The organism is Chromobacterium sp. LK1 (assembly GCF_001043555.1).
GTDB lineage: Bacteria > Pseudomonadota > Gammaproteobacteria > Burkholderiales > Chromobacteriaceae > Chromobacterium > Chromobacterium aquaticum.
Genome location: NZ_LDUI01000011.1, coordinates 57,062 through 112,445, shown reverse-complemented (window position 1 = coordinate 112,445; position 55,384 = coordinate 57,062). Strand labels below are relative to the sequence as shown.

General features: G+C 62.7%; 55 protein-coding genes (2 of these 55 cut by a window edge). 30 read left to right on the top strand and 25 right to left on the bottom strand.

Annotated features, from left to right (window positions below; genetic code table 11):
* The 3 genes in view from VI26_RS06190 to VI26_RS06180 are tightly spaced (at most 1 nt apart) and all read right to left on the bottom strand, a layout consistent with a single transcriptional unit that may run on beyond the window.
* Nucleotides 1-439: the 5' end (the start) of an ATP-binding cassette domain-containing protein gene (locus VI26_RS06190; RefSeq protein ID WP_048408868.1), read on the bottom strand. 1,301 nt of this gene lie to the left of the window's left edge; the window shows 439 of its 1,740 coding nt (coding positions 1-439); its start codon is at nt 437-439; the stop codon falls past the left edge of the window.
* A gap of 1 nt (nt 440) precedes the next feature.
* Nucleotides 441-1,424 (bottom strand): secretion protein HlyD, encoded by a 984-nt coding sequence (gene hlyD / locus VI26_RS06185; RefSeq protein WP_048408867.1) that lies wholly within the window; start codon nt 1,422-1,424, stop codon nt 441-443.
* On the bottom strand, nt 1,421-2,059 hold the full coding sequence (locus VI26_RS06180; RefSeq protein ID WP_053074252.1) for a TetR/AcrR family transcriptional regulator: 639 nt from the start codon (nt 2,057-2,059) through the stop codon (nt 1,421-1,423). Before VI26_RS06180 ends, hlyD begins: the two co-directional genes overlap by 4 nt.
* A 284-nt stretch (nt 2,060-2,343) precedes the next feature.
* On the opposite strand from VI26_RS06180, the gene VI26_RS06175 reads away from it, so the two are divergent.
* The gene (locus tag VI26_RS06175; RefSeq protein ID WP_048408866.1) at nt 2,344-3,078 is read left to right on the top strand and encodes an S-methyl-5'-thioinosine phosphorylase; all 735 of its coding nucleotides are present in this window, start codon (nt 2,344-2,346) and stop codon (nt 3,076-3,078) included.
* A gap of 265 nt (nt 3,079-3,343) precedes the next feature.
* A complete protein-coding gene (locus VI26_RS06170) occupies nt 3,344-3,925 on the top strand; it encodes a class I SAM-dependent methyltransferase (protein WP_197081399.1) in 582 nt (193 codons plus the stop codon).
* A gap of 57 nt (nt 3,926-3,982) precedes the next feature.
* Here VI26_RS06170 and VI26_RS06165 read toward each other — a convergent pair whose 3' ends face one another.
* From VI26_RS06165 to VI26_RS06130, 8 genes are all read right to left on the bottom strand, one after another.
* On the bottom strand, nt 3,983-5,764 hold the full coding sequence (locus VI26_RS06165) for a glycosyltransferase (RefSeq protein ID WP_048408864.1): 1,782 nt from the start codon (nt 5,762-5,764) through the stop codon (nt 3,983-3,985).
* A 66-nt stretch (nt 5,765-5,830) separates the two neighbouring features.
* Complete coding sequence (locus VI26_RS06160) at nt 5,831-7,225, bottom strand: radical SAM protein (RefSeq protein WP_053074251.1); 1,395 nt, start codon at nt 7,223-7,225, stop codon at nt 5,831-5,833.
* A gap of 20 nt (nt 7,226-7,245) precedes the next feature.
* Complete coding sequence (locus VI26_RS06155) at nt 7,246-8,301, bottom strand: alpha-ketoacid dehydrogenase subunit beta (protein ID WP_048408863.1); 1,056 nt, start codon at nt 8,299-8,301, stop codon at nt 7,246-7,248.
* Nucleotides 8,298-9,266, bottom strand: a complete 969-nt coding sequence (locus VI26_RS06150) for a thiamine pyrophosphate-dependent dehydrogenase E1 component subunit alpha (protein ID WP_048408862.1) — start codon at nt 9,264-9,266, stop codon at nt 8,298-8,300. Before VI26_RS06150 ends, VI26_RS06155 begins: the two co-directional genes overlap by 4 nt.
* 8 nt (nt 9,267-9,274) lie before the next feature.
* Nucleotides 9,275-10,375 carry a radical SAM protein gene (locus VI26_RS06145; protein WP_048408861.1) on the bottom strand — a complete coding sequence of 367 codons (1,101 nt, stop codon included), beginning with the start codon at nt 10,373-10,375 and terminating at the stop codon, nt 9,275-9,277.
* A gap of 13 nt (nt 10,376-10,388) precedes the next feature.
* Complete coding sequence (locus tag VI26_RS06140; protein WP_048408860.1) at nt 10,389-11,906, bottom strand: PfkB family carbohydrate kinase; 1,518 nt, start codon at nt 11,904-11,906, stop codon at nt 10,389-10,391.
* Nucleotide 11,907: 1 nt separating this feature from the next.
* Nucleotides 11,908-12,477, bottom strand: coding sequence for an SIS domain-containing protein (locus tag VI26_RS06135; protein WP_048408859.1), 570 nt, complete (start codon nt 12,475-12,477; stop codon nt 11,908-11,910).
* Nucleotides 12,474-13,466, bottom strand: a complete 993-nt coding sequence (locus VI26_RS06130; RefSeq protein WP_048408858.1) for an SDR family oxidoreductase — start codon at nt 13,464-13,466, stop codon at nt 12,474-12,476. Before VI26_RS06130 ends, VI26_RS06135 begins: the two co-directional genes overlap by 4 nt.
* Nucleotides 13,467-13,786: 320 nt before the next feature.
* On the opposite strand from VI26_RS06130, the gene VI26_RS06125 reads away from it, so the two are divergent.
* From VI26_RS06125 to VI26_RS06075, 11 genes are all read left to right on the top strand, one after another.
* Nucleotides 13,787-17,680 (top strand): glycosyltransferase, encoded by a 3,894-nt coding sequence (locus VI26_RS06125; protein WP_231580962.1) that lies wholly within the window; start codon nt 13,787-13,789, stop codon nt 17,678-17,680.
* A 248-nt stretch (nt 17,681-17,928) separates the two neighbouring features.
* Nucleotides 17,929-18,777, top strand: a complete 849-nt coding sequence (locus VI26_RS06120; protein WP_048408857.1) for a flagellin — start codon at nt 17,929-17,931, stop codon at nt 18,775-18,777.
* A gap of 190 nt (nt 18,778-18,967) precedes the next feature.
* A complete protein-coding gene (locus tag VI26_RS06115; protein ID WP_048408856.1) occupies nt 18,968-19,816 on the top strand; it encodes a flagellin in 849 nt (282 codons plus the stop codon).
* 78 nt (nt 19,817-19,894) lie between these two features.
* Entirely contained in the window at nt 19,895-20,323 is a 429-nt protein-coding gene (locus VI26_RS06110; protein ID WP_048408855.1) for a flagellar protein FlaG, read from the top strand.
* A gap of 40 nt (nt 20,324-20,363) precedes the next feature.
* Nucleotides 20,364-21,734 (top strand): flagellar filament capping protein FliD, encoded by a 1,371-nt coding sequence (fliD, locus tag VI26_RS06105; protein WP_048408897.1) that lies wholly within the window; start codon nt 20,364-20,366, stop codon nt 21,732-21,734.
* 102 nt (nt 21,735-21,836) lie between these two features.
* Nucleotides 21,837-22,247: a flagellar export chaperone FliS gene (fliS, locus tag VI26_RS06100; RefSeq protein ID WP_048408854.1), complete on the top strand. Its 411-nt coding sequence runs from the start codon at nt 21,837-21,839 to the stop codon at nt 22,245-22,247.
* Entirely contained in the window at nt 22,244-22,573 is a 330-nt protein-coding gene (locus tag VI26_RS06095) for a hypothetical protein (protein WP_156183759.1), read from the top strand. The genes fliS and VI26_RS06095 overlap by 4 nt, the downstream gene beginning before the upstream one ends.
* Before the next feature lie 122 nt (nt 22,574-22,695).
* Nucleotides 22,696-23,049 carry a DUF2802 domain-containing protein gene (locus VI26_RS06090; RefSeq protein WP_048408852.1) on the top strand — a complete coding sequence of 118 codons (354 nt, stop codon included), beginning with the start codon at nt 22,696-22,698 and terminating at the stop codon, nt 23,047-23,049.
* Entirely contained in the window at nt 23,046-24,062 is a 1,017-nt protein-coding gene (locus tag VI26_RS06085) for a flagellar hook-length control protein FliK (RefSeq protein ID WP_048408851.1), read from the top strand. The genes VI26_RS06090 and VI26_RS06085 overlap by 4 nt, the downstream gene beginning before the upstream one ends.
* On the top strand, nt 24,043-24,402 hold the full coding sequence (locus VI26_RS06080) for an EscU/YscU/HrcU family type III secretion system export apparatus switch protein (RefSeq protein ID WP_048408850.1): 360 nt from the start codon (nt 24,043-24,045) through the stop codon (nt 24,400-24,402). The genes VI26_RS06085 and VI26_RS06080 overlap by 20 nt, the downstream gene beginning before the upstream one ends.
* 140 nt (nt 24,403-24,542) lie before the next feature.
* Nucleotides 24,543-25,409, top strand: a complete 867-nt coding sequence (locus VI26_RS06075) for an NAD(P)-dependent oxidoreductase (RefSeq protein ID WP_048408896.1) — start codon at nt 24,543-24,545, stop codon at nt 25,407-25,409.
* A 69-nt stretch (nt 25,410-25,478) separates the two neighbouring features.
* Here VI26_RS06075 and VI26_RS06070 read toward each other — a convergent pair whose 3' ends face one another.
* Both VI26_RS06070 and VI26_RS06065 read right to left on the bottom strand, forming a co-directional pair.
* Nucleotides 25,479-25,748 (bottom strand): HU family DNA-binding protein, encoded by a 270-nt coding sequence (locus VI26_RS06070; RefSeq protein WP_048408849.1) that lies wholly within the window; start codon nt 25,746-25,748, stop codon nt 25,479-25,481.
* A 63-nt stretch (nt 25,749-25,811) separates the two neighbouring features.
* Entirely contained in the window at nt 25,812-26,678 is an 867-nt protein-coding gene (locus VI26_RS06065) for a YicC/YloC family endoribonuclease (RefSeq protein ID WP_048408848.1), read from the bottom strand.
* Nucleotides 26,679-26,785: 107 nt separating this feature from the next.
* On the opposite strand from VI26_RS06065, the gene VI26_RS06060 reads away from it, so the two are divergent.
* The 3 genes from VI26_RS06060 (at nt 26,786) to rph (ending at nt 29,473) form a co-directional block, all read left to right on the top strand.
* Nucleotides 26,786-27,742: a serine/threonine-protein kinase gene (locus VI26_RS06060; RefSeq protein ID WP_048408847.1), complete on the top strand. Its 957-nt coding sequence runs from the start codon at nt 26,786-26,788 to the stop codon at nt 27,740-27,742.
* Nucleotides 27,743-27,755: 13 nt separating this feature from the next.
* A complete protein-coding gene (locus tag VI26_RS06055) occupies nt 27,756-28,637 on the top strand; it encodes a PP2C family serine/threonine-protein phosphatase (RefSeq protein ID WP_048408846.1) in 882 nt (293 codons plus the stop codon).
* 116 nt (nt 28,638-28,753) lie between these two features.
* Nucleotides 28,754-29,473: a ribonuclease PH gene (gene rph, locus VI26_RS06050; RefSeq protein ID WP_048408845.1), complete on the top strand. Its 720-nt coding sequence runs from the start codon at nt 28,754-28,756 to the stop codon at nt 29,471-29,473.
* 47 nt (nt 29,474-29,520) lie between these two features.
* On the opposite strand, the gene VI26_RS06045 is transcribed toward rph, so the two are convergent.
* The 5 genes from VI26_RS06045 to VI26_RS24325 all read right to left on the bottom strand — a co-directional run bounded on the left by VI26_RS06045 (nt 29,521) and on the right by VI26_RS24325 (nt 33,664).
* Entirely contained in the window at nt 29,521-30,327 is an 807-nt protein-coding gene (locus VI26_RS06045) for a serine protease (RefSeq protein ID WP_048408844.1), read from the bottom strand.
* An 89-nt stretch (nt 30,328-30,416) separates the two neighbouring features.
* Complete coding sequence (locus VI26_RS24330; RefSeq protein ID WP_156183758.1) at nt 30,417-31,310, bottom strand: hypothetical protein; 894 nt, start codon at nt 31,308-31,310, stop codon at nt 30,417-30,419.
* Between the two features lie 147 nt (nt 31,311-31,457).
* Nucleotides 31,458-32,729: a two-component system sensor histidine kinase RstB gene (rstB, locus tag VI26_RS06035; protein ID WP_048408842.1), complete on the bottom strand. Its 1,272-nt coding sequence runs from the start codon at nt 32,727-32,729 to the stop codon at nt 31,458-31,460.
* A gap of 6 nt (nt 32,730-32,735) precedes the next feature.
* Nucleotides 32,736-33,455, bottom strand: coding sequence for a two-component system response regulator RstA (gene rstA, locus VI26_RS06030; protein WP_039755039.1), 720 nt, complete (start codon nt 33,453-33,455; stop codon nt 32,736-32,738).
* A gap of 17 nt (nt 33,456-33,472) precedes the next feature.
* Nucleotides 33,473-33,664, bottom strand: coding sequence for a hypothetical protein (locus tag VI26_RS24325; RefSeq protein ID WP_156183757.1), 192 nt, complete (start codon nt 33,662-33,664; stop codon nt 33,473-33,475).
* On the opposite strand from VI26_RS24325, the gene VI26_RS06025 reads away from it, so the two are divergent.
* From VI26_RS06025 to cyoE, 14 genes are all read left to right on the top strand, one after another.
* Nucleotides 33,663-33,995 carry a hypothetical protein gene (locus VI26_RS06025; RefSeq protein ID WP_048408841.1) on the top strand — a complete coding sequence of 111 codons (333 nt, stop codon included), beginning with the start codon at nt 33,663-33,665 and terminating at the stop codon, nt 33,993-33,995. The two genes, VI26_RS24325 and VI26_RS06025, sit on opposite strands and share 2 nt — an antisense overlap.
* A 39-nt stretch (nt 33,996-34,034) precedes the next feature.
* Entirely contained in the window at nt 34,035-34,397 is a 363-nt protein-coding gene (locus VI26_RS06020; protein WP_043642128.1) for an SFCGS family glycine-rich protein, read from the top strand.
* Between the two features lie 3 nt (nt 34,398-34,400).
* Nucleotides 34,401-34,703: a DUF4312 family protein gene (locus VI26_RS06015; RefSeq protein ID WP_043642131.1), complete on the top strand. Its 303-nt coding sequence runs from the start codon at nt 34,401-34,403 to the stop codon at nt 34,701-34,703.
* Between the two features lie 35 nt (nt 34,704-34,738).
* Complete coding sequence (locus tag VI26_RS06010) at nt 34,739-35,515, top strand: DUF4311 domain-containing protein (protein WP_019101592.1); 777 nt, start codon at nt 34,739-34,741, stop codon at nt 35,513-35,515.
* 17 nt (nt 35,516-35,532) lie between these two features.
* On the top strand, nt 35,533-36,186 hold the full coding sequence (locus tag VI26_RS06005) for a DUF4310 family protein (RefSeq protein WP_048408840.1): 654 nt from the start codon (nt 35,533-35,535) through the stop codon (nt 36,184-36,186).
* A 10-nt stretch (nt 36,187-36,196) separates the two neighbouring features.
* On the top strand, nt 36,197-37,330 hold the full coding sequence (locus VI26_RS06000; RefSeq protein WP_048408839.1) for an amidohydrolase/deacetylase family metallohydrolase: 1,134 nt from the start codon (nt 36,197-36,199) through the stop codon (nt 37,328-37,330).
* On the top strand, nt 37,314-38,432 hold the full coding sequence (locus VI26_RS05995) for a DgaE family pyridoxal phosphate-dependent ammonia lyase (RefSeq protein WP_048408838.1): 1,119 nt from the start codon (nt 37,314-37,316) through the stop codon (nt 38,430-38,432). Before VI26_RS06000 ends, VI26_RS05995 begins: the two co-directional genes overlap by 17 nt.
* Nucleotides 38,429-39,163, top strand: a complete 735-nt coding sequence (locus tag VI26_RS05990; RefSeq protein ID WP_048408837.1) for a KDGP aldolase family protein — start codon at nt 38,429-38,431, stop codon at nt 39,161-39,163. The genes VI26_RS05995 and VI26_RS05990 overlap by 4 nt, the downstream gene beginning before the upstream one ends.
* Before the next feature lie 46 nt (nt 39,164-39,209).
* Nucleotides 39,210-41,126, top strand: a complete 1,917-nt coding sequence (locus VI26_RS05985; protein WP_048408836.1) for a transcription antiterminator — start codon at nt 39,210-39,212, stop codon at nt 41,124-41,126.
* 773 nt (nt 41,127-41,899) lie between these two features.
* Complete coding sequence (cyoA, locus tag VI26_RS05980) at nt 41,900-42,835, top strand: ubiquinol oxidase subunit II (RefSeq protein ID WP_331282532.1); 936 nt, start codon at nt 41,900-41,902, stop codon at nt 42,833-42,835.
* A gap of 7 nt (nt 42,836-42,842) precedes the next feature.
* The gene (cyoB, locus tag VI26_RS05975; protein ID WP_048408835.1) at nt 42,843-44,885 is read left to right on the top strand and encodes a cytochrome o ubiquinol oxidase subunit I; all 2,043 of its coding nucleotides are present in this window, start codon (nt 42,843-42,845) and stop codon (nt 44,883-44,885) included.
* Between the two features lie 14 nt (nt 44,886-44,899).
* On the top strand, nt 44,900-45,514 hold the full coding sequence (gene cyoC / locus VI26_RS05970; RefSeq protein ID WP_048408834.1) for a cytochrome o ubiquinol oxidase subunit III: 615 nt from the start codon (nt 44,900-44,902) through the stop codon (nt 45,512-45,514).
* Nucleotides 45,511-45,831 carry a cytochrome o ubiquinol oxidase subunit IV gene (gene cyoD / locus VI26_RS05965; RefSeq protein ID WP_048408833.1) on the top strand — a complete coding sequence of 107 codons (321 nt, stop codon included), beginning with the start codon at nt 45,511-45,513 and terminating at the stop codon, nt 45,829-45,831. Before cyoC ends, cyoD begins: the two co-directional genes overlap by 4 nt.
* A 22-nt stretch (nt 45,832-45,853) precedes the next feature.
* On the top strand, nt 45,854-46,759 hold the full coding sequence (gene cyoE, locus VI26_RS05960; protein WP_048408832.1) for a heme o synthase: 906 nt from the start codon (nt 45,854-45,856) through the stop codon (nt 46,757-46,759).
* Between the two features lie 71 nt (nt 46,760-46,830).
* Here cyoE and VI26_RS05955 read toward each other — a convergent pair whose 3' ends face one another.
* From VI26_RS05955 to VI26_RS05925, 7 genes are all read right to left on the bottom strand, one after another.
* A complete protein-coding gene (locus VI26_RS05955) occupies nt 46,831-48,795 on the bottom strand; it encodes a biotin carboxylase N-terminal domain-containing protein (RefSeq protein WP_048408831.1) in 1,965 nt (654 codons plus the stop codon).
* Between the two features lie 5 nt (nt 48,796-48,800).
* The gene (locus tag VI26_RS05950; RefSeq protein WP_048408830.1) at nt 48,801-50,405 is read right to left on the bottom strand and encodes a carboxyl transferase domain-containing protein; all 1,605 of its coding nucleotides are present in this window, start codon (nt 50,403-50,405) and stop codon (nt 48,801-48,803) included.
* A gap of 17 nt (nt 50,406-50,422) precedes the next feature.
* Nucleotides 50,423-51,634 carry an MFS transporter gene (locus VI26_RS05945; RefSeq protein ID WP_197081398.1) on the bottom strand — a complete coding sequence of 404 codons (1,212 nt, stop codon included), beginning with the start codon at nt 51,632-51,634 and terminating at the stop codon, nt 50,423-50,425.
* Complete coding sequence (locus VI26_RS05940) at nt 51,627-52,838, bottom strand: aminotransferase class I/II-fold pyridoxal phosphate-dependent enzyme (RefSeq protein ID WP_048408829.1); 1,212 nt, start codon at nt 52,836-52,838, stop codon at nt 51,627-51,629. The genes VI26_RS05945 and VI26_RS05940 overlap by 8 nt, the downstream gene beginning before the upstream one ends.
* A 52-nt stretch (nt 52,839-52,890) precedes the next feature.
* Nucleotides 52,891-54,093 carry a 3-oxoadipyl-CoA thiolase gene (gene pcaF / locus VI26_RS05935; RefSeq protein ID WP_048408828.1) on the bottom strand — a complete coding sequence of 401 codons (1,203 nt, stop codon included), beginning with the start codon at nt 54,091-54,093 and terminating at the stop codon, nt 52,891-52,893.
* 12 nt (nt 54,094-54,105) lie between these two features.
* Nucleotides 54,106-54,774 (bottom strand): alpha/beta hydrolase, encoded by a 669-nt coding sequence (locus VI26_RS05930; RefSeq protein WP_048408827.1) that lies wholly within the window; start codon nt 54,772-54,774, stop codon nt 54,106-54,108.
* A 159-nt stretch (nt 54,775-54,933) separates the two neighbouring features.
* Nucleotides 54,934-55,384, bottom strand: partial view of a 3-keto-5-aminohexanoate cleavage protein gene (locus VI26_RS05925; protein ID WP_048408826.1) — the 3' portion only. Its footprint extends 371 nt past the window's final position; 451 of the gene's 822 nt are visible here — the last part of the coding sequence; its start codon lies beyond the right edge, outside the window; its stop codon occupies nt 54,934-54,936.

Sequence of the window (55,384 nt, the reverse complement as noted above, 5' to 3'; positions counted from 1 at the left end):
CCAGCTTCTGCTTCATGCCGCCGGACAGCTTGCCGGCCGGCCGCGCGGTGAAGCGGGCCAGGTCGGTGAAGGCCAGCAGGCGCTCGAAGCTGTGTCGGCGGCGCTCGCCGACGACGCCGCGCAGATCGGCGTACAACTCCAGGTTTTCCTGCACCGTCAGGTCTTCGTAGAGGCCGAATTGCTGCGGCATATAGCCGATCAGCGCGCGCAGCGCGTCGCCGTCGGCGATGGGGTCCAGCCCTTCGACGCGGACGGCGCCGTCGCTGGCTTGCAGCAGGCCGGCCAGAAGCCGCAGCAAGGTGGTCTTGCCGGCGCCGTCCGGCCCGGCCAGGCCGGTGATCGCGCCGCGGCGTATCGTCGCGTCTATGCCGGCCAGCGCCTCGTGCGCGTCGAAGCGCTGGCGCAGCCCGCGCAGGACGATGGCGTTCTGCGCGTGCATCTCAGCCGCCGTCCGCCAGCGTCACCGTCACCGGCATGCCCTGGCGCAGCGCGGCGTCCGGGTTTTGCACCACCACGCGCAGCCGGTAGACCAGGGCGGTGCGCAGATCCTGGGTTTCCACGTTCTTGGGAGTGAATTCGGCGCTGGGGGAGACGAAGCCGACCACGCCGTCGTAAGGCTGGGCGCGGCCGTCGCTACGGACCTTGACCTTGGTTCCGGGGGCCACCCGGCCCAGATCGGGCTCGGCGACATAGGCGCGCACCCACACCGGCCGGGTCAGCGACAGGGTGAACACCGCGCCGCCGGCGGACAGCATGCCGCCGGGTTCGACCGCGCGGGTGAGTATGACGCCGTCGGCCGGAGCCAGCAGCCGGGTGTCGCTCAGCTGCAGCTTGGCCTGGGCCAATTGCGCCGTTGCGCGCTCGGCGTTGGCGTCGGCCTCGGCGATCTCCTCCTTGCGGTAGCCGCGCTTGAGCGCCTGCCATTGCTGGCGCGCCGCCTCGGTCTGCGCCGCGGCCTGGTCGCGCTGCGCGCGGGCATCGTCCAGCGCGCGCTGGGCGGAGGCGCCGGTGTCGGCCAACTGGCGCTGGCGCTGGTAGGTCTGCTCGGCGTTGAGTTGTGCGGCGCGGCGCGCGTCCAGATTGGCCTGCGCTTGCTCGATATCTTCGCGGCGCGGGCCGGAGCGGTACAAGGCCTGCCGCGCTTGCGCGGCGGCCAGGGCGGCTTCGGCATCGCGCAAGGCGTTGCGGTAGGGGGCCGCGTCCAGCTCGCCCAGCACCGTGCCGGCGCGCACGCTGGCGCCCTCGTCCACGTTCAGGCTGCTCAAGCGACCGGCCACCCGGAAGGACAGGCTGACTTCGCGGATGTCGACATTGCCGGACAGGCTCAGGCGTTCCTGGCTCAATTGCCGCTGCCGCCAGGCGTAGCCGCCGCCGGCGAGCAGGGCGGCGATGAGCAGGCCGATGATTAGAGCTTGGCGCTTCATGGTTGTGACTCCATTGGACGCAGGCCGCGCAACGCCCATTGCAGCCGTTGTTCGGTGTGGCGTGGATCGATGGCGTAGGTATCGAAAGCTTGCTGGATCAGGCCGGGCAGCATGGGCTTGCCGGCGATGATGTGCTGCGTCAGCGCCGGAAGGCCAAGCGCCGACATCAGGAACAGCGCCTGGTGCAGCGGATCGCCGCGTTCCAGCTCTCCGGCCTGCTGCGCGTCGACAATGCTTTGCAGCAGCAGCTTGGGATGGCGCGGCGCCAACGTGGACAGGAAGCCCTGCGCGGCGGTTTCGCCGGCGGCGGCGTCCAGCAGCATGTGCGCGATGAAGCCGCCATGCTCGGAGATGAATTCCAGCAATTGACGCAGCATGGCTTGCAGCCGCGGCAGCGCCGCCGGCTGTTGCTGCTGTTGCCATTGCATCTGGCGCAGCAGCGGCGCGTACCAGCTTTCCAGTAGCTCGGCCAGGTAGCGTTCTCGGCTGCCGAAGTGGTAGACAAAACTGCCCGGATTGACGCCGGCGTGCTGGCACAGGCCGCGCACGGTGAGTGCGCGCAGACCGGTTTCCTTGGCGAGTTCCAGGCCGCAGTCCAGCAGTTGCTGGCGGGTGGCGTTGATCGGTTTGTTCATGAACTGGTTTTATACGAATGTATAAGCGTATGCAAGTAGTATTTGTACGATCGTATAAATCAGGCGCAATTACACAAGTGCTTGTTTTTGCAATATCGCCGGCAAACGCCGCGTGGGCTCGGGCAAATTCACTGTGCGGCGGCATGTGCCAGAGGGAAATAATCGGCCATAATTGGAGCGCCGGCGCCAGCCGGCACCAAGAATCCCGCAGCCGCGCCAGGCTCCTTGAGCCGTGGCCGTGGCGAAAACAGCGATTCATCGCACCATCTCAAAGGGGACACATCATGTTGGCCATCATCGGCGGCAGCGGCCTGGCCCAGCTGCCCGTACTGGAAGTCACCCATCGTCAAGTTGTGCGCACCCCCTATGGCGACCCTTCTTGCGCGCTGACCTTCGGCCTGCTGAACGGGCAGAACGTGGTGTTCATCGCGCGCCATGGCTATGGCCACTCGCTGGCGCCGCATGAGATCAATTACCGCGCCAATATCTGGGCCTTGCATGATCAGGGCGTCAAAGGCGTGATCGCCATCGGCACCGTGGGCGGCATCCGTCCCGACATGCCGCCGGGCCGCCTGGTGGTGCCGGACAACATCATCGACTATAGCTGGGGCCGCAAGCACACCTTCTTCGAGGGCTTGGACCGGCCAGTTGTGCACGCGGAATTCTCCTCGCCCTATGACGACGCGCTGCGCCAGCGGCTGATCCGCGCGATGGCGGACAGCGGCCACAGCGGGGTGGTGGGCGGCGTTTACGCCTGCACTCAGGGCCCGCGGCTGGAAAGCGCCGCGGAAATATTGAAGTTGGAGCGGGATGGTGCCGATATAGTCGGCATGACCGGCATGCCGGAGGCGGCCTTGGCGCGGGAGATGAACCTGCCTTATGCGCATCTGTGCCTGGTCAGCAACTGGGCGGCCGGCAAGGGCGGCGCGGCGACGGTGGAGTTCGACGCCACCACCGGCGCGATGGGGGTGGAAATGTGTACTGGGGTGTTACAGGCGCTGTTGCAAACCGGGGCCTAGCATATCAAGACCTAATCCGGCCTGATTGGCTGCGAGCTTTATTTATTGAGGGGGTGTGTGTGCTTGTAATTCGGGATCGAGAGTCATGAGACAGTGTCCGGTGTGTGCCGAGGAGGGGGGACGCTACGCGGTTGATGTTGGGAGCCATCAGGTAGTCAAGTGCGGCGCCTGCGGTTTGGAATATACCTTGCCGATCCCTACGGACCAGGAGCTGAGCGCGTTTTACGCGCAATACCAGGATATTAGAGCTCGGCAGGATGTTGTGATGCGCAATGCCGCACGCAATTTGTCGACATTGGGTGGGCTGGGCTGCGAAGAGGCTTCCGAAATTCTGGATTTTGGCGCCGGGCACGGAGATTTTGTCCGCGTAGCCGGCGCCAGGTGCCAGGGGGTCGAATTGGGTTCGCCTGGTGCGGAGCGAGTCCATGGCTCCTTGCGGGCGTTCAGGCCGCAGCAATTTGATTTTGTAACGCTGTGGGGGGTGCTGGAGCATCTGAATCATCCGCTGGAAATCTTGCGTGAATTGATGCCCTTGTTGAAGCCGAATGGTTATCTGGTGCTGACTACGGTGGACGCCGAAGGCTTGATCCCCTATTACTATAAGCCGGTCGAGCATTTGACTTATTGGACGAAACCATCGTTTCAAGCGCTATTCCGGCAATTGGGGCTGGAGATGTGTTGGCACAAGCCATACCGGATGGAGCAGGCGAAAGAAGTCTATGTGGATCGCCTGCTGAGCCGCACGCCTGAGGGCTACCGGGCGGCATTCGCCGCAGCTTTGCCCGCCTTGCCAGACTATGTTGAAGTGCCCACCAATGAAGTCCTGGTTGCGGCCAGGAAAGTTTGAGCGGACAGCCGCGCGTCTGGCGGCTATCCGCGGTAAGCTCACGTGCTGGCCGCGGACTTAGTTGAAGTTCAGACCCGCCTTGGTGGGATGGTCTGCAGCCAATACTTTTGCACGCGCTTTCTTGATTTCCTCTATCCCCATATCGTCGTAGCGGCTGTAAATCTCAATGAAGTCCTGTTTCATGCTTTGCCAGGCGCGTACGGTCCTGGAGTCGAATTCCTGACCATTGCCAAGACGACGTCTGACCTGGACGGTGATGTCGTTGAAGTGGGCGAAGGGGATTTTGCGCGACAAGCGAATCAGCAGATCCCAGTCTTCGTGCGACGGCAGGTCTTCATCGAAACCGCCGACTTCGTCGATGACCAGCAGCGGATGAGCCAGCGCGTTGATGGGGATGTAGTTGGAGATTTGCAGGCGGTTGAAGTCGAATTGCTTGCATGCCATCAGTGCGCGGCCTTGTTCCTCGCGCATACCGCATTGCACCTGTTCGGTGATGAAGTGGGCGTTGCCGAAAACCAATGCGCCAGGGTGGCGGCTGGCTTCATGGTGCAGACGTGCCAGGTGATGGCTGTACATGATGTCGTCGTCGTCCAGATAGACGACGTAATGGCCACGACACAGACGTAAGGCCAGATTGCGCGCGGCGGCTACGCCGCGGTTGGGTTGGCGCACATAAGTAACGTTGATGTCCTTGCCCAGCCATTCCAGCAGGCTTTCCTGTGGCAGGCCACCATCGTTGACCAGGATGACTTCGAAGTCCTTGAAGCTTTGCTCTGCAATACTTTGCAATGCGTTGACCGCCAGGTGTGGACGATCATAAGTGGTGAAAATGATGCTGAAAAACGGCTGCTCTGGATTGAGTTCAGTAGGGCCGACTTCGGGGAGCTGCGATTCGGTGAAGTCGTGGGGGCCTTGTTGGGCGTGCTGGGACAGCACGCTTTCCACTTTCGACAACACCTCGTTGGCGCGGGCTTCCGCCAGTTCACGTCTATGTGCGAATTCCGGCAGCGCCTGGCTGTGAAAGTATTCGAACTTGGACTGGAACAGGCGGATGATATCGGCCAGATGGGGCAAGAGCCGGTCAAGGTTGGCTGTGGTGAAGTATCTTTCGAGCAGAAGCGCATGTTCGAACAACGCCAAGCCGGAGCGGCCGTATTTATCTCCGGACGAGGCCTGCTGCTGATGCACCCGGAAGATGGAGATGTTCTTGTTGACGAAGCCGATCTTGATGCCTTGCGCCGCTAGCTGCAGGCTTTTGTCCCAATCGGTAGCCCGGAAAAATGGCTCATCGTCGAAGGCTTGCAGGCTGGTGTCGAAAAAGTCGCTGTCCAGAACTATTTCGCGCCGGAACATGGAGGCGACGATATTGATATAGCAGTCGAATTTCAGCAGGTTGGGGAGCTCGTCCCGCTCTCCGAAGTAATCGTGGTCCAGCCAGCCCGGATGTTGCAGCGGGAAATGCTGATTGTCTTCGTTGATCAGGGTATAGCGGCCATAGACGAAGCCGCACTCGGGGTGCTGGTCCAGCGCGTCTTTCAGGGTCTTGAGGCTATTGGGGGCCAGTAGATCGTCGGCGCCGACCAGCACGATGTAGTCGCCGCTGGTTTTCTTGACGGCTTGATTGATATTGAGCGTCGCGCCCAGATTTTTGTCGTTCAGGAAATACTTGACCCGCTTATCCTTGGCGGCGAATCCTTGGATGACTTCTGCGGTATTGTCGGTTGAGCAGTCGTCGCAGACGATGATTTCAAGGTCATCGATTCCTTGCCGCAATATGCTGTTGAGCGCATCCGGCAGGTATTTTGCGTAATTGTAGGCAGGGATGACGACGGAGATCATAAGACGGGCTACCCAGGGTATGTTGAAAAACGGGGCGTTTTCCAGCGCCCCGATTTGAAGATCGAATCAAATAAAATTGATGTGTTCGGGGGGATTCTTGAGATCCCACAAGAACTTGTTCACATAATCTTGTCGGCAGCCAATGGCGCAGTCTTTGTGTACGTCAACCGATTCGGTGACGTCCTTGTGCACCGCCCAGTAACGGTCTCCCATTACCATATCGTAGAACGATTGCTCATGCAGGTCACCGATGTAAAAACGTTCCTTGTTGAAGAAGGGGCCGCAGGGGTAGACCTTGCCGTTGCCGGAGATTTGCAGCAGGAAGGGCGTGCCGTGGCAGACGTCGTATTTGCGGAAGCCGTTCTTGTACAGGGCGGATTCAGAGGCGGCGTTGATTTTGTTCCATTTCGCCTGCACCACGTAGTCGGCGGTGGAATAGCCTTCCGCTTCCTTGAGCATATCGCCTATCGTCAGATATTCATCGTAGTTGATGCCGATTTCCTTGTACTCGGAGTCGGAGCAGTGCTTGATGACGAAGTAGTCAACACCGAGTTCGGCTCCTAGCTTGGCTTCGGGGATGACTTCGTCGAAGCACTCCGGGATCAGCACCATCTGCAAGCCCAGCGTGCACTTGTAGCCATATTCCTTCTTGATCTGCACCAGCGCGCGGATCTTCTCCACCAGCAGATCGAAGTTAGCTTCCTTGGACTGATGCACGCGGCGGAAGCCCTCGCGGGTGCCGGCGGACAGATTGAAGCGGATCCAGCTCATGTTCTTGAGCAGGTCGTGAGCGCGGTCCATGTCCAGCAGCAAGCCGTTGGTGGCCATCGAGGTATCCACGCCCAGTTCGCCGGCCAGCACGGTGGCGTCGTACAGCGCCGGGTTGAGCGTGGGCTCGCCGTCGCCGATGAAGCCGATGGAGCGCACGCCAAGGCGACCGCAATCGCGGATATAGGACAGCAGCGCCTCGCGGCCTATCATGGTGCCCTTGGTCATGTTCTGCACCACCGCGTAGCAATAGATACAAGCGGTGTTGCAGAACTTGGTCAGGCCCATGTCGATATGGATGGGCGCGAAGCGCTCGCCGCGCTGCCAGGCCAGTACGCGGTCCAAGTGATGCATCATCTTATGGCCGTCGAAGCGGAAGCGCTGCGGCGGGTTGCGGAAGCTGGGGCCGGTGAACTGGTTGGGCACATGCTCTTCGCCGTCGCCCTCAGACATGCGGATCACGCCAATCTGGTTGCCTTCGCTGTAAAACTGGATTTTCTGGCCGCTGCTCTTGTCCAGTTGGTAGCTGTCCAGCAGCGCTTCCGCGTCGGTCAGCGCCTTGCGATTGACGATGACATTGGAGGTGCGCAGCTTGTGGCCTGGGTTGCGGGCCAGCGGCGCTTCCTCCGGAATCATGGTGGTGGTCTTTTGACCGAAGCGGTTGACGCCTTCCTTGGGTTTGTTCTCGCTCATGGCAAGCTCCTTGCAGTCTTTCAGAATGGCCCGGTGAACCAGTCCCCCGGTACATCGTGGTGGGGACGGGCGGGGGGGAGGGCATCCAGGGGAAGGGTTGCCAATCCCAACATGTCGCCGACGGCTGTGATGATGTCGGCTGCTTCTGTGTAAAACGCCTTGCTCAAGCCATAGCTGGTGGGTTCCGGGCAGTCCGGCGCGCAAAGCCGGCGCGGCGGGCAGCGGAACGACGACCAATGGCTGATGCTGAGCCGGGCGATGATTTCCCCGGCGACCGAGCCGGTGGTGGCGCCGGTGTCCAGCACCAGCAAGCGGCCAGTCTTGGCCAGCGAACGCTCCAGCGCGGGCATGTCCAGTGGCTTGATGCTGCGCAAGTCGATCAGATCGCAGTGCACGCCTGCCTGGGCCAAGGCTTGGCAGGCGTGGCGCGCTTCCGCCACCAGATAAGACATGGCGACGATGGTGATGGCATCGCCTTCCATTACGGTCTTGGCTTTGCCGATGGGAACGCGGACATCGCCTTTGGGTACTTCGTCGGTGGCCGGATGCACCCAGCGGTGCTCCAGAAAGACCACAGGGTCGTCGTCGAAGATCGCCGACAACAGCAGGCCTTTCGCATCGGCGGCGCTGGCTGGCATCACCACTTTCAAGCCCGGCACATGGGCGAACCAGGCTTGCAGGTTTTGCGAATGGGTGGGGCCTTGGCCCCAGCCGCGCCCTAGGATCAGCCGCAGCGTGAAGGGCACCCGGTGCTGCGCACCGAAGGTATAGCGCCATTTGGCCGCGTTGTTGACCAGTTGATCCATGGCCAGCAGGAAGAAGTCCAGCCGCTGGTGACACATCACCGGCCGCAGTCCGCCCAGAGCCGCGCCGACGCCGATGCCGGTCATCGCGTTTTCCGAGGTGGGCATGTCGAACACCCGCTGCGGGCCGAACTGCTGTTGCAGGCCGGCGGTGGTGCCGAAGATGGTTTTGGGGTCGTCTACGCCCAGGCCATAGCAGATGACCGCCGGGTCTTGCTCCATGGCCAGGCGCAGCGCCTGGTTGATGGCCTGGGCGGCGTTGATCGTGCTCATGCTCGCTCTCCCAGTGGCGTGGCGTAGATGTCGTCTTGCGCGCTGTCCGCGTCAGGAAACGGCGCGGCCTCGGCCTTGGCGAAGGCCGTATCTACGCGGGCGACGACGCGCGCCTCGCAGGCGGCCAGCCATTCGCGGCTGACGCCGGCGCGCTCGATCTGGCGCGGAATCGGGTCGCGCTCCTTCCAGACCTGCAATTCGCCCTCCGGCCGGTAGTTCAGGTGGTCGTCGTCAAACGCGCCGCAATGCTCAAGCCAGCGATAGGTCGGCATCTCGATGAAACAAGGGCCGGCGCCGTTGCGGATTGTCACAATGGCTTCGCATGCTGCGGCGTAGACGGCCTCCGCGTCATTGCCGTCCACGGTGATGGCGCGCAGGCCGATGGCTTCGGCGAAGCCCGCCAACGAACGGCCGGCGGGCTGGCGTTTGGACAGCGGGCTGTAGACTGAGTAAAGATTGTTCTCGCAGGCAAACAGCACCGGCAGCTTGCGCACGACGGCGAAGTTGGCGCTTTCAAAGAACACGCCTTCTTCCGTAGCGCCGTCGCCTAGAAAGACGCAGCTGATCTGGCGCGAGCCTTGCTGCTGCTGGGCCAGCGCCATGCCGACGCCAATGGGTATGCTGTTGCCGACGATGGCGGTGCTGGCCAGGAAGCCGGCTTGCGGGTCGGACAAATGCATAGAGCCGCCACGACCGCCGCAGCATCCGCTGGCCTTGCCGTACAGTTCGGCGATCATCGCGTCGAGGTCGCCGCCCTTGGCCAGGTAGTGGGCGTGGGCACGGTGGGTGCTGACCGCCTGATCCTGACGTTCCAGCGCCAGGCCGATGCCGGCTGCAGCGGCCTCCTGGCCTATGGACAGGTGAACCGGGCAGCGCATCCGTTGTTCCGGATAGCGGCGGGCAATGGCCTCTTCCGTGCGCCGGATGAGCAGCATGTTTTCCAATAATGCGTGAGCGGAGTTCATGGCGGCGCTCAGATGAAGTTGATGTGCGGCACCGACTGGTTCACCAGGCGGTCCAGATAGCGGTTGATTTCATCCATCCGGCAGTTGCGGCGGCAATCCTTGATGTCCAAGTGATTGCGGATGAAATGGAAGCTTTCCTTGCGGCGTTCACCCTCCCAGATTTCCTGGAAGCCGGCCTGGTTCAGGTTGCCGTATTCGAAGCGCTTGTCCAGCAAATAGGCGCTGCAGCCGTAGACGCTGCCGTCGGCCATCACATAGCCCCAGACAAAGGGGGTGGCATGACACTTCTGATAACGGGCTTCAGGCTTTTCCAGGTACTTCTGCATGGTGTGGCTGCGGAAGATCAACTGGAAATCGGGGCTGTTGAACGCCGCCAGTTCCTCTTCCATCGCCAGATAGGGATGGTAGTTGATGTCTTCGTACTGATGGGTCTCGCTGTACAGGTGCTGGGAGTAGGGCTTGATCACTAGGTAGTCGGCGCCGATTTCGTCGCGGCAGATGCGCGCCAGCTCCGGCATGTCCGCGGCGTTTTCCGGCAGCAGCACCGCTTGCACGCCTATGGTGCAGGCAATATTGTGCTGGCGCTTATAGGCGGCGGCGTATTTCAGATTGTCCACCACGCGCTGGAAGTCGCGCTCCCGGGTCTGATGCACTGCGGCGTAGGAGGCGGCGGTACCGGCGTTCAGCGAAACCTTGATCCAGGAGGTTTTGTCCAGTGAGCGTTCGACAAACTCGGTGTTCAGCAGCACGCCATTGGTGGTGAAGGACACATCGATGCCGGAGGCCTTGGTCAAGGCGACGATCTCGTTGATCTTCTTGTGTAGCAGCGGCTCGCCTTCGCCGGCGTACATGATGCTTTTCACGCCGAGCCGCCCCATTTCCGGCAGCCTTTGTTCCAGCATCGCGTAATCCAGCATCACCGACTTATAGCCGATGTAGTCCACCGCGCAGAAAGTGCAGCGATGGTTGCAGGCGCCTACCGGCGACAACTCCAGATAGATCGGGTAGATGTGTTTGGCTTTTTCCCAGTCGTCGCCGGATTCGATCAAGTCGGCGACGCGGCGCGGGTGGTAGACCAACTTGTGGCTGTCGATCAGAAAGGTGTCCATGAGCGTTGCTCCTTCACTTCAACAGCGTGGTCGCATACTTGGCGAACAGGACCGGGTCGATCGGCTCGCGGTTGCAGACGATTTGCACATCCAATGCCGCGGCGATGCTGCCGGCCAGCACAGCCATTTCGGACGAAGCGCCCGAGGCCATGCACAGGCCGGCCAGCGACAGGAAGGCGTCGCCAGCTCCGATGCGGTCCACCACATGGGAGGACAAGGCCGGAATGGGTACAGCACGGTCCTGATCCACGATCAGCGCGCCCTTGGCGCCGCGGGTGATGGCCATTGCCCGAGCGTCCAGCTGGGCGCGCAGGTCGGCGGCGACTTCTTCCAGCGGGGACTGGCGGTCATGGGTGGCCAGCCGCGCTTCCGGCTCGTTCAGGCACAGGAAGTCCGCCTTCGGATAACGGGTGATGATGTGGTAGCCGCGGTTGCCGCTGTTGATTTGGGTATTGATCGCGAGGAAGGCCGCGTGCTGGGAGATGCTGTGCGCCATCTTGCGGCTAATCAGGCCGTTGCCGAAGTCGGGCACGATTACGGCGTCGAAGGCGCCGGCGTGCAGGGCGATCCAGTCGCAGAAGGCCTGTTCAAGCACCTCGTCCTCTTGTTCCTCTCCGCCGAAATAAATTTCGAACAGGCGTTGCAGGTCCTGATCGACGAAGCGGCGCTTGATCAGCGTCGGAGCGCTCTTGAAAAAGCGGTGCTCAAGCTGGACATTGGCCTTTAATTTACTGCTGACGTATTCCAGCGAGTCGTCGTGCTGGCCCAGTGCGGTCAGCAAAGTGACGTTGGCGGCGAAGCCGGCGATGTGGTTGGCTACCGCGATGGCGCCACCGGCGAAGCGTTCTTCGCTTTGATAGCGTACCGCCAGCGAGGTGCCCTTACCGGTTTGGCCCAGCGTATGGACGTAATGGTATTCGTCGATGATGGCGTCGCCAATGACCAGCACCTTCATCTTCGCCAACGCGCGGACATGAGCGAGGAAATCCTCCAGTGGGCAGCTTTTCTTGAAGCTCTCCAGAAACAGGCGGGTGTCTTGCGGCAGAACGTCGAAATGATCGTTCAACAACTTGGTGGAGCTGAAGGTGATCTCGTCGGTGAAATACACTTCGCCGCCGTGCTGGCGCACCGCCGCTGCCTCGCGCGCGATGTTGCCGCTGGGGTCCTGGCTGGCATCGGCGTAATCGCTGCCTTTGACATAGAGGTGGGGTTGGATGTGATCGATGGCGTTGATCGCGGTTTCGGCGTCGCTGATTGCCAGATAGTCGACACAGGCGAGCGCAGCCAGGTTTTCGGCACGCAATAGCTCAGTGAATACGGGACGCCCCGGCCCCTTGCGCACGAAGGCGTCAGAAGTGACGGTGACCACCAGCATGTCGCCCAGAGAGCGAGCGTGCTGCAGATGTTTGATATGTCCTGCGTGCATCAGGTCGAAAGTGCCATGGCAATGGATCACTTTGCGGCCAGCCTTCCTGGCTTGTTGCGTCAGTTCGCCCAGCGCGTCCAGGGTTTTGATTTTTTCCATGCTCATGCTATTTCCCTGCCAACGCGTCCGACAGATAGTGAAGAACCAACTGATGTCCGACTTCAACCTCGCCGTAATCGTCCGATGGTAGCCAGATATTGACATGGCCGGCGCCGCGCAAAGGATTGTCCGGCGCAAAGCCGGACAGGGTGATGACCTCGGCCGAACGGGTGCTGGCGGTTTCAATCGCAGCCAGAATATTGGCTGAGCGGCCGGAACTGCTAACGGCGATCAGAATATCACCGCTTCTGAGGTAGCGTTCCAGCAATTCGGCGTAGGCGCGCGCATAGCCGTAGTCGTTGCTCATGCAAGTCATCAGCGCCGGTTCGTGCAGCACATGGGCGCGCAGCCGCGCCTTGTTGACCAGGTCGTTTTGCACATGGGCGACCAGCGCGGCGCTGCCGCCGTTGCCTATCAGGTAAACCGCACGGTCCTCTGCTCCGGCCCGGCGCAGCAGTGCTAGCGCATGGCGCAGCCCCGGCTCGGCGGCCAACTCCTGTCCCGCCGCAGTGACGCGTAGGCTGGATAGCACTTGTTGGAAACGGGCAAGCGCCGCTGCGAAGCTATCGGTGATCATGATGCCTGCCCCAGATGAGTGAACCAGCTGCGGGTGGCGGTATCGATGCTGTTTGGGGTCCACACCGGTGCATCAGCCCAGTCCTGGATGCAAGAACGCATGATGGCCACGCCCTGTTCGAAACTGACCTTAGGACGCCAGTTCAAGCGCTCGCGGATGAGGCGGGTGTCTGCGAAGGTGCAGTCAGGCTCCCCGGGGCGCTTGGGAATGTAAGTTCGTTCACCACCCAACAGTTCAACCAGATAGTTGACGCTGTAGTGGTTGCCGCTGCCCACATTCAGCGCTTCGCCGCTGAGCGCAGAGGCCGCGGCGGTGACGAAGGCATTGGCGACATCGGTGACGAAAGTGAAGTCGCGGGTTTGGCTGCCGTCGCCGACTATGGTCAGCGGCAGGCCTTTGAGCTTTTGAGCCAGGAAGACGCCGAATACCGCGCCGTAAGCGCCATTGGTGCGAGAGCGCGGGCCGTAGACATTGAACAGGCGCAGCGACAGCGTGGGCAATTGGTAGACGCGAGCCCAGTGCAGCACCAGTTCTTCGCCCATCGCCTTGGTCAGCGCATACGGATACTCTGGCTTGATCGGCGTGTCTTCGGGTGTCGGATAAATGTCGGGAATGCCATAGCTGGATGAGGAAGCGGCGTACACCAGCTTTTTGACGCCATGTTGTTTGGCCGCTTGCAGCACGTTCAGCGTGCCGCTGACGTTGACGTCGAAGTAGTCTTCCGGCTGTTCGATGGAAGGTACGATGTCGGAGCGCCCGGCCAGGTGGATGACCCAGTCGACGCCGGCGAAATACGGCTTTATGGTTTCGCGCTCGCGAATGTCGGCGCGCACGAAACGGAAATGGGGATGCGAGGCAAAAGCAGATAAATTGCGTTCGTTGCCGGTGGACAGGTCATCCAGCGCAATGACCTGATGGCCTTCATTCAATAGCAGATCGCAGACATGGCTGCCGATGAAGCCGGCGGCTCCAGTTACCAAGACTTGCATGGAGGATTCCTTGTGATGCCAATGTGTGCGGGCTAGCATTTTATCGTCTGGTATACGCTTAACTTGAGTGGCCGTAGGCTATAGAAAGGGGGGCATTGCCGCAAGGCTACTAATGGCCTTTAGCCCGTGGAGCCTGGCCGGAAGCGTTAAAGGGAGGTCGATATGGTGGCAATGCCTTGCTGCTTGCGGCATGATCCGGGCGAAGGAAAATAAGTAAATAGTCGCCATGCTCTTGCCGTTGGCTGAGGGAAGGCGACAGAATTCGATTGCCGGGCACTCTATCCGTTGTCATTCCATGTTTAAAGAAAAGAGATTAGAAAATGAGTGAAAACAAGCTGCAGCATCGTCTTCTAGACATCATAGGCAAGAAACCAAGGATAGGCGTGCTGACGCGGGATGGCCTGGATGCCGCCTGCTTTCGCCTCCGCCTTGGCGATATGCTGAATATGCTGGCGCCTGTTTTCGATACTTGCTTCTACAGCAATTCGGCGCAATTGATGCCGAATGGCGAATTTCCGTATGAGTCCGAACAGGCCTACGTGGACGCGATGGACGCTTTTGTCGTGCAGCGGGCTTTCCCCTCCAAGGGATGGAAGCCCTTGCTGCAAATGATCATCGACTCGGGCAAGCCTATCATTTACGAAGTGGATGACTGGCTGATCGGCATGCCGGAAAGCCACCCGATGCACGATATGTTTCATGAGCTGTTCCCGGTCATTGAATGGCTGATGCCGTTTTGCGCACTCATCATCACCACGACGGATACTCTGGCCGAGAAGCTGAGGCGTTACAACGCCAATGTCTCCGTGGTGCCCAACTGCGTGGCTTCCGCGCGGCTGGTGGAGCCGCTGGTCGATCTGGACGATGAACATGTGCTGACCATAGGCTTTGCCGGTACCGAAACGCATAAGAAGGACATGGAGGTGCTGTCGGCGGCCTTGTATCGCATCTACCAGGATTACGCTGGCCAGGTCCGCTTCGTGTTCTGGGGTGATGTGCCCCAATCCTTGCTCGGTTTGAAAGGCGTGCGCCGGGTTTCGAGCTTTTTGCCCTATCAGCAATACCTGACCGAACTGGCCGAACTGCGTTTGGATATTGCGCTGGCTCCATTGAAAGCGTCCGAATTCAATAATGGCAAGTCCGATCTGAAGTGGCTCGAATACTCGCTGGTGGGAGCCGCGTCGGTGGTGTCGGATGTGCCGCCCTATGCCTGGTTGAAGGGAACCGGCCTTGCTCTGTTGACTGACAATAGCGAGGATGGCTGGTTTGACGCCATCGCAGGGCTGATCGACAACCCGGACTTGCGCAAACGCCAAGCCAGGATGGCTAGGGAGTACGCACTGAACAATCGGCTGCTGGAGCAGGTCATGCCGGGGGTCTTCTCCCTGTGGAACAGCGTGCTGCCACCCTTGCTGCGCAAACCGATGCCTGAGGCCTGGGGCGAGGTCGAGATGAAGCCTTTGACCGGCGGCGATGCGGCTGAGGCGCGGAAGTATCAATTGTGGTGGCGCAACCATAATTTCCGCGAGATCCATGCGGAGCAGTTGGCAGAGCGCATGATGAAAGAATGGTCATCGCGTCCCAAATTCAATCTGCTGTGCCTGGCTCCGCAGACGGAACTGGTACGCTTGGCGGCGAGCTTTCAGGGCATGGAGAGCCAGTTGTACCCGCATTGGCGTTTGATCGTGCTGTCGGATGCGCCAGTGCCTGATCCGGTATTTGACAGTAGTGATCAACTGGGGTGGTTGCAGTTGGACAGCCTGGAGGATTATGAGACCGTGGCGGCGGCCGTGAATGGAGTCGTTGCCGATGTTCCCGCTGATTGGACTCTGTTGCTGCCAGCGGGCTTCCATTTGCAGCCACAGGCTTTGCTGCGATTGGGCGAGGCGATCGATACCCATCCGGAGTGGCTGGCTATCTATACCGATCACGATGTGATCTCACCGATGCGTGAGCGTTTCCTGCCGTCCTTCTTGCCGGATTTTTCACCGGATTACCTGCGCTCCATGGACTACGTCGGCAGCGCGGTCGCTTTCTCTTCCGCGGCCTTGGCCAAGATCGGCGGCTTCCAGGCCTTCCCCAATGCCTATCATTATGACGTGTTGCTGCGGCTGCTCGCCTTGGAGGGCGCGCAGAGCATTGGTCATCTGGATGATGTGTTGATTTCCCTGCCTTGGAGCAGTCGCGATATCGAGCCTTTGGGCCAGGCGGCAAGGCTGGTCGCCTTGCAGAACCACGCCGCAGGGCTGATTCCGGAGGCGGAGGTCAGCGAGGGGATGGCTCCAGGCACTTTCCATTTCAATTACCGAGTGGCGGGACAGCCGCTGGTGTCGGTCATCGTGCCGACTCGCGACAAGCTGGAGTATTTGGAGCCATGTGTTGACAGCCTGTTCGAAAAGACCGGCTATCCCCATTTCGAACTGCTGATCGTAGATAATCGCTCCGAGCAGCCCGAAACGGAAGAGTACTACCAACTACTGCAGCAACGTTTCCCCGGGCGGGTGAAAGTGCTGCGCTACGATGCTCCCTTCAATTTCTCGGCCCAGTGCAATCTGGCCGCTCAGCATGCCGCGGGCGAGTTTCTGCTGTTGCTGAACAATGATACCGAGATTATTTTTGCCAGCTGGCTGGAGCGTATGGTGGCGACGGCCCAGCAGCCTGGAGTCGGAGCGGTGGGCGCGCGCCTGATCTATCCCGAAATCGGCAAGATCCAACATGCGGGCATTGTGCTGGGCCTGCCTGGACGAATGTACGCGATTGCCGATCACGTGTTCGAAGGCCAGGATCTGACTGAACCTGGTTATCTCAACCGGGTGGTGACCATGCAGAACTATTCCGCGGTCACCGGGGCCTGCCTGCTGCTGAGCAAGGAGGTCTATCTCCAGCTTGGCGGCATGGACGAGGAAGATTTCAAAGTATGTTTTAACGATGTGGATTTGTGTCTGAAGGCGCAGGCTGCCGGCCTGCGCAATGTCTACAATCCCTTTGTGACCTTATATCACCACCATGCCAAAAGCATTGGTAGGGCAACCGTGGACCCTATCGTGGCACTGGAGGCGGCGGTTAGGGAGCGAAACGAACTGAAGGCCGCATTGCGGCGTTGGCTGCCTAGCGCGGCCACGGATCCGGGATTCAACCGCCACTTGTCTTTAAGCGGCCGAAAGATGGAGCTTGAAACACACAAGGTGGTGTCCTGGGATACGCAAGTGCTTGGTCGCAAGCGAGTATTGGGCTTGCCGGTGCCGGGGGGGAGCGGTGAATACCGTCTAAGCCAGCCCTTGTCCGTGTTGCAAGAGCAAGGCAAGCTGGATGGCGAAATCCATCAACCGTCGCATGGATTGCTATCGTTGGTCGAAATGGCGCGGCATGCGCCGGATACCTTTTTGTTGCATACCGGCATCAATGATGCGATTCAGGATGCCTTGGGTGCTTATCGGGAGTTCATGCCGGAAATACGGGTGGTGTTCGGCATCGATGATCTGATTGGAGGCACGCCGGAAAAGAGCAATCTGTACGACCACTGGAAGCGTTTGTACCCGGATGCCAAACAACGCTTACGCAAGGTTCTGCGCCTATGCGATGCCCTGGTGGTGTCGACCGAGCCGCTGGAACAGTTTACCCGCGACATGATAGATCAGCGCATTGTGATCCCTAACCGTCTGCGCAAGAGCATATGGGGTGATTTGCGTGCTCAGCGCCGGGTCGGTCGCAAACCAAGAGTAGGTTGGGTAGGCGCCTCCCAGCATCGCGGTGATCTGGAGTTGTTGTTTGAAGTGATCAAGCAGACCGCAGATGAAGTGGATTGGGTGTTCATGGGCATGTGCCTGCCGCAATTCCGCCCCTATGTTGCTGAGGTCCACCATTCGGTGCCATTCGCCGAGTATCCGGAAGCCGTGGCCAAGCTGGATCTGGACCTGGCGGTTGCGCCGCTGGAGATTCATGCCTTCAATGAGGCCAAAAGCAATTTGCGCCTGCTGGAATATGGCGCGATGGCATGGCCGGTGGTATGCACGGATATCTTCCCCTACCAGACCAATGACGCGCCGGTATGTCGGGTGCCTAATGAAGTGGGGGTTTGGGTAGAGGCGATCCGCAGTCGCGTTCATGATCTGGATGCCGCTGAGCGCGAGGGCGATCAACTGCGCGCCTGGGTGGAGCGTCATTACTGGCTGGAGGACCATCATGACGATTGGTTCCGGGTTCTGAGCGGCTAAGGCTGCTGGAGCCGCCAGATGCTTGCGGTTCCACGCAGGCCTCCTGCGCTGGCCAACTGAATCATAAGGCTATGTTGGACAGGCTCTTCGGAGCCTGTTTGCGTTTGGGTCTGGCGGTGAGGCTAATCGATATGGTTTGGTAAAAATGCCATTTTGGTCAAGTTTATTAACCTTTAGACGATCTAGTAAGCATGCTGCGCAAATCACGGAGTTCCGCTTGACGCAGTCTTGATCTCTAGGGGAATAACATGGCCATTACCGTAAATACCAATATTGCGTCGCTGAACGCGCAGCGCAACCTCAGCAACTCCAATAGCTCCTTGCAAGTTTCGCTGCAGCGCCTGTCTTCCGGCCTGCGCGTGAACAGCGCCAAGGACGATGCAGCCGGTCTGGCCATTTCCCAGACCCTGACCTCCGCCATCCGCGGCAACAACCAGGCGATCAAGAATGCCAACGACGGCATCTCCGTAGGTCAGACCGCTGAAGGCGCGCTGGGCCAGATCGCCAACAATATGCAACGTATCCGCGAAATCGCGGTACAGGCTGCCAACGGCTCGGTCAGCAATACCAACCGTTCGCAGCTGCAAAGCGAAGTGGATCAGCTGACCCAGGAAATTTCGCGTATCGTTCAGACCACTCAGTTCAACGGCACCAGCCTGTTGTCCGGTGGCTCGGTGCTGACCTTCCAGGTGGGCTCGTCCGGTGCGGCCACTAACCAAGTGTCGATCTCGTCCACTGACCTGACTTCCGCGGGCACCCTGAATGCGTACAACTCCAGCTTGACCAATACCGGCACCATCAATGTGACGACTCAAGGCGGTGCTTCCGGTGCCCTGTCTTCGCTGGATGCCGACATTGCCGCGATCTCGAATATCCGCTCGACCTTCGGCGCGGTGCAGAACCGTTTTGATGCCGTGGTTTCGAACCTGCAGAACTATACTGAGAACCTGACTGCGGCAAACAGCCGCATCATCGACGTGGACTTCGCCGCGGAAACGGCCAACCTGACCAAGAACCAGATTCTGCAACAGGCCGGCACTTCGATTCTGAAGAACGCCAACTCGCTGCCTCAGTCCGCTCTGACGCTGCTGCAGTAAGTTGAGGACGCAAGGTAGGGTGTCTGTTTGCTCGGGCATCCTGCTTTGCGGAGTTTCAGGCCAGATACGGAAGTACCGAGAAGGTAGTGATGCGGTAAAATTCACATTGCAGCTATAAAGTTTATTGTGACCCTGACGATATGGTGAATAAGCAAGTCGCTTTGCCCAACTGGACATCAGGAGAATCACCATGGCTATTACCGTCAACACCAACATTGCTTCGCTGAATGCGCAGCGTAATCTCGGCAACTCCAACAATGCATTGCAGATTTCCCTGCAACGCCTGTCTTCCGGCCTGCGCGTCAACAGCGCCAAGGACGACGCCGCTGGCCTGGCTATTTCCCAGACCCTGACTGCCGCCATCCGCGGTAACAACCAATCTATCAAGAACGCCAACGACGGTATCTCCGTCGGGCAAACCGCTGAAGGCGCACTGGGGCAGATTGCCAACAACCTGCAGCGTATTCGCGAAATCGCGGTACAAGCGTCCAACGGCTCGGTGAGCAATACCAACCGTTCGCAGCTGCAAAGCGAAGTGGACCAACTGACCCAGGAAATTTCGCGTATCGTGCAAACCACGCAGTTCAACGGCACCAGCCTGTTGTCCGGTGGTTCGGTACTGACCTTCCAGGTGGGGTCGTCCGGCGCAGCCAACAACCAAGTTTCCATTTCGTCCACGGACTTGACCTCCGCGGGTACCTTGAACACCTACAACTCGAGTCTGACCAATACGGGTACCGTGAGCGTGACAACGCAGTCCAACGCTTCGGGCGCGCTGTCATCGCTGGATGCCGACATTGCTTCGATCTCGAACATCCGTTCGACCTTCGGTGCGGTACAGAACCGTTTCGACGCGGTGGTGGCCAACCTGCAGAACTATGTGGAAAACCTGACCGCAGCCAACAGCCGTATCGTGGATGTGGACTTCGCGGCGGAAACTGCTACCCTGACCAAGAACCAGATTCTGCAACAGGCAGGCACTTCGATTCTGAAGAACGCCAACTCGCTGCCGCAGTCGGCACTGACCCTGCTGCAATAAGTTCTAGAATGATGGTATGAGCCAGCGGCAGCTCCGGTTGGTTGGGCAACCGGAGCTGCGCGCGTCAGGAGAGTTGCCATGCAAATACCTTCTTTACAATCGCTGCCGATTGCCAACGCGGGTGCATCCGCTCCGCGGCAGCAAACGGTGGAGCTGGCGCAAAGCGGGCAGGGAGCCGATAAGGCCGCTGCCTCTTTGCCGGACAATGCCCAGGCGGTTGCCGCGGCTGGTCAAGCGCAGCAGCAGCAAGCGCAGAATACCGCAGCCAAGCAAAAGCCATCGGTTACCGAGCAGCTGCAGTCCTCGCTGAAGCAACTAAACAGCGTGGCCTCGCTGTACAATAACCAGCTGGAGTTCTCGGTGGACAAGGACACGGATCTTCAGGTGGTGAAAGTTGTGGATAAGGAAACTCAGAAGGTCATCCGGCAGATACCTTCCGAGGACGCGATCCGGATCGCCAAGGCGATTGGCGATTTCAAAGGCATGCTGCTGAAGGACAAGGCCTGAGTCCCAGGAGCGGCTCAAAAATTTATAAGGGGTGATGAATATGGCAGGGATAACTACATCAGTCGGCACGATCGACGTTCAAACAATCGTAAGCCAGTTGATGGCGATCGATTCCCGGCCATTGCTCGCCAGCCAGAAGAAACTGGAGGGCTATAACACCCAGCTGAGCGACCTCGGCAAGATCGGTTCCGCGTTGTCCGCGCTGCAAAGCTCGATCACCAGCTTGTCTTCCGGGTCGTTTCTGCAAGCATTCAAAGTGTCCGCCAGTGATAGTTCGGTGGCTGGGGTCAGTACCACTTCCGGCGGGGTTAGCGGTACTTATGTCGTTAATGTGTCCAAGCTGGCCACTTCGCGCCAACTAGTGTTTGATCAGGTTGGCAGTACTAAGATCACAGATGCCCAGGCGGACATTCCCAGTGCGCCGGACGAACTGAAATTCACCGTCAATGGCAAGGAACAGACGGTCAAGCTGCGTGACAAGCCGGGCGACAAGGTTACTCTGCAGTCCATTTCCGACAAGATCAATGCCGAAGGCATGGGTGTCAACGCGTCGGTGGTCAAGAATAACGGCAACTTCAAGCTAGTCCTGGCTTCGACCTCTTCCGGCACCGACAACGCCTTCGCCATTACCGGCGCCGGCAGCACGGATACGGGCAAGGTTGATGGTAATGTCATGGGCGGGCTGTCGCAAAGCGCGGATGCCGCCAGCGAGTCTAAGCTGGCCGCCAATGCGGAGCTGACCGTCAACGGCGTCAAAGTGACTTCCGGCAGTAACAAAGTCAGTGGCGCGATTCCAGGGGTGGACCTGGATCTGTACAAGGAAAACGCCAACACCACGGTGACCCTGAATCAGGACTCGGCGGGTATCAGCAAGAACTTGCAGAGCTTCGTCGATGCCTACAACCAGGTGCTTAGCTCCATCAAGGACGCCCGTACCGGCAGCATGAAGGGCAATGCCTCGGTTCTATCCATTCAGCAGCAGCTGCAGAGCGTGCTGACCAAATCCATTCCCGGTGTCGACCCGGTCAATTCCTTCGCGTATCTGTCCCAGGTTGGCATCGCGATTCAGAAAGATGGCACCATTAAGCTGGACTCGACCAAATTCAACGATGCCTTGAAGAAAGACCCGACCGCGGTCAAGAATTTGTTCGGCAACAGCAGCAATAACGGTATTGCCCAGTTGCTGAACAAGGAAATCAACAGCATGTTGGGGCCGTCGGGCGTGGTGGAAAGCAGCAAGACCTCGATCAATTCGCGCATCACTACCGAGAAGGCTTCGCAAGATTCGCTCACCGCCCGGCTGACCGCGCGGCAAAAGCAGTATATTCAGCAATATACTGCGTTGAATTCGACGCTGAGCAAGATGGCAGCCAGTACCAATAATTTGAGCGGTTTGATGTCTCAGGTATAAGCTTTAGTCGTCCAGTCATGATTTTTAGCCGAGAGCCGGTGCGAATAGAACGAAAGCGTGCCGGGCCGGCCAGCGGGTGCTTACAAAATGCTGAATTCCAGAATGTTGAAGCAGTTCAACAAGGCCTATGAAAACGATGCCTTGAAGGCTGCGGTATACGGCGCCAGCCCCATCGGGATCGTGGTGATGCTGTACGAGGGCGCAATCAAGGCGATCATGACCGCCAGCATTGCGATCGAAGCGCAGCGTTTCGATGAAAAGGCGCGCATGATCTCGAAGGCGATGGACATCATAGAAGGTTTACGCATCGCGCTGGATGTCGAAGCTGGCAGCGAGGCGGCGGTCAATCTGAACGAGTTGTATCTCTATATGAAAAACCGTTTGGGCCAAGCCAGCCTCAAGAACGATCAAGTGATTCTTGCGGAAGTGCGCGGCCTGCTGGAAACCATACTTCCGGCTTGGCAGCAGGTCGATCGCAGTCAGCCGGCCGCGAGCGCGGTGGCGGGTGCATGACGGCTGCGACGCGAGTTGCCGCGCTGGCCCCGCTGATGGCGGAGTTGGATGCCTTGACATCCGAGCTCGCCGCGGTGGTAACGGCCAAGGATTACGAGCGCTTCAGCGTGTTGCAGGCGCAGCAGGAGAAGCTGATGACGCGTCTGCTGGCCGCGCTGAATAAGGATGCCTTGGCGGCCTTGGATGAGCCGCAGCGCGCAGGCTTGCGCGAGTTGGTTCAGCGCCGCGAGGCGATCCAGGCCGAACTCGCGCAGTGGAGCGAGGATGTTCGCGCCGAACTGGTGCTGATCAACCAGAATTCTCGGGTGCTGAAACACTATCGTTGAGCGCAAGTCGCCGCGGCGGCCCCGCTGGGGCGAGGCTGGTTCTATGGCGGGTTTGCCTTGGGTTGTTGGAGGTTTCGCCATAAAATTAAGTCACGGCGGAAACTCTTCCATGGGGAACCAAGATGTCCGGCACCTTCTTCCCATACCTGATGGTTGTGCTGTGGCTGATGCTGGCCATGGCGCTGGCCTATGTCTATTGGCGCGTGCTGCGCTTGGAAAGCAAGCGCGATAGCTTGACCACCATGTATCTGGATCAGCAGCAGCAGCAGATCAGCGCCTTGCAGCGCGATATGTCGCGCCTGCTGTCGCGCGTGGATCAGCAAGCGCACAGCGATGTCGGGCTCAGCCCCTATAATCAGGCGATCGAGATGATACGCCAGGGGCTAACGGCTTCCGAAGTGGCGTCCCGCTGCGGCATTTCCCGCAGCGAGGCCGAGTTGATTGTTTCCCTGTACCGGAATAGCCCTACCTCATGATCCCGTCGATCAATACCGGCGTCTTGCCGGCTCAGCAGATCAACTCCTCGCAGCTATTGGGCGAGGGCGCCAAACTGCTGCTGGAAACGGCGACGCTGCCCAGTCGTCTGCCGACGCTGCTGTTGGGCGAGCAGGTCACCGCGCGCGTGGCGGATAGGCTCGATAACAATCAACTGGCGGTATTGATCAAGAATTCGCTGTTCACGCTGAATCTGCCTCAAGGGGTGACGGTGAGCGGCGACACGCTGCAATTGAAAGTGGCGTCCTTGCAGCCGGCGCTGACCTTTCTATTGCAGGATGGCAGCAAGGAGAGCGCGGAGCAGACCAAGGGCAGTTCGGTGCAAGTGGCTTTGAGCCCGGCCTCCAAATATCTGACTCATCTGTTGTCCACCCAGACCAGCGACACCGGCAAGCCGGTGCTGGTCAATGCCGCGCAGCAGCCGCCGCCCAAGGTGGCGGAGGATTTGCAGCACGGGGTGGCCAAGAGCGGCCTGTTTTACGAATCCCATCTGAAGGACTTTGCCGACGGCCGCACCAGCCTGGCCGAAATCAAGCAGGAGCCTCAAGCCAAGATGAGCCAGGCGCTGGCCGCGTCTTCCGATCACGGCGCGGTCAACGCCAGACCTCAGATGCAGGAATTGGGCAATCTGGTGCAGCGCCAGCTCAACGGCCTGGAAAACCAGCAGCTGCAGTTCCAGGGCATGGCCTGGCCCGGCCAGCCAATGCAGATGGTGATAGAGCAGGAAAAGTCCGAAGCCGACCGCGAGGGCAATGGCCAGGAAGAGATGCAGGCCTGGTCCACCAATTTGTCGTTGCATCTGCCGGCGCTGGGGGGCATGGCGGCGCGTATCCGCCTGGTGGGACAGGCGGTGCAGGTGTCGTTTGCCGCCGAAGACGCCCAAGCAGGACAGTTGATCACTCAGAATGCCAGCCGGCTGGAATCCGGGCTGGCTTCGGCTGGGCTGGCGCTGGCCAGCCTGGTGGTGAAGGACGATGGCGCGGCCGCCGAGTGAGGACAAGCGCCGCTCGGCGGTGGCGCTGTCATACCAGGATGGCCAGCGCTCGCCGCGGGTAGTGGCCAAGGGCTATGGAGAACTGGCCGAGCGCATCATAGACCGGGCGCGCGAGGCCGGGGTGTTCGTGCACGATTCGCCGGAACTGGTGTCGCTGCTGATGCAGGTGGACCTGGACAAGAACATCCCGCCCGAGCTCTACCGCGCGGTGGCCGAGGTGCTGGCCTTCGTCTATTTCCTGGAGCACCACGCCTCGGGCAAGGACTATGAGTTCGAAGCCTGGTTGGGCGGCCGCAAGCCCGCGCCTCTACCGGAGTCCGAGTCCGGACCTACGCCCTAAGCGTCTATTCAAAGTCTGCTGCGCTTTGTTCCATGGCCTTGGCAGCCTTTGCCGTGCAGTCTTGCCGTTCATGCACTGGCGCTGCGGCGCGCTTCCCCTTATCCTCGATGGATGTCGTCGTTTTCATCGTGGAGTCGCAAATGAAAGTCGCTTATATCGGTCTGGGCATCATGGGCCGGCCGTGCGTGTTGAATCTGCTCAAGGCCGGCCACCAAGTGGCGGTATGGGCGCGCAGCCGCGAGCGGGCCGAGTCTCTGCTGCAGGCCGGCGCGAGCTGGGCGGATAGCCCGGCGGCCCTGGCCGGCCAAGCGGAGCTGTTGATCACCAATGTGTCGGACACCGCGGATGTGGAGCAGGTGCTGTTGGGCGAACAGGGCGCGGTGCATGGCGCCGGCGCTGGCCTGGTGTGCGCCGATATGAGCACCATCGCGCCGAATGGCGCTCGCCGCATCGCGGCGCGGCTGGCCGAAGCTGGCATCGACTTCCTGGATTGCCCGGTATCCGGTGGCGAGGTCGGCGCCGTCAACGGCACGCTGACCATCATGGTGGGGGGCAAGGCCGAGGCGCTGGAGCGCGCGCGTCCGGCCCTGCAAGCGATGGGGCAGACCATTACCCATATCGGCGCCAGCGGCGCCGGCCAGGTGGCCAAGGCCTGCAACCAGATCGCTGTCGGCGTCGGCGTCGCCGCGGTGGCGGAAATCATGAAGCTGGCCCAAGCCTGCAATGTGGATCCGGCTCCGGTACGCGCCGCGCTGCTGGGTGGCTTTGCTCAGAGCAAGGTGCTGGATATCCACGGCCAACGCATGATAGACGACAATTACGCGCCGGGCTTCAAGGCCAAGCTGCACGCCAAGGACATGCACATCGTGCTGGAAACCGCGCGCGAGCAGGGCATCAAGCTGCCGGAAGCCGAACGGGTGTCCGCGCTGATTGATCAACTGGTGGCGGAAGGCGAGGGTGAGCTGGATTCGTCGGCGATCGCGCGGCTGATCTGGCGACAAAACTAAAGCGGGAATGGACAACGGCGAGGAGCATCCTCGCCGTTTCTGTGTGGGGAAAGCTGGCTGAAGCCGCGCTCAGGCCACTTTGTCCTTCAATTGCTTGCTGGGCAGAAACACTACCTTGCGCTTGGCGGCGATTTCAATGCTTTCGCCGGTCTTGGGATTGCGACCGGTACGCGCGGCGCTTTCCTTGACTTTGAACTTGCCGGCCACGGTGGTGACTTCATCGCCGCCGGCCAGCGCGTCCTGCAGCACATCGTCAAAAGCGCCCAGCACTCGGAGCACATCGGCCTTGCTCAGGCCGGATCTCTCGGCCAGCGCCGCGATCAGTTCTGCTTTGGTCATATTTTGGTCTTTCCCGAAGGTCAATGAGCGGCAGCGGCGGCCTGGTGGCCGCCACGGCCATGCTTATTCGATATTCTGGATCTGCTCGCGCATCTGTTCAATCAGTACTTTCAACTCGACCGAAGCCTGGGTGGTTTCGGTGGAGACCGATTTGGAGCCCAGAGTGTTGGCTTCGCGGTTCAGCTCCTGCATCAGGAAGTCCAGGCGCTTGCCGGATTGGCCGCCGGCCTTCAGGATGCGGCGCACTTCGCTGAGATGGGTGCTGAGGCGAGCCAGTTCCTCGTCCACGTCTATCTTCTGCGCGAACAGCGCGAATTCCTGCTTCAGCCTGTCCTCGTCGACATTGCCCAGCGCTTCCTGCAGCCGGCTGGACAGCTTGGACATATGCGCTTCCAGGATCGCGGGCAGCTTGGGCTTGATCGCGGCTACGATGCCCTCCATGCCGGCGATGCGCTCTTCCAGCACCAGCTTGAGCTTTTCACCCTCGCGGCCGCGCGAGGCGTTGAAGTCCTGCAGGGCGGTGGCCAGGCAGGCCGTGCACAGCTGTTGCAGCACTTCCGGCGCCAGCTCATTGCTTTTCATCACGCCGGGCCAGCGCATCAGCTCGCCCACCGACAGGCCGCGGCTTTCGCCGGCCTGCTCGCGCACTTGCTGCGACACTTCGATCAGCCGCTGCAGCACCGCCTGATTCAATTCCAGCGTTGGCGCGGCGCTGTCCACCTGGTTGATGCCGACACGGCATTCCAGCTTGCCGCGGCTGACCTTGGCGGAAATCAGCTCGCGCAATTGCGGTTCGATGACGCGCAATTCTTCCGGCAAGCGCATTTGCAAGTCGAGATAGCGGTGGTTGACCGAACGGATCTCTAGGCTGAGCAAACCGCCGGGAAATTCCCTGCTGGTTGCGGCAAAGCCTGTCATACTTAAAATCATCAGACACCCCCTTAGGATGAGCGGATTGGAACATTCTCAAGGCTGGGCCCGAATTGCTTTGCTAAGCTCAATCCAAGGCCTGTGAACACTATAACAACTGATACCCCATGACTCAATCGAACCCGCAGACAGCCTTGCCGGCCGGCTCCCGCTTGGGGGAGTACACGATTGTCCGCCAGTTGTCGGTTGGCGGCTTCAGCGTTGTCTATCTGGCGCTGGATGATCAGGACAACAAGTTCGCAATCAAAGAGTATCTGCCGCGCAATCTGGCGTTGCGCGACGATGATGGCCAGGTCACCGTGCCGCACGAGCTGGACCGCGAGGCGTTCAATCTCGGCCTTAAGTGCTTCTTCGAGGAAGGACGCATCCTTTCCGGCATTTCCCATCCCACCGTGGTGCGCGTAATCAATTTTTTCCGCGCCAATCAGACGGTTTACATGGTGATGGAGTACGCCGATGGCCGCTCCTTGGTGCGCGAACTGGAACTGGCCGGCGGGCGTCTGGAGGAGCGGCGTCTGCGCAAATGGTTCGCCGCGCTCTTGTCCGGCCTGCGCGAAGTACATCTGCAGCGCCTGCTGCATCTGGACATCAAGCCGGCCAATATCTATCTGCGCCGCAATGGCGCGCCGCTGCTGCTGGACTTTGGCGCGGCTAGGCAGACGCTGTCGCGCCGCGACAAGCACTTCGCCTCGATGTACACGCCGGGTTTCGCCGCGCCGGAGCAATACGAGAAAGACGCGCCGCTGGGTCCGTGGACCGATATCTACGCCCTGGGCGCCTGTCTTTACGCCTGCATGGGCGGCGGCACGCCGCAGGTGTCCAAGGAGCGCAAGGAAAGCGACCGGCTGCAGCCGGCGAGCAAGGCCTTCCGCCATCTGTATTCCCCGGAACTGCTGGAACTGACCGATCAATGCCTGGCGCTGCCTCCGGATGAGCGGCCGGCCACGGTGGCGGGGCTGCAGAAGCGGCTGATGGCCGAGGAATACGGGCAGCCGGCTCCGGCGGAATTGGCCGGCAGCAAATGGATGGGATGGTTGAAAAACCTGACCGGCGGACGCTCGTGATGAGGGGATAGCCATGAAACTATCGATCTATCAGGAAAGCCGCATCGGCGGGCGCGCCTATAACCAGGACCGCTTGGTGATCGCGCATTCCCGCGACGCGGTGATGCTGGCGGTGGCGGACGGCATGGGCGGCCACATGCGAGGCGAAGTGGCGGCGCAGATCACGGTGGACCTGCTCAGCGAGTTGTTCTACCAGCAGGCCACGCCGATGCTGACCCATCCCAACCGCTTTCTCGTCAATGCGGTCAGCACCGCGCATCAGGTGATCCTGGATTACGCGGCCGATCACCGGCTGCCGGAGGTGCCCAGCACCACGGTGGTGGCGGCCATTATCCAGCAGGGTCAGTTGTACTGGTGCCATGTCGGCGATTCCCGGCTCTATCTGCTGGACGAAAAAGGCCTGCGGCTGCGTTCGCGCGATCATTCCCAGGTGCAGCGCCTGATCGATCAGGGGCAGTTGAGCGAGGATGCGGCCAAAGTGCACCCGGAGCGTCACAAGATTTACAACTGTTTGGGCGCGGCCAGCGACCCGGATATCGATGTCGGCGAGAAACAGCACGTCGGCGCCGGCTGCTCCATCCTGCTGTGTTCCGACGGCCTATGGTCGCAGGTGATGGACCCGGAACTGGAAAAGGTGTTTGTCCGCCGCAATGTCAGCCAGGTGTTGCCGGCGCTGATGAATGTGGCCGAGCGTCGCGCCGGCGCCGGCGGCGACAATCTGTCGGCGGCGGGGGTGACGCTGCTGGATGAGGCGCAGGATTACGGCGAACGCGAAGACCTGCTGGATACCGAGAAAGTGACGCCTCGCCAGTTGGGACGGACGATACTGGATTCCAATCTGGAAACCATGCATCAGGAGATTCTCGCCAGCCGGGTGGCGGGCAAGCACGATTAAGCCATTGTTCAAGGGCTGTCCTGCCGACGCGCGGTGAATCGTAAACAGGTTCTTGGCGCCATAAGCGGGGATGGCGGCTGCTATAATCGTCGGCATTCACCATTTTGGACGACGATATGACGCGACCTTCCCAACGTCCGGCCGACGCCTTGCGCACGGTGCGGATCAGCCGCAACTACCTCAAGCATGCCGAAGGCTCGGTGCTGATCGAGTTTGGCGACACCAAGGTGATTTGCACCGCCAGCGTGGACGATAGCGTGCCAGGCTTCCTTAAGGGCAAGGGCCGCGGCTGGGTCACCGCCGAGTACGGCATGCTGCCGCGCTCCACCGGCTCGCGCATGCGCCGCGAATCGTCGGCCGGCAAGCAGTCCGGCCGCACCCAGGAAATCCAGCGCCTGATCGGCCGCTCGCTGCGCGCGGTGGTGGATCTGGAGAAGCTGGGCGAGCGCCAGATCCAGATCGACTGCGATGTGATCCAGGCCGATGGCGGCACTCGCACCGCCAGCATCACCGGCGCCTATGTGGCGCTGGCCGACGCGATCGGCCTGCTGCTGCGCGAGGGCAAGCTGAGCGAAAACCCGCTGCGCGACCATGTGGCGGCGATTTCGGTGGGCCTGTACCAAGGCACGCCGGTCCTGGACCTGGATTACGCCGAAGACTCCAACTGCGATACCGATATGAATGTGGTGATGACTGGCGACGGCCGCTTCGTTGAAGTGCAGGGCACCGCCGAGGGCGAGCCGTTCGATGATCAGGAACTGCAGGCGATGTTGAGCCTGGCGCGCGCCGGCATCGGTGAACTGGTGGCGTTGCAACGCCAGGCACTGGCGGAGTGAGGGCGCAAGCCCTGAAATAGTAAAAAGCCCCGTTGCCGGGGCTTTTTTCATTTCTGCGCGCGCTTGCGGATGAACTGCTGCAGCGCCTCGTAGAATATCGGCGCGCTGACGCTCATATTGTCTTCCTTGTTGCGGCGCGCGGCGGTGGGCGCCGAGCTTTGCACCGCGACGATCACCGGCTGGCCCGGCCCCATCACGAACACCGGCGAGCCGCTATTGCCCTCCAGCGTATCGCAGCGGTGGGTCAGGCGGCCGTCCGGGCGCAGCTTGGTGGCCTTGCAGCCCTGGTGCACCAGCAGATGGGTCTGATCATCCACCGGGTAGCCGCCCTGGGTCAGCGTCCAGCTTTGCTGGTCCAGCAATTGGCTCAGCTGTTTGGCGTTGCCGCTGAACACCGGCAGCACGCCCTGGGTGTCGCCCAGCTGCGTGGCCAGGCGCACGAAGGCGAAGTCGCGCGGCGCGATGCGCGGGGGGATGTAGAGCCCGTCCGCCCGGCGGTCCAGGCCTTTGAGGAAGCTCTTGTCCACCTGAACTTCCAGGATTTTGCTGCGGGCGGTGTATTCGTCGCCCCACAGGCCGACGGTGAAGCTGACGGCTGGGTCGAACCGGCCTTTCTCGTCAACAAAGCAATGCCCTGCGGTCAGCACCACGTCGCGGGCCACCAGCGCGCCGGTGCAAATGGTGCGCGAACGAGTTTGCAATTGCCCTACCGCAAGCCAGGGTTGATGGTCGGGGCGGGTGCGAACGCGGTCGTCCTGGCCGAAGAACAGGATTTTGTGTTCCGCGGAGATCTTGGGGGCGGCGGAAGCCAGCGGAGCCAGCAGCAGGCTGAGGACAAGCAGGGGGAGTTTCATCGAGTGTGGCCTTGCAAATGAAAACGGGGCGCCGAAGCGCCCCGAATTATGTGCGATTGCCGGAGGTGCCGGCAATGCTTGCCGCCTGATTACTTGGCAGCGGAAGCAGCTTTTTTGGAAGCTTTCTTCTCGGCTTTCTTGGCCGGAGCGGAAGCTTCTTTCTTAGCGGCTTGGGCTTTCTGAGCGGCTTTTTTGGAATCTTTCTTCTCGGCTTTCTTGGCCGGGGCGGAAGCTTCTTTCTTAGCAGCTTGGGCTTTCTGAGCAGCGGAAGCTTCTTTTTTAGCTACGTGCTTTTTGTGCTTTTTAGCGGCTTTTTTGGCCGGAGCGGAAGCGTCGGCTTTAGCGGCTTGGGCTTTTTGAGCAGCGGAAGCTTCTTTCTTAGCAGCGTGCTTTTTGTGCTTTTTAGCGGCTTTTTTGGCCGGAGCGGAAGCGTCGGCTTTAGCGGCCTGGGCTTTCTGAGCAGCGGAAGCTTCTTTCTTGGCAGCGTGCTTTTTGTGCTTTTTAGCGGCTTTTTTGGCCGGAGCGGAAGCGTCGGCTTTAGCGGCTTGGGCTTTCTGAGCGGCGGAAGCTTCTTTCTTAGCTACGTGCTTCTTGGCTTTTTTAGCTTTCGGAGCGGAAGCGTCGGCTTTAGCGGCTTGAGCTTTCTGAGCGGCGGAAGCTTCTTTCTTAGCTACGTGCTTCTTGGCCTTTTTAGCTTTCGGAGCGGAAGCTTCAGCTTTGGCGGCTTGAGCTTTCTGAGCGGCGGAAGCTTCTTTCTTAGCTACGTGCTTCTTGGCTTTTTTAGCCTTCGGAGCAGAAGCTTCGGCTTTGGCGGCCTGAGCTTTTTGAGCAGCGGAAGCTTCTTTCTTCGCTACTTTTTTCTCGGCTTTTTTAGCCTTGTGGATCGCAACCGGAGCGGAAGCAGCAGCTTTTTCAGCGGCGAAGCCGTTAACGGACACCAGGCTGAAAGCAGCGGTCAGAGCAAGCAGAGCCAGCTTTTTCATTTGTGAAACTCCTAAGTTTCTTGGATTGGTATGAAAGTGGACACATAATCCTTTTCAGGCCGAAATGCTAACCATGACAAGGGGCTGAGTCTATGCTCTCTGTGTATCCCAATGTTACGGAATGTACATATTCGGCGGCGGCGGGGTTCAGATCGGCCAGCGGAACAGAAAGCGCGCGCCGCCCAGCGGCGAGCTTTCCACTTTGACTTCGCCTCGGTGGGCGCGGGCGATGCCCGCGACGATGGCCAGGCCCAGACCATGGCCGCCGGTTTTGCGGCCGCGGCTTTCGTCCAGCCGCACGAAGGCGTCGAATACTCGGCTGCGGTCTTGTTCGGGAATGCCGGGGCCGTCGTCGTCCACCATGATGATGCAGTGGCGCTGCTCGACGATGATGCTGGTTTGCACCAGGTGGTTGGCGTGGCGGCGGGCGTTGGACAGGAAGTTGTCCAGCACCCGGGTCAGCAGGTGTTCGTCGGCGGTGATGGCCAGGCTGGCGCCGGCAGGCTCCAGCCACTGAATGTCCTGCGTCAATGCGGCTTGGCCGGCGATGCGGTCCTTGGCCCAGGGAATGGCGTCGAAGGTGCTGAGCTTAAGAGGCGCTTCAGGCCGGTCCAGCCGCGCGTGCAGCAGCAATTCTTCCACGAGTTTGTCGATGGCGGACAAGTCGCGTTCGATCGCCTGCCGCTCCGGGCTGCTTTCGTCTCCTTCCAGCAACGCCATCCGGTAGCGCAGCCGCGCCAGCGGCGTGCGCAGCTCATGGGCCACGGCGTTGGTCAGCGTTTTCTTGCTGTTGATCAGCGCGGCGATATTGTCGGCCATGTGGTTGAAGGCGACGCCCAACTGGCTGACGCCAGAGCGCGGCGGTAGATCGACGCGGGCGGAAAGGTTGCCGCTGGCCAGCTTGCCGGCGGTTTGTTCCAGAGCCACCAGATCGCGCCAGTGCGGACGCATCCACAGGAAAACCGGGATCGCCAGCGACAGGCCGATGAAGCCCAGCAGGGCGTAGTCGAACCATTTGAGCTGATGCAGGAAAAAGAGATAGCGCAGCGGGCCGGCCACCAACAGGTAGTTACTGTCCTCCAGTTTTTGCAGGAATACGTATTTGTCTTCCAGCATCACGATTTCGCCGCGGTCCAGCGCCTGCTTGGATTCGTCGTCCAGCAGATAGCTGCTCATCTTTTCCACTTTGACGCGGAAGGTGAAGCCGTGATCGGAGTTGGCCAGCGTTTCGCTCCAGCGGTCTTCCGGCACGCCGCGCAAATCGGCCTCGATCAGCGACAGCGTGGTACGCAGCAGGTCGGACAGATAGCGCTCGCCCACATCGTCCACCGCCTGTTTGTAGACCGCGCCCACCAAGACCACTGCCACCAGGAAACAGGTCATCAGCAGCAGGTAGAACTGGATGAACAATCGGCGCATGCGCGCTTACTCCCAGCCGGACAAGGAGAACAGATAGCCGCGGTTGCGCACGGTCTTGATGCGGAACGGCTCGCTGGGGTTGTCGCCCAGTTTTTTGCGCAGCCGCGAGATGGCCACATCTATGCTGCGGTCCAGTCCGTCGTAGCTGACGCCGCGCATTTCCTTGAGCAGGATATCGCGGTTCAGGGTTTCGCCGGCGTGGCTGGCCAGTAACCACAGCAGATCGAAGTCCGAGGTGGACAACGGAATCTTTTCGTTGGCCAGCGTCACGTCGCGGCTGATCGGGTCTATGGCCAACTGACCGAACACCACTTTCCGGGTGCCCGGCTTGGGCGCGGCGGCGTCGGCGTTGGCCGGAGCGGGCCGCAGGTTGCGCAATTGGGCGCGCAGCCGCGCTACCAGCACCGAGGGCGGCGTGGTTTTCAGAATGTAGTCGTTGGCGCCCAGTTCCAAGCCCAGTATCTGGTTCATATCGCTGTCCAGCGAGGTCAGCATGATGATGGGGCCGTCAAACTTGGGGCGCAGCTCGCGGCAGATGGAGAGCCCGTCCTTGCCGGGCAACATGATGTCCAGCAGCACCAGATCCGGCGCTTCGCGGGCTATGGTGTCCAGCGCGGCGTCGCCGCGCGGCTCCACAACCACGTCCATTTCATGACGGGACAGGAAGTCGCTGATCAGCTCGGCCAGGTCGGCGTCGTCTTCTACAAACACGATGCGGTGAGTCATGCCTTGCATCCATCTATTCAGTGGTCAATCCGCGAAGTATCGCCCGAGCCGCCGCGCGCTTCAACTGCAAGCACGGTCAGGACGGTGTTGTTCCGGTCCGGCGAGCAGGCGATTTCCGTTTCGAAGCGGAAAATCCACCGGTCCACAGTTGGCGGCGGCTTGATTACAGTTTCTCGACATCGCCAACCGTTTTGCAAAGGAAACCCCATGAACGATCAAGTCCGTCCCATCGCTGTCGACCAGGCCGCTATCCGTCGTCTGGCGGACCAGGTTTTGGGGCAGGTTCCCGCCTTGCTGGACGCGGCCGGCAAATATTTGACCGAGGTTCAGCAGCAGAAGCTGGATTCGCATGTGCTGGCGATGGCGCGCCGTTCCTTGACCGGAGAGGGCCTGCCGGATTTCGACAAGAGCCTGTTCGACGAGATCTCGGACACTACGCGGCGTTTGTCCGCCGCGGTGGTGGCCTTATTCGGCAACCTGCCGGAAGAAGAAGCGCTGCTGCTGTCCATTCATTTCGAGATGGCCAAGAACAAGGCCTGAAGTCCGCCGTGCAAAGCTAGAGAGATAGAGGAGAAGACCATGACGCAGATAACCGTAGTGATTGGCGACCGCCTGGGCAAGGGACAGAAAGTGGGCGCGGGGGCGGAAGCCGCCGGCGCGCGCGCGGTGGTGGTTCCGGGCATGGCCGCGGACATGAAATTGGGCGACGTGATGCAGGCGGAGGGCGCGCAGCTGGGGATTTCCTTCTGCGGCAGCGGCGGCGCCGGCGCCATCACCGCGCAGACCAAGTACGGCTACAAGGCCAAATACGGCATGCGCTCGGTGGAGGAGGGCGTGACCGCGATCGAGGAGGGCTACACCGTGCTCGGGTTCGGTTTCATGGACAAGGAAGAGCTGGGGCAGCGGCTGGTGGCCGCCTATTTGAAGAAATACGGCGGCTGAGCGATGCAAAGGCGTTTCGAATCCAGCGTGACGGTCAGCGGCCGCGGCGACAGCAAGGCTCAGGCTTGCGCCGATGCCTTGTCCGGCGTGCAGCGCGCGGTGACGGCGGCCGGCCATCAGGTGCTGCTGCGCATTGAGCCCCTGCGGGTGGCGGTGGTCGCGGCGGAGGAAGTCCGCCGTCGCGAGCGCTTTTTGTTCTTCTTTCTGCCGCGGGACCGGCTCAGCTATGCCGTCACGTTGGAGGTGGAGGTCAGCGTGACCGTGCTGGATATCGAGGCCGTGCCGTTCACTGTGCGCCAAGCTTAGGCGCTGGCTGTCGTTTCATACCAGAGGAGGAAGCCATGCTTCTGATCATTCTTCTCAAGTCGCTGTTGATCGGCGGCTTGGTCGGGGTTGCGGTGGGCGCCGGCGCGGCCCGCATGTTCCATGCGCCAACGTCCCAAGGCATGGGCGCCTTTCGCACCCTGGGCGAACTCAATTCCTGCGAGGGCGATCCGGCCTCGCATTTTTCCTTCGGCCTGGGCTTTTTCTTCAACGCCTGGGCCTCGTCGGTGGCGGCCGGCGCTTTCACTCAGGACATCGATCACCGGGTGATCCCGCACTGGGGGGCGGCGGCGCTGCTGGCGCGCAACCGCAACCTGGCGGAGACCCTGCACAACCCGCGCAAGATGGCCTTGGTGTGCGGGGTGATAGGCATGCTGCTGGTGGCCTTCCTGAACACCACCGCTTCGGCGGTGCCGGCTTCGCTGCAAATCACAGCGGTCAAGGTCTTGGTGCCCGCGGCCAATCTGCTGGTCAACACCGTGATGCCGGTGATTTTCTGGCTGGCGGCGATTGAGGCCGGCCGTCGCTCCGGATTGTGGGGCACGGTGTTTGGCGGTCTGGCCCAGCTGATCATGGGCAATGCCGTGCCGGGCCTGGTGCTGGGCATTCTGATCGGCAAGGGAGTGGACGAGGGCGGCTGGAACAAGATCACCAAGTTGATGATGGCGGCTATCGTGGCCTTGTTCGCGCTCAGCGCCTTCTTCCGCGGCTTTGATCTGAAGTTGCTCAGCAGCTTCCACTTGAACGCCCCGTCCTGGTTGGAACTGCTGCACGCCGCCGTGCGCGGCGCTTGAGGCTGAAGGAGAGAATGATGACTGAACAAGCACAAGCCGGCGGTTTCTGGCTGGCGGACTGGTCTTTTCCCTTGCTGGTGGGGCTGTTGTCCGCCGGCGTGTTCGCCGGCACGCATATGTATTACGTCTACGGCATCGGCGCCTTCAACGAGGTGGCCTTCGTGTCGATGCTGCGCGCCGGCATGGATACCGGCGTCTATGGAGCGGTGGCCGCCTTTGGCGCCAGCTTTTTGTTCGCCCGGGTGATTGAGGGCTCGCTGGTGGGCATTCTGGACATAGGCGGCGCCATCATGACCGGCGTCGGCCTTGGCATTCCGGCGATGTTCCTCGGTGCCGGCATCTTGTTCCCGGTGGAGAACTTCGGCGCGGCGCTGGCCACCGGCATGGTGATCGGCTTGCTGATTGGCGCGGTGATCGTTTTCGCGCGCAAATTCACCATCAACCAGGGCAATTCCACTTACGGCGCCGACGTGATGATGGGCGCGGGCAATTCCTCCGGCCGTTTCCTCGGTCCGCTGATCATCCTGTCGGCGATGGCGGCGTCGATTCCCATCGGCGTCGGTTCGCTGCTGGGCGCGCTGGTCTTCTATCTATGGGGCAAGCCCATCACCGGCGGCGCCATCCTGGGCGCGATGCTGCTGGGCACGCTGTTTCCGGTGGCGATTGCATGAGGGGGCGGCGATGGATGACTTGCTGATCAAGAATGCCCTGCTGGCCGACGGCTTGGTGCTGGATATCGCGGTCCGCCACGGCAAGATCGCCGGGCTGGGGCGGCTGGATGGCCCGGCCCGGCGCACGCTGCGGCTGGACGGGCGCTGGCGGCTCAGCGCCGGTTGGATAGACGGCCATGTGCATTGCAACCCGGCCTCGCCGATTTATCACGACGAGCCTGACCAGGTGGGCGTGGCCGGCGGTGTCACCACGGTGGTGGACGCCGGCAGCGTCGGCGCCGACGACATCGCCTCCTTCCGAGAACTGGCCGGCGGCTGCCGCACCGATGTGCGCGCCTTGCTGAACATTTCGCGCATCGGCCTCGTCACTCAGCATGAATTGGCCAATCTGGACGACGTCGACGTGGCGCTGGCCGGCGCGGCCATCCGCGCGCATCGCGATTTCATCATCGGCATCAAGGCGCGGCTCAGCGGCAGCGTGGTCGGCGCCAACGGCGTCGCGCCGCTGGCGCGGGCCAAGGAGATACAGCGGCGCTTCGGGCCGCTGCCTTTGATGGTGCACATCGGCAACACCCCGCCGTCGCTGGACGAGATCGCCGAATGGCTGGAGCCGGGCGACATCGTCACCCACTGCTTCAATGGCAAGCCCAACCGCATCCTGGACGCCGCCGGCGCGCTGCGCGCCTCGGTGCGGGCCGCGATCGAGCGCGGCGTGCTGCTGGACGTCGGTCATGGCAGCGCCAGTTTCAGCTTCCGCGTGGCGCGCGAGGCGATGGCGCTGGGTGTGTACCCGGACACCATCAGCTCGGACATCTATTGCCGCAACCGCGTGGCCGGGCCGGTATTCGGCCTGGCGGCGGTGATGTCCAAGTTCCTGAGCCTAGGCATGCCGCTGGAGAGGGTGCTGGACTGCGTGACCCGGAAGCCGGCCGAGGCGCTGGGACTGGGCGGCAAAGGCCGGCTGGAAGTGGGCGCGGACGCCGATCTCACCATTTTCGACATTGAAACTGCGCCGCGGCCGCAGAGCGACAGCGACGGCGACACGCTGACCGGCGTGCGGCACCTGACGCCGCTGGCGGCGGTGGCGGGCGGCGTCTTGCTGCCCACCGAACACGGAAAGGCTTGTCATGTCTTCAATTTATGAGCAGTACCAGCTTAAGCCGGTGATCAACGCTTCCGGCCGCATGACCCTGCTCGGTGTGTCCACGCCGGCGCCGGAGGTGAGGGCGGCGATGGTGCAGGGCCTGGAACGGTATTTCGAGATGAAGGATCTGGTCGACAAGACCGGCGACTATATCGCTCGGTTGCTGCAAGTGGAGGCCGCGACGGTGGTGTCCTGCGCCGCCGCCGGCATCGCCCAGTCCGTGGCCGCCGTCATCGTCCGCGACGATCCGCGCCTGCTGGTGAACCTGCATGCGCAGCCAGTGGCCGGACCGCGCGAGATCGTGCTGCCCAAGGGGCATAACGTCAATTTCGGCGCGCCGGTCGGCACCATGGTGGCGCTGGGGGGCGGCCAGGTGGTGGAAGCCGGCTGGGGCAATGAATGCTCGGCCGCGCAGCTGGAAGCGGCGGTCGGCCCCGGCACGGCGGCTATTTTGTATATCAAGTCCCACCACGCCTTGCAGAAAAGCGTGCTCGGCGTGGCCGAGGCCGCCGAGGTGGCGCGTCGCCGGAAGGTGCCACTGATCGTCGACGCGGCGGCGGAGGAAGACTTGCGCCTCTATTACCAGCAAGGGGCCGATCTGGTGATCTACAGCGGGGCCAAGGCGATAGAGGGGCCAACCAGCGGGCTGGTGCTGGGCCGCAGCCAGTATGTGGAATGGGTCAAGCTGCAAAGCCAGGGCATAGGCCGGGCGATGAAGGTGGGCAAGGAGGGCATTCTGGGCCTGGCGTGCGCGATAGAACGCTATCTGAAGCATGAGCAGGAAAGCGGGGCGGCGATGGCGGAGCGGCTGCGGCCCTTCATCGCCGGCTTGAACCAGATCGCCGGCGTCAGTGCGCGCCTGGTCTGGGACGCCGCCGGCCGCGACATCGCCCGCGCCGAGATCGCTTTCGACGCCAGCGCCACCAGCGTCAGCGCGGTGGGCGTGGCCGCCGCGCTGAAACAGGGCGAGGTCGCCATTTATTTCCGGGAATACCGGGCCAACGAGGGCAAGCTGGAGGTGGACGCGCGCAGCGTGGACGCCGCTCAGCTGGAACAGATCGGCTCGCGCATCCGCCGCTTGCTGACGGGAGAACAAGCATGAAACTGGAACCCCATTTTTATCAAGACCGCGTGTGCTTGAATGTACTGGCTGGAAGCAAGCACAATGCCCGTCAGATTCATCAGGCGGCGGAAGGCCATGTGCTGGTGGGCGTGCTGTCGAAGAACTACGCAGACGTGGACAGCGCGGTGGCGGACATGCGCGAGTACGCGGTCTTGATAGACAACGCCTTGTCGGTGGGGCTGGGCGCCGGCGATCCGCGCCAGTCCGACATGGTCAGCGCCATTGTCGGCCAGGTGCAGCCGCAGCACGTCAACCAGGTGTTCACCGGCGTCGGCGCCAGCCGCGCGCAGTTGGGCCAGGCGCGGACCGTGGTCAACGGCCTGGTTTCGCCCAGCGGCATTCCGGGCCTGGTCAAGGTGTCCACCGGCCCGCTCAGTGCCGGCGCGCCGGTCTGCGCCGCGCCGGTGGAGACCGCCATCTCCATGCTCAAGGACATGGGCGGCAGTTCGATCAAGTACTTCCCGATGGGCGGGCTGGATTGCCGCGAGGAATACCTGGCGGTGGCGGAGGCCTGCGCGCGGCATGATTTCTGGCTGGAACCCACCGGCGGCATCACGCTGGAGAATTTCAGCGAGATCGTTCGCCTGGCGCTGGACGCCGGCGTGCCCAAGGTGATTCCGCATGTGTACAGCTCCATCATCGACGCCAGCGGCGAAACCCGGCCCGGCGACGTGGAGCGGTTGTTGTCGATGGTGAAAGCCTTGTTGTAGACGCGCCCGGGGAGGCCGGGCGCGGATGGGTTTAAGAAGGAGGCTCATGGTCAAATTCCCCTATCAGCGGCTGGCCCAGGCCTTTGCCGCGCTGCAGGCGGAAGCGCTGCCGCAGGAGGAACTGGCGCGCCGGCTGGCGGTATCCACCCGCACCGTGCGCAACGACATCGACGCGCTCAACGCCATACTGGCCGAGCACGGCGCGCGCTTCGTGCTCAAGCGCGGCGAGGGCTACCGGCTGCAGACCGAGGACCCGGAACGCTTCCAGCGGGTGCGGTCGCAGTCCGGCTCCGGCCGTGCCATTCCGCGGCAGGCCGGGGAGCGGGTGCAATACCTGCTGGCGCAGTTTCTCGGCTCCGCCTACGCCTTGAAATTGCAGGACCTGGCCGATGCCTGGTGCGTCAGCCGAGCCACCTTGCAGGCTGATATGGCCGAGGTGCGCGAGCGCCTGGCCGGCTATGGCTTGAGCATAGAGGCCAAGCCGCATTACGGCATGAAGCTGCTGGGCGCGGAATCCTCCATCCGCGTCTGCCTCAGCGATCTGTTGGCGCAACTGGCGGCGGAGCGGGCGGACCATCCGCTGTTAAACGGCGATCCGGTGCTGAGCGACGCGCTGGCGACGGTGCGCGCCAGCTTGCCCGGCTGTCTGAGCCGCGCCGGCGTCCGCCTCAGCGACGACGGCGCCCAGTTCCTGAGCTTTTATTGCGCGGTGGCGGCCAAGCGCATCGTCGACGGTTTTCCCCTGCAGGATTTCTGCGGCGAGGAAACGCCGCCGGCGGCGGAGCAGGCCGCGCGCCACATCGCCGGCCTGCTGCGGCGCATGAGCGGGGTGGAGATCGCCGCCGCCGAGCAAGCCTTCCTCTGCGTCAATATCGCCGCGCGCAGCCTGAGCGGCTTGCTGCCCAGCGCGATCAACGCCGACGACGCCGACGCGCTGGTCCGCTACATCCTTGACTACATCAACCGCCATTACCGCTACGATCTGCGCGAGGATAGGCAATTGCGCGACGATCTGGTCACCCACGTCAAAACCATGATCACCCGGGTGCGCTACCAGATCAATCTGCCCAATCCAGTGCTGGCCGACATCAAGCAGCATTACGCGCTGGCCTACGACTTCACGCTGGCGGCGGTGTCGAGCTGGGCCAAGCACTCGCCGTACCGGATCTCGGAAAACGAGATCGGCTACCTGGTGCTGCATATCGGCGTGGGGCTGGAGCGTCATTACCAGATCGGTTATCTGCGCCGGCCGCAGGCGCTGCTGGTGTGCGACGGCGGCAACGCCACGCTGCGTACGCTGGAGGCGGTGTTGCAACGCCGTTTTCCGCAGCTTGAGGTGTGCGCCGCCTTGTCCTGTCAGGAATACGAGGCGCTGGAGCATGTGGCCGCCGACTTCGTGGTGTCCACGGTGCGGCTGGAGGACAAGCGCAAGCCGGTGGCGCTGTTGTCGCCGTTTCCGTCGGATTACCAGCTGGAGCAACTGGCGCGGCTGGTGGCGGTGGATCGTACCCGGCCCTATATGCTGGAGCGCTACTTTTCCGCCCCGCATTTCTGGGTGGCGGAACCGGGGCTGAGCCAGCAGGCCTTGTTCGAGCGCGTTTGCGGACAGCTGCGCGAGGAGGGCTATGTCGATGCCGATTTCCTGCCCTCGGTGCGCGAGCGCGAGGACATTCTCAGCACAATGCTGGGCGACGGCATCGCCTTGCCGCACTCGCTGGGCTTGCTGGCGCGCAAGACCACGGTATGCACCATCATCGCGCCGCACGGCGTCGCTTGGGGCGAGGGCGGCGCGGCGCGGGTGATCTTCCTGCTGGCGATCAGCAAGACCGAGTACGAGGAGGCGATGGCGATCTACGATCTGTTCGTGTCCTTCATGCGCCAGCGCGCCGCGGCGCGGCTGGCGGAGAGTCGGGATTTCGAGCAATTCCTGCGCAACGCGCTGCTGTGTCTGGGCGGCGACTGAGAGTCGTTCCGGCGCTCGCCGCTTCTTTCCCGGTTATCCCGCGGCATGGTGAGGTCTTCGTCGCCGCGCTTCGCTGTGAGCCATAGGAATTGCTTGATTGATTTATTGTGGTTTGTGTTGAGTCGCGTTGTTTTTGTGCACCGCAAGAGCGCGAGTTCCAGTTTTTTTGTAACAGATTGAAACTGTGCATAGGTTCGAGTATTTACTTCATGCGTTCGTTCTAGAACAAGATGGGGCTGCGCTTCGGGGAACTTTCTGTCCTTGATTCAAGACAATTCGCTCAGCATTTGTCGTGATTCCTGGTCTGATCCAGATCAAGCTTGCCCTTGAAACTTGGTGGCGAACTGTTTTTTAATAGGCCCGCTTGGCTTTCTGAACCGGGATCTCCCGCACGACACATGCGCTGTTTCGGGCCTTTCGCGCCCGTCGGAACCCGCATCGCCGCCCGAGGGTTCTCCGGCCTGTCAGCGTTGCGATGCCGGCATTGGCGCCGCCCTTGTGGCCGCTCCGCTGTCGCGCCATCCACTCGGGACGACTCGCGTCGTCCCTGTCGATTGATCATGCCGAACTTTCGATTTTGATCAGCTCGCGCTGCGATTTCCGCATTGCCTTTTGTTATGACAATGTAATTTTGCGTGGTCGTCGACCTTGCAAGGATTTGCCGTTGCCGTCCGGTCATGCACCGGACCTGGATTGCTGTTGCCGGGGCGAATGGCGCGCAAGCGCTCGCGCCCGGGCGCGATAACAAGAATGTTCAACCCGTAAAGTCGTTAATGATGAGAAACCAAAGACCCTCACGCCTGTGGCGGGGACTTGCTGTAGCTTCGGCGCTGCTGCTCGCCGGGTGTCAAGGCGGAATCCTTGATCCCAAGGGCCCGGTGGCGGCGGAGCAGAAGTCCCTGATCATCACGGCAACCGCGCTGATGCTGCTGGTGGTCATCCCGGTGATCGTGATGACCCTGTTCTTCGCCTGGAAGTACCGCGCCAGCAACAAGGACGCCGCCTACGAGCCGAAATGGTCGCACTCGACCAAGATCGAGCTGGTGGTCTGGCTGATTCCCTGCATCATCATCGCCTTCCTCGCCGTGCTGACCTGGCAGACCACCCACAAGCTGGATCCGTACCGCCCGCTGGATTCGGAGCAGAAGCCGATCGAGGTGCAGGTGGTGGCGCTGAACTGGAAATGGTTGTTCATCTACCCGGAGCAGCAGATCGCCACCGTCAATGAACTGGCCTTCCCCAGCAATGTGCCGGTGAATTTCAAGATCACTTCCGACGCGGCGATGAATTCCTTCTTCATCCCGCAACTGGGCGGCCAGATCTACGCGATGGCCGGCATGCAAACCCAATTGCACCTGCTGGCGCACGAGCCGGGCGTGTACAAGGGTTTCTCCGCCAACTACAGCGGCGCAGGCTTCTCCGGCATGAAGTTCAATGCCGTCGCCACCAAGACGCCGGCCGAGTTCGAGGCCTGGGTCGCCAAGGTCAAGGCTTCCGGCAAGGCGCTGGACGTGAACGGCTACCGCGGCCTGGTGCTGCCGAGCGAGAAGAATCCGGTGGCCTATTACAGCGCCGTCACCCCCTATCTGTTCCAGGGCGTGCTGCACAAATACATGAGCGGCCGCACCTCGTTGGCCGCTACCGAGGCCGACGTCAAACTGGCCGCGCTGGCGAAAAGCCTGTGCGAGCCGCTGACGGTGAAGGAGTAATCAAGACATGCTGTTAGGCAAACTGACGCTGGACGCCATCCCCTTCCACGAGCCCATCATCATGGGCGCGTTGGGTGGCGCCGGCCTGATCGGGCTGATGCTGGTGGCCCTGATCACCAAGATGGGCAAATGGGGTTATCTGTGGACCGAGTGGCTGACTTCGGTCGACCACAAGAAGATAGGCGTGATGTACATCATCGTCGCCATGATCATGCTGCTGCGCGGCTTCGCCGACGCGCTGATGATGCGCGCGCAACTGGCGATGGCCACCGGCGGCGCGCATGGCATCTTCCCGCCTGAACACTACGACCAGATCTTCACCGCCCACGGCGTGATCATGATCATCTTCATGGCGATGCCGTTCATGACCGGCCTGATGAACATCGTGGTGCCGCTGCAGATCGGCGCGCGCGACGTGGCCTTCCCCTTCCTGAACTCGCTGAGTTTCTGGCTGCTGGTGGCCGCGGTGATCCTGGTCAACCTGTCGCTGGGCGTGGGCAACTTCGCCCGCACCGGCTGGGTGGCTTATCCGCCGCTGGCCGGGCTGGCCTTCAGTCCGGACGTGGGGGTGGATTACTACACCTGGGCCTTGCAGATATCAGGGATAGGAACGACGCTGACGGCGATCAACTTCCTGGTCACCGTGATCAAGATGCGCGCCCCCGGCATGAAGCTGATGGAAATGCCGATCTTCACCTGGACCTGCACCTGGGCCAATGTGCTGATCGCCACCTCCTTCCCCATCCTGACCGGCGCGCTGGCCATGCTGAGCCTGGACCGCTACCTGGACTTCCATTTCTTCACCGCGGAAGCGGGCGGCAACGCGATGATGTATCTGAACCTGTTCTGGGCCTGGGGCCATCCCGAGGTCTATGTGCTGGTGCTGCCCGCCTTCGGCATTTTCTCCGAAGTGGTGTCCACCTTCACCGGCAAGCGCTTGTTCGGCCACAAGTCCATGATCTACGCCAGCGGCGCGATCTCCATCCTGGGCTTCATGGTGTGGCTGCACCACTTCTTCACCATGGGCTCCGGCGCCAGCGTCAATGCCTTCTTCGGCATCGCCACCATGATCATTTCGATCCCGACCGGGGTGAAGCTGTTCAACTGGCTGTTCACCATTTACCGCGGCCGCCTGCGCTTTGAAACCCCCATACTGTGGACGCTGGGCTTCATGGTCACCTTCTCCATCGGCGGCATGACCGGCGTGCTGATGGCGGTGCCGGGCGCGGACTTCGTGCTGCATAACAGCCTGTTCCTGATCGCCCACTTCCACAACACCATCATCGGCGGCGCGGTGTTCGGCTACCTGGCTGGCTTCACCTTCTGGTTCCCGAAAGTGTTCGGCTTCAAGCTGAACCCGAAACTGGGCAAGGCCTCGTTCTGGTTCTGGCAGATCGGCTTCATGTTCGCCTTCATGCCGCTGTACGTGCTGGGCTTCCTCGGCATGACCCGCCGCCTGAACTACACCACCAATCCGGAGTGGGAGCCGTGGCTGTACCTGGCGCTGTTCGGCGCGCTGTTGATCGCCTGCGGCATCGCCTGCCAGTTGCTGCAGATCGTGGTCAGCATCCGCGACCGCAAGCAGTTGGCCGACGTCAGCGGCGACCCGTGGAACGGCCATACCCTGGAATGGTCCACCTCGTCGCCGGCGCCGTTCTACAACTTCGCCAAGCTGCCGGTGGTGCATGACATCGACGCCTTCACCGACATGAAGGAAAAGGGCGTGGCCTACGCGGTGCCCAAGTCCTACGAACCCATCCACATGCCGCGCAACACCGCGGTGGGTCTCTATATCGGCGGCTTCACCACGGTGCTGGGCTTCGCTCTGATCTGGCATATCTGGTGGCTGGCCATCGTCGGCCTGGTGGGCATCATCGGCTGCATGCTGGCGCGCGCTTACGACAACGACCTGGACTACTACGTGCAGCCGGAGGAAGTGGAAGCCATCGAGCGCGAGCGTTTCGAAAAACTGGGCATCGATGTGGACAACTACTCCGAGCGTGAGCCGGCCCAGCCGCAAAAAGCCGCGCGTCCGACGACCACCGCGTAAGGGCTGAATCCGACATGACGACTTATGTAAAAGACGCGCACGCAGCGCACGACGACCACGAGCACCACGACAGCGGTTCGCAAACCGTGTTGGGCTTCTGGTTCTACCTGATGACCGACTGCATCCTGTTCGCCAGCGCGTTCGCGGCTTACGCCGTGCTGTTCCGCAATGTGGCGGAAGGCGTGTCCGGCAAGGAGATCTTCGATCTGCAATACGTGCTGGTGGAGACCGCGGCGCTGCTGCTGTCCTCCATCACCTACGGCTTCGCGATGATCGCCGGTCAGAAGGGCAATAAATCCGCGGTGCTGGGCTGGCTGGGCATGACCTTCCTGTTCGGCGCGGCCTTCATCGGCCTGGAAATCAACGAATTCCACCACCTGATCTCCGAGGGCCACGGCCCGCAGGTCAGCGCCTTCCTGTCGGCCTTCTTCGGCCTGGTGGGCCTGCACGGCCTGCACGTGACCGCCGGCCTGATCTGGATGGCGGTGATGATGGTGGAAGTGGCCAAGACCGGCCTGACCGGCCGCGCGATGACGCGTCTGAACTGCCTGTCGCTGTTCTGGCACTTCCTCGACATCGTGTGGATCTGCGTGTTCACCGTCGTCTACCTGAAAGGAGCCATGGGATGAGCCAGGCACATGAACACGCCGCGCACGGCAGCGTGAAAAGCTATCTGATCGGCTTCCTGCTGTCGGTGGCGCTCACCGCCATTCCGTTCTGGATGGTGATGGGCGGCGCCTTCACGCCGCAGGCGACGGCGATCGGCATCTTCGCGCTGGCGGTGGTGCAGATCGTGGTGCATCTGAAGTATTTCCTGCACCTGGACTTCAGCAAGGAGGGCAAGCTCAACACCTTCTCCTTCCTGTTCACCGGCATGGTGATCGTGCTGCTGGTCGGGCTGTCGATCTGGATCATCTACACCGCCGACGCGCTGATGATGCGCTGAGGCGGGTTTGAGAGAGACCGTCTTGACATTCAAGCGCTATCTGCAGGTGACCAAGCCGGGCATCATCTTCGGCAACCTGATCTCGGCCGTCGGCGGTTTTCTGCTGGCGGCCCAGGGCCGGGTTGACTGGAGCTTGCTGCTGGCCACCCTGGCCGGCCTCTCGCTGGTGGTGGCGTCCGGCTGCGCGATCAACAACTGCATAGACCGGGACATCGACGCCAAGATGGCCCGCACCCGCAAGCGGGTGCTGGTCACCGGCGCGATGAGCGCGCGGGCGGCGCTGGCTCATGGCCTGCTGCTCGGCCTGGCCGGCTTCTACGCGCTGTGGCGCTGGACCAATCCGCTGGCCTTCGGCTGCGTGCTGTTCGGCTTCGTCATCTATGTGGGGGTGTACAGCCTCTATATGAAGCGCCATTCGGTGTACGGCACCCTGGTGGGCAGCTTGTCCGGCGCGGTGCCGCCGGTGGCCGGCTACTGCGCGGTGACCGGCCGTTTCGACGCCGGCGCGGCCATCCTGCTGCTGATGTTCTGTCTGTGGCAGATGCCGCATTCCTACGCCATCGCTATCTTCCGTTTGCAGGATTACCAGGCGGCGGGGATTCCGGTGCTGCCGGTGGTCAAGGGCATTTCCAGCGCCAAGCGCCAGATCGTGCTCTACATCCTGGCCTTCGGCGCCGCCACCGCGATGCTGGCCTTCGGCGGCTACGCCGGCTACGGCTATCTGGCGGTGGCCGGGGCCACCAGCCTGTGGTGGCTGAAGATGGCCTTGTCCGGCTACAAGCGCAGCATCGACGACCGCGTCTGGGCGCGTCAGCTGTTCTTCTTCTCCATCGTCACCATCACCGCGCTGTCGGTGATGATGGCGGTGGATTTCCGGCAGCCGGAACGCCAACAGCTGGCCGGTTTGAGCGCGTCAGCGCAGTCCTGAACGTCAGCAAGCCAAGACAAAGCGCGGGCCGCGGCCCGCGCTTTTTTCATGGCTGAGCGGCTAGAGGCCGATCAAGCCTCGTCGGCCGCGACGCTGGCCAGCAGCTGGTCGGCGGCGACGATGTCGCCCACCTGGCAATGCAGCGCGCTGACGACGCCGGCGCGCGGCGCGTAGATGCGGTTTTCCATCTTCATCGCCTCGACGACGGCCAGCACCTGATTGGCCTCCACCCGCTCATTGACCGCCACCGGCAGCGCCACCACCGTGCCCGGCATCGGCGAGGCCACCCGCTGGCCGGCGTCGGCGTCCGCCTCGGCGGCTTCCGGCTGCTCCGCCTGCAAGCGCAGCCGATGGCCGCCCACCGTCAACTCCATGTCGTCACCGCAGGGCAGGGCGCTCCATTGCCGCCCGTCCACCTCGCCGCGCCACAGCTCGCCGTCGCGGCGCAGTTCCACGCGCAGGCTCCGTTCCGCCACCGCCGCGCGGACCTGGGCGCCTGAGCGTTCCAGCAAGCGCGCCTGCCAGCGCGAAGCGCCGGCGCGATAGCTCAGCCGGCCCAAGGGCGCGTCCGGGTCCAGCGCGGCGCGGTCGTGCGGGCCGATGCCGCCCTGCCAGGGCGAGGACGATTCGACGCAGGCCAGGGTCAGTTCGACGGCGGCGGCGCAGGCGACGGCCTCGGCCAGCGGCGCGGCTTCCGGCGCGGCGGCGAGCTGGTCGACCAGATGGGTGTCCAGCTGGCCGGCCCGCACCCGCGGCTCGCGCAGCAGCCGCTCGATGAAGCCCAGATTGGTGCTCAGGCCCGGCAGCGCGGTGTCGCGCGCGGCGGCTTGCAGCGCGTCTAAGGCCGCGGCGCGGCTGCCGCCGTGGGCGATCAGCTTGGCCAGCATCGGATCGTAGAAAGCCGGCACCTCGCCGCCGTCGCCGTCGAAAGCCGCGTCCACGCGGCAGCCTTGCGGCCAGCGCGCCAGCAGCGCCTTGCCCGGCATGGGCGCGAACTCGCGCAGCGGGTCTTCGGCGTAGACCCGGCATTCGATGGCGTGGCCGTCGGCGCGGATCTCCTCCTGGCGCAGCGGCAGGGCTTCGCCGGCGGCGACGCGCAACTGCCACTCCACCAGGTCCAGTCCGGTGACGGCCTCGGTGACCGGGTGCTCCACCTGCAAGCGGGTGTTCACTTCAAGGAAATAGAACTGGCCGTCCGGCGCCAGGATGAATTCAAAAGTGCCGGCGTTTTGGTAGCCGATGGCCGTCGCGCCGCGCACCGCGGTGTCCAGCAGCGCGGCGCGGGTGGCGGCCGGCATCGCGCAGGCCGGCGCCTCCTCGATGATTTTCTGATGACGGCGCTGCAAGGAGCACTCGCGTTCGAACAGATGCGCCACATTGCCGTGTCGGTCGCCGAACACCTGCACTTCCAGATGGCGCGGCCGCGCGATATAGCGCTCCACCAGCAGCCGGCCGTCGCCGAAGCTGGAGCGGCCGACGCGCACCGCGGCGTCCACCGCCTCGCGCAGCGCGGCTTCTTCCCACACCACTTGCATGCCCTTGCCGCCGCCGCCGGCCACCGGCTTGAGAATGACCGGGTAGCCGATCTCGGCGCAACTCTCCAGGATCAGACCGTAGGATTCGGTGGCTTCCGCCGAGCCCGGCGTCACCGGCACGCCTGCCGCCGCCATCAATTGGCGCGCGCGCGCCTTGTCGCCCATCTGGGCGATGGTGTCGGCGTCGGGGCCGATGAAGACCAGGCCGGCGGCGGTCACCGCGCGGGCGAAGTCGGCGTTTTCCGACAGGAAGCCGTAACCGGGATGGATGGCCTCGCAGCCGCTGTCCAGCGCCGCGGCGATGATGGCCTCGCCGTTCAGATAGCTGGCGCTGGCCGGGGCCTCGCCTATCCAGCGCCGCTCCGCGGCCCCTTCCAGATGCGCGGCGCCGGCGTCGGCCGTGGAGTAGACGGCGACATGCTCGATGCCGAGCCGCCGGCAGCTGCGGGCGATGCGGCGCGCGATCTCGCCGCGGTTGGCGATCAAAATTCGTTTGAACATGGTGTTTACATCCTGAATACGCCGAAGCGGGTGTCTTGGACCGGGGCGGCGGCGGCCAGCGCCAGGCTGAGCGCCAGCCATTCTCGGGTCTGGGCCGGGTCGACGATGGCGTCCACCCACATGCGGGCCGCCACGTACAGCGCCTGGCCCTGGCGCTCGTAGGCGTCGCGGATCGGCCGCTTGAAGTTTTCCTCTTCTTCCGGCGTCCAGGCCTTGCCCTGTTTTTCCAATTGCTCGGCGCGGATCAGCGCCAGCACCGTCGCCGCCTGTTCGCCGCCCACCACCGTGGTCTTGGCGTTGGGCCACATCGCCATCAACTGCGGGCCGATGGCGCGGCCGCACATGGCCAGATTGCCGGCGCCGTAGCTGCCGCCGATCAGGATGCTGAACTTGGGCACGCGGGCGCAGGAGGCGGCGTTGACCATCTTGGCCCCGTGTTTGGCGATGCCGCCGGCCTCGTATTCCGCGCCCACCATGAAGCCGTTGATATTGTGCAGGAACAGCAGCGGAATGCCGCGTTGGGCGCAGAGTTCGATGAAGTTGGCCGCTTTTTGCGCGCTTTCCGAGAACAGCACGCCGTCGTTGATCAGCACGCCCACCGGATAGCCGCCGATGTGGCCGGTGCCGCACAAAATGGTGGCGCCGAAACGGGCGCGGTATTCGGCGAAGGCGGAGTCGTCCAGCAGCCGGGCCAGGATTTCCCGCGCCGGAATATGTTCGCGCGGGTTGGCGCTGACGATGCCGGCCAGTTCCGCCGGATCGTAACGCGGCGGTTGCGGCGCTTGCGGCGGCGCGTACTGCCGACCGCGGCCGCGGCGCGCGACGATGTCCCGCATCAGCCGCAGCGCGTGCTCGTCGCTGAGCGCGTAGTGGTCCGCCACCCCGCTGTCGCGGGCGTGCACATCGGCGCCGCCCAGGGTTTCCGCGTCCACGATCACGCCGGTGGCGGCGCGCACCAGTTGCGGGCCGCCCAGGAAGATGGAGCCGTTGCCGCGCACGATGATGGTTTCGTCGCTCATCGCCGGGATGTAGGCGCCGCCGGCGGTGCAAGAGCCGAGCACCGCCGAGATCTGCGGCAGGCCCAGCGCCGACATCTCGGCGATATTGCGGAAGATGCGGCCGAAGTGCTGCTCGTCCGGGAAGATGTCTTCCTGCAAGGGCAGGTAGACTCCGCCGGAATCCACCAGATAGAGGCAGGGCAGGCCTTGTTCACGGGCGATCTGCTGGGTGCGCAGATGCTTGCGCAGCGTCAGCGGGTAATAAGTGCCGCCCTTGACCGAGGCGTCGTTGGCGAACACCGCCACCGCGTGGCCGGCGACGATGCCGATGCCGGTGACGATGCCGGCGCAGGGCACCGCGTGCTCGTACACATCGTGGGCGGCCAGTTGGCCGATCTCCAGAAAGGGCGTGCCGGGGTCCAGCAGCAGGGATAGGCGTTCGCGCGGGGACAGCTTGCCCTTGGCCGCTTGCTTGGCGCGCGCCTCCGGGCCGCCGCCTTGCAAGGCGGCGTCGCGGGCGGCGGCGATGCGCTCGCGCAGCTGGCGGTAGGCTTCGGCGTTGCGTTCAAACGTCTCGCCGGAGGCGGGAACGCGGGATTCGATACGGGACATGGAAGAGCTTCCTCGATTCAGGCGGCGCGCGCGCGCACCTTGAACAGCACTTGCGACAGGGTCAACAGGCCCAGGGCGGCCACCGCCAGCGTCCAGGCGCCGTCGTGATGCAGCAGCACCGAGACGGTGGCGGCGATGCCGGCCAGCCCCTGCTGCAGGAAGCCGCACAGCGCCATCGCGTGAGCGCCGTGCTCCTTGGCGTCGCTGACGGCGGTGGCCATGCTGTTGGGGAACAGCACCGCCTGGCCGAAAATGGTCAGGCAGTAGAGGCCGATGAACAGCCACAGGCCGGGCAGGCGCTCCAGCAGGCCCAAGTGCCAGCCCAGCAGCATGGCCAGCGTGGCTGCGGCCAGCAGCGCCGCGCCGGCGCGCATCAGGCGCAGCCCGCCCACGCGGGCCACCAGGCGGTTCACCACCATGGCGCCGCTGAAATAGGACAGGCCGATCAACAGTCCGACGTTGCCGAAGCCGGCCACCGCCAGGCCGAAGTGCTCCTGAAACACGAAGGGGCTGACCTCTTGCAAGGTCACCGTGGTGGCGAAGCCCAGGCCGCCGGCGCAGGCCGGCCACAGAAAGCCGGGCCGGCGCAGAATGCCCCAGTACGGGCTGGGGCCGGAGGCCGCGGCGGCCGGGCGGCCGGCTTGCAGCGGCAGGCCCATGGTCAGCAGCGCCGCCACGGCGCCGGTGACCGCCATCAAGGCGAAGCCGGCTTCCCAATGACTGTATTTGCCGATCAGGCCGCCGATGAACTGGCCGCCGCCCAGCGCGGTGATGAAGGCGATGGAGAGCACGGACAATTTGCGCGCCAGATCGTCGCCGCGCCAGTGATCGCGCACGATGATGCGGGCGATGATGGCCGCGCCGCCGCCGGCGATGCCCTGCGCCACCCGCAGCGTCAGCAGCTCCGCGGCGTTGGACACGAAGGCGAGCAGCAGGCTGCAGACCACGAACAGCGCCAGCGAAATCAGCAGCGGCCCGCGCCGGCCCCAGCGGTCGGCCGCCGAGCCCCAGAACAGCACCGGTAAGGCCGCGCCCACCACATAGCCGGAAATCGACATCTCCACCAGGCTCTGGCTCATCGCCAGCTCCCGCATCACCGCCGGCAGCGAGGGCAGATACACGGTGGTGGCCATCTGCGCCATGAACACGATCAGGCAGGCCAGCGCCATCAGCCGGCCGGCCGGCTGCACCAGCGCCGCTTGCGGCGCGGCCAGGGTTTTCTCATTCATGGGCGGCTCGCAGCTGATTGAGGCAGGCGGCGAAGCGTTCTATCTCCTGCGTGCTCATATTGGCACGGATCATGATGCGCAGGCCGGCGCGGCCCTTGGCGATCACCGGGAAGAAGATGGGCGAGGTGTAGAAACCGTCTTCCAGCAAGCTCTTGGCGTAGAAGATGGTGTTTTCCTCCGAGCCGATGGAGACGAAGCGGATGGGCAGCGGCTCGCTGCTATTGTCCGAGGCCACGTGCTGGTCGAACAGGCGGATATTGTCCTGCAGCCGTTGTTGCAGACGCGGCAGCTCCTCGGAGCGGTGAATGGCCGCCGACTGGATGATGGCGCCCAGGCCGGCGGTGTTGATGCGCTGCGACCAGGTCACCGGCCCGCCGAAGCGGGTGGCCAGCTTGCGGCGCTCCGCGTCGTGGCGCGGGCCCAGGAAGATGGCGCCGCCGGACGCGCCGAAGCCCTTGTTCAGCGAGGTGACGATCAAGGTGCGCTCATTGATGCCGCCCATGGTTTCCAGCACCAGGCCGCGGCCATGGCGGCCCAGCGTGGACAGGCCATGGGCTTCGTCGAAGAACAGGAACAAGCCGTATTTGTCCTGCAGCGCCAGCAGCTCCGGCACCGGCGCCATGCCGCCGGTGCTGTAGACCCCGTCGGCGACGTAGGCCACGCGCGCATGGGTCTTGCACAGGTCTTCCAGCGCGTTCAGATCGTTGTGGCGTATGGTCTGGATCTCGGCCTCGTCGGCGCAGATCGGCTTCATCATGTTCAGGCAGAAGTGGGCGTTCTTGTCGAACACCATCAAGGGCGGCACGTCCTCGGTCAGCGCGCCGGAGGCCAGCAGGGGCAGGGCGGCCGCGGCGGCGGCGGCGCAGGACGGCACGGTCAGCGTTTCCGCGTCCACCAGCTCCGCCAGCGCGTCCTCCGCCTGCTGCAGGATGTCGAACTGCACCCGGATGCGCGAAATCGAGGTGTTCAGCGAGCCGGTGTTCAATACCGCGTCCGCCGCCGCCTGCAGGATGTCCGGGTGCGAGTCCAGGCCCAGATAGGAATAGGACGACATATTGACGAAGCGCTTGCCGTTGGCCACCGCCTCGTGACGGCCGTCGCCCAGGTTGCGGGTGACGATATTGGCCATGCCGGCCTGGGTGGTGATGTCCCAGAAGCTGTTGCTCAACTGGATGGCTTTTTTGATATTGGCGTGTTGATGCATGTTTCCCCCCTCGTATGGTTTGACGGCGGCCGTCAAGGCCGCCTCGTCCGGCCTACACCCGTTCCAGAATCAGCGCCAGGCCCTGTCCCACGCCCACGCACATGGTGCACAGCGCGTAGCGCTTGCCGCCGGCCTGCAATTGCGCGGCGGCGGTCAGCGCCAGCCGGCTGCCGCTCATGCCCAGCGGGTGGCCGAGCGCGATGGCGCCGCCCTTGGGGTTCACCCGTTCGCAATCGTCGGGCAGGCCCAGCGCGCGGGTGACCGCCAGCGCCTGGGCGGCGAAGGCCTCGTTCAGTTCGATGACGTCGATGTCCTCGATGCCGAGGCCGGCCTGGCGCAGCGCCTTGCGGCTGGCCTCGATCGGGCCCGCGCCCATGATGCGCGGCGCGATGCCGGAGCTGGCCGAGGCCAGCACCCGCGCGCGCGGACGCAGGCCGTGGCGTTGCGCCGCCGCGGCCGAGGCGATGATCATCGCCGCCGCGCCGTCGTTGACGCCGGAGGCGTTGCCGGCGGTGATGCTGGACTCCGGGCCGAACAGCGCCTTGAGCTTGGCCAGTTCCTCCAGAGAGGTCTGGCGCGGATGCTCGTCGCGGCTGACGATGAGCGGGTCCTGCTTGCGGCGCGGGATCGTCACCGGGATGATCTCCTCGGCGAAGAGGCCGGTTTCCAGCGCGGCGAAATAACGCTGCTGGCTGCGCAGCGCGAAGGCGTCCTGATCCTGGCGGCTGATGCCGAATTCGCGCGCCACGTTCTCCGCGGTAGCCGGCATGGTGTCCACGCCGTATTGTTTCTCCATCGCCGGATTGACGAAGCGCCAGCCTATGGTGGTGTCGTAGATCTGCATGTCGCGGCCGAAGGCTTTGTCCGATTTCGGCATCACGAAGGGCGCGCGCGACATGGATTCCACGCCGCCGGCGATCAGCAGCTCGGCCTCGCCGGACTTGACGGCGCGCGCCGCCAGCGCCACCGCGTCCAGGCCGGACGCGCACAGGCGGTTCACGGTCAGGCCCGGGACGCTCTCCGGATAGCCGGCCAGCAGCAAGCTCATGCGGGCCACGTTGCGGTTGTCCTCGCCGGCCTGGTTGGCGCAGCCCAGGATGACTTCGTCTATCGCCGCCGGGTCCAGGCCTGGATTGCGCTCCAGCAGCGCGCGCAGCGGCGCCGCGGCCAGATCGTCGGCGCGCACGCCGGACAAGGCGCCGCCGAAGCGGCCGATGGGGGTGCGCACGGCGTCGCAGATGAAAGCGTCGGTCATCGCGGTCTCCTCTCAGCTCAAGCTGGTTTGCGGTTGCAACAGCGCGGACAGCAGATCGCGCGCGGCGTCGATCTCGTCGGCGCAAACGTGGTGGGGCATGTCCGGGTAAACGCGGAAATCCACCTCGGCGCCGGCGCGGCGGAAGGCCTCGGCGCTGCGTTCGATGCGCTCCAGCGGCATCCAGCTGTCGCTGTCGCTGGTGCCGAAGAAGGCCGGGAAGTCCAGCGCCGCGGACGGCGCGCCCCAGGCGGCCTCGTCGGGGCCGAACAGGCCGCCGGAGAAGGCGATCAGCCCGCCTATCGGGCGTGGGCGGCGATAGATGAACTCGGCGGCCAGGCAAGCGCCCTGGGAGAAGCCCATCAGCACGATCCGGCTGTCGGCGAAGCCGTAGCCGCGCAGTTCCTCGATGGTGGCCTCTACGCAGTCCAGCGCCTGGTCCAGCGCGGGCTGATTGCTCTCTAGCGGCGCCATGAAGCTGTGCGGATACCAAGTGCGGTCCTTGGCGATGGGCAGGATGTAGGCGACGTCGGCCAGGCCGATGGCCTCGCCGTTCTTGTAGGCGTCCTGGGCGCTCTGGCGGCGGCCGTGCAGCAGCACCACGGCGAGCTTGGCCTGGTTCAGCGGCGCGCCGTAGATTTCCAGGCCGTGTTCTTTATGCGGATTCGGATCGATCGTGCTCATGTAGTGTGTCCTTTGAATGGCTTGGCGTTACGATCTGCTGCGTGTCGGCGATACGGCGTTGAAACCGTCTTTAGAATGCTCATGCACCGTATGCACACTCCGCTTCTTCAGTCGTTTTCGCCTTGTCTCGCTCTTGCTCGCGAGAACGTAAACATGTTCTTAGTAGATGCCCAGAATCTGCTTGGCTTCGGCGGGGGAGGCGATCTCGCGGCCGACTTCGCCGGCCAGGCGCGCCAGGCGCTCCACCAATTGGGCGTTGTCTCGGGCCAGTTCGCCGTAGCGGTAATAGACGTTGTCTTCCAGGCCGGTGCGCACATGGCCGCCCAGCAGCAGGGTGTGCAGATTGATCGCCAGCTGGTGTTTGCCTATGCCCAGCGCCGACCACACGCTGTCCTGCGGAATGCTTTCGACGAAATGCAGCAGGTTCTTGCAGGTGGCGGCCGCGCCGCCCTGTATGCCCATGGCGAAGCTGAAGCACAGCGGGCCGCTCAGATAGCCGTCTTCCTGCAGTTTCAACGCTTCGCCGATGATGCCCTGGTGATAGACCTCGATCTCCGGCTTGGCGCGGTATTCACGGATGTCCAGCGCCAGCGCGCGAGCCAGCTCCGGC

What these genes read in the sequence shown, in the direction of transcription:
- hlyD (WP_048408867.1), bottom strand. Translation starts at nt 1,424, where the DNA reads ATGAAGCGCCAAGCTCTAATCATCGGCCTGCTCATCGCCGCCCTGCTC.
- VI26_RS06180 (WP_053074252.1), bottom strand. Translation starts at nt 2,059, where the DNA reads ATGAACAAACCGATCAACGCCACCCGCCAGCAACTGCTGGACTGCGGC.
- VI26_RS06175 (WP_048408866.1), top strand. Translation starts at nt 2,344, where the DNA reads ATGTTGGCCATCATCGGCGGCAGCGGCCTGGCCCAGCTGCCCGTACTG.
- VI26_RS06170 (WP_197081399.1), top strand. Translation starts at nt 3,344, where the DNA reads ATGCGCAATGCCGCACGCAATTTGTCGACATTGGGTGGGCTGGGCTGC.
- VI26_RS06165 (WP_048408864.1), bottom strand. Translation starts at nt 5,764, where the DNA reads ATGATCTCCGTCGTCATCCCTGCCTACAATTACGCAAAATACCTGCCG.
- VI26_RS06160 (WP_053074251.1), bottom strand. Translation starts at nt 7,225, where the DNA reads ATGAGCGAGAACAAACCCAAGGAAGGCGTCAACCGCTTCGGTCAAAAG.
- VI26_RS06155 (WP_048408863.1), bottom strand. Translation starts at nt 8,301, where the DNA reads ATGAGCACGATCAACGCCGCCCAGGCCATCAACCAGGCGCTGCGCCTG.
- VI26_RS06150 (WP_048408862.1), bottom strand. Translation starts at nt 9,266, where the DNA reads ATGAACTCCGCTCACGCATTATTGGAAAACATGCTGCTCATCCGGCGC.
- VI26_RS06145 (WP_048408861.1), bottom strand. Translation starts at nt 10,375, where the DNA reads ATGGACACCTTTCTGATCGACAGCCACAAGTTGGTCTACCACCCGCGC.
- VI26_RS06140 (WP_048408860.1), bottom strand. Translation starts at nt 11,906, where the DNA reads ATGAGCATGGAAAAAATCAAAACCCTGGACGCGCTGGGCGAACTGACG.
- VI26_RS06135 (WP_048408859.1), bottom strand. Translation starts at nt 12,477, where the DNA reads ATGATCACCGATAGCTTCGCAGCGGCGCTTGCCCGTTTCCAACAAGTG.
- VI26_RS06130 (WP_048408858.1), bottom strand. Translation starts at nt 13,466, where the DNA reads ATGCAAGTCTTGGTAACTGGAGCCGCCGGCTTCATCGGCAGCCATGTC.
- VI26_RS06125 (WP_231580962.1), top strand. Translation starts at nt 13,787, where the DNA reads ATGAGTGAAAACAAGCTGCAGCATCGTCTTCTAGACATCATAGGCAAG.
- VI26_RS06120 (WP_048408857.1), top strand. Translation starts at nt 17,929, where the DNA reads ATGGCCATTACCGTAAATACCAATATTGCGTCGCTGAACGCGCAGCGC.
- VI26_RS06115 (WP_048408856.1), top strand. Translation starts at nt 18,968, where the DNA reads ATGGCTATTACCGTCAACACCAACATTGCTTCGCTGAATGCGCAGCGT.
- VI26_RS06110 (WP_048408855.1), top strand. Translation starts at nt 19,895, where the DNA reads ATGCAAATACCTTCTTTACAATCGCTGCCGATTGCCAACGCGGGTGCA.
- fliD (WP_048408897.1), top strand. Translation starts at nt 20,364, where the DNA reads ATGGCAGGGATAACTACATCAGTCGGCACGATCGACGTTCAAACAATC.
- fliS (WP_048408854.1), top strand. Translation starts at nt 21,837, where the DNA reads ATGTTGAAGCAGTTCAACAAGGCCTATGAAAACGATGCCTTGAAGGCT.
- VI26_RS06095 (WP_156183759.1), top strand. Translation starts at nt 22,244, where the DNA reads ATGACGGCTGCGACGCGAGTTGCCGCGCTGGCCCCGCTGATGGCGGAG.
- VI26_RS06090 (WP_048408852.1), top strand. Translation starts at nt 22,696, where the DNA reads ATGTCCGGCACCTTCTTCCCATACCTGATGGTTGTGCTGTGGCTGATG.
- VI26_RS06085 (WP_048408851.1), top strand. Translation starts at nt 23,046, where the DNA reads ATGATCCCGTCGATCAATACCGGCGTCTTGCCGGCTCAGCAGATCAAC.
- VI26_RS06080 (WP_048408850.1), top strand. Translation starts at nt 24,043, where the DNA reads ATGGCGCGGCCGCCGAGTGAGGACAAGCGCCGCTCGGCGGTGGCGCTG.
- VI26_RS06075 (WP_048408896.1), top strand. Translation starts at nt 24,543, where the DNA reads ATGAAAGTCGCTTATATCGGTCTGGGCATCATGGGCCGGCCGTGCGTG.
- VI26_RS06070 (WP_048408849.1), bottom strand. Translation starts at nt 25,748, where the DNA reads ATGACCAAAGCAGAACTGATCGCGGCGCTGGCCGAGAGATCCGGCCTG.
- VI26_RS06065 (WP_048408848.1), bottom strand. Translation starts at nt 26,678, where the DNA reads ATGATTTTAAGTATGACAGGCTTTGCCGCAACCAGCAGGGAATTTCCC.
- VI26_RS06060 (WP_048408847.1), top strand. Translation starts at nt 26,786, where the DNA reads ATGACTCAATCGAACCCGCAGACAGCCTTGCCGGCCGGCTCCCGCTTG.
- VI26_RS06055 (WP_048408846.1), top strand. Translation starts at nt 27,756, where the DNA reads ATGAAACTATCGATCTATCAGGAAAGCCGCATCGGCGGGCGCGCCTAT.
- rph (WP_048408845.1), top strand. Translation starts at nt 28,754, where the DNA reads ATGACGCGACCTTCCCAACGTCCGGCCGACGCCTTGCGCACGGTGCGG.
- VI26_RS06045 (WP_048408844.1), bottom strand. Translation starts at nt 30,327, where the DNA reads ATGAAACTCCCCCTGCTTGTCCTCAGCCTGCTGCTGGCTCCGCTGGCT.
- VI26_RS24330 (WP_156183758.1), bottom strand. Translation starts at nt 31,310, where the DNA reads ATGAAAAAGCTGGCTCTGCTTGCTCTGACCGCTGCTTTCAGCCTGGTG.
- rstB (WP_048408842.1), bottom strand. Translation starts at nt 32,729, where the DNA reads ATGCGCCGATTGTTCATCCAGTTCTACCTGCTGCTGATGACCTGTTTC.
- rstA (WP_039755039.1), bottom strand. Translation starts at nt 33,455, where the DNA reads ATGACTCACCGCATCGTGTTTGTAGAAGACGACGCCGACCTGGCCGAG.
- VI26_RS06025 (WP_048408841.1), top strand. Translation starts at nt 33,663, where the DNA reads ATGAACGATCAAGTCCGTCCCATCGCTGTCGACCAGGCCGCTATCCGT.
- VI26_RS24325 (WP_156183757.1), bottom strand. Translation starts at nt 33,664, where the DNA reads ATGGGGTTTCCTTTGCAAAACGGTTGGCGATGTCGAGAAACTGTAATC.
- VI26_RS06020 (WP_043642128.1), top strand. Translation starts at nt 34,035, where the DNA reads ATGACGCAGATAACCGTAGTGATTGGCGACCGCCTGGGCAAGGGACAG.
- VI26_RS06015 (WP_043642131.1), top strand. Translation starts at nt 34,401, where the DNA reads ATGCAAAGGCGTTTCGAATCCAGCGTGACGGTCAGCGGCCGCGGCGAC.
- VI26_RS06010 (WP_019101592.1), top strand. Translation starts at nt 34,739, where the DNA reads ATGCTTCTGATCATTCTTCTCAAGTCGCTGTTGATCGGCGGCTTGGTC.
- VI26_RS06005 (WP_048408840.1), top strand. Translation starts at nt 35,533, where the DNA reads ATGACTGAACAAGCACAAGCCGGCGGTTTCTGGCTGGCGGACTGGTCT.
- VI26_RS06000 (WP_048408839.1), top strand. Translation starts at nt 36,197, where the DNA reads ATGGATGACTTGCTGATCAAGAATGCCCTGCTGGCCGACGGCTTGGTG.
- VI26_RS05995 (WP_048408838.1), top strand. Translation starts at nt 37,314, where the DNA reads ATGTCTTCAATTTATGAGCAGTACCAGCTTAAGCCGGTGATCAACGCT.
- VI26_RS05990 (WP_048408837.1), top strand. Translation starts at nt 38,429, where the DNA reads ATGAAACTGGAACCCCATTTTTATCAAGACCGCGTGTGCTTGAATGTA.
- VI26_RS05985 (WP_048408836.1), top strand. Translation starts at nt 39,210, where the DNA reads ATGGTCAAATTCCCCTATCAGCGGCTGGCCCAGGCCTTTGCCGCGCTG.
- cyoA (WP_331282532.1), top strand. Translation starts at nt 41,900, where the DNA reads ATGATGAGAAACCAAAGACCCTCACGCCTGTGGCGGGGACTTGCTGTA.
- cyoB (WP_048408835.1), top strand. Translation starts at nt 42,843, where the DNA reads ATGCTGTTAGGCAAACTGACGCTGGACGCCATCCCCTTCCACGAGCCC.
- cyoC (WP_048408834.1), top strand. Translation starts at nt 44,900, where the DNA reads ATGACGACTTATGTAAAAGACGCGCACGCAGCGCACGACGACCACGAG.
- cyoD (WP_048408833.1), top strand. Translation starts at nt 45,511, where the DNA reads ATGAGCCAGGCACATGAACACGCCGCGCACGGCAGCGTGAAAAGCTAT.
- VI26_RS05955 (WP_048408831.1), bottom strand. Translation starts at nt 48,795, where the DNA reads ATGTTCAAACGAATTTTGATCGCCAACCGCGGCGAGATCGCGCGCCGC.
- VI26_RS05950 (WP_048408830.1), bottom strand. Translation starts at nt 50,405, where the DNA reads ATGTCCCGTATCGAATCCCGCGTTCCCGCCTCCGGCGAGACGTTTGAA.
- VI26_RS05945 (WP_197081398.1), bottom strand. Translation starts at nt 51,634, where the DNA reads ATGAATGAGAAAACCCTGGCCGCGCCGCAAGCGGCGCTGGTGCAGCCG.
- VI26_RS05940 (WP_048408829.1), bottom strand. Translation starts at nt 52,838, where the DNA reads ATGCATCAACACGCCAATATCAAAAAAGCCATCCAGTTGAGCAACAGC.
- pcaF (WP_048408828.1), bottom strand. Translation starts at nt 54,093, where the DNA reads ATGACCGACGCTTTCATCTGCGACGCCGTGCGCACCCCCATCGGCCGC.
- VI26_RS05930 (WP_048408827.1), bottom strand. Translation starts at nt 54,774, where the DNA reads ATGAGCACGATCGATCCGAATCCGCATAAAGAACACGGCCTGGAAATC.